Origin of the sequence: Salinivibrio sp. AR647 (assembly GCF_001995415.1) — a bacterium.
GTDB lineage: Bacteria > Pseudomonadota > Gammaproteobacteria > Enterobacterales > Vibrionaceae > Salinivibrio > Salinivibrio costicola.
Genome location: NZ_MUFE01000007.1, coordinates 115,343 through 173,013, shown reverse-complemented (window position 1 = coordinate 173,013; position 57,671 = coordinate 115,343). Strand labels below are relative to the sequence as shown.

The window sequence follows — 57,671 nt, the reverse complement described above, 5'->3', positions numbered from 1 at the left end:
AGAGCCGACGGCCAAGCAATGGAATTAGTACAAGAAACCATGCTAGTGGTATGGCGCAAAGCCCACTTGTATAATTCTGACAAAGGCGCGGCGACGACATGGGTATTCACTATCATGCGTAACTTAAGCTTCGATATGCTCCGCAAGGTGCAATCGAATCGCGAAGACAATTTTAGCGATGATATCTGGCCCATTCTCGAGTCAGGGCAACAGGACAACGAAACAGATTCCGGTGCTCAGTACATGATGGACCAAGAGCTTCTCAGTTTTATTGACGAGTTACCCGCGGTCCAGCAGCAGGTGGTTAGAGGGGTTTATCTCAAGCAATTGACTCATCAAGAGTTGTCAGAACAATTAAATGTGCCATTGGGCACCGTCAAGTCCCGATTGCGTTTAGGTCTAGAAAAGCTTCGCAATCACCTGGAGGTAAAACAATGATTAAGTATCACCCATCGACCGATTTACTGGATGCTTTTGCTGCTGGCAAATTGCCGACTTCGATGGCGATTGCGTTGTCTGCTCATGTTGAACTTTGCCAGGAGTGCCAAGCTTACGTGGCCACTGCAGAAGAAAAGCTTGCATCAGTGGCGTTTGATCAAGAAACAGTCGGCGACGAAGCGTTGATGGTAAATGAGTGGGATCACAACGCTGAAGATGAAATGCTATCCGCCATTTTTGAACAAGCGGCTGCCAACGATGCCGATGCGCTGACGCAATCTGGCGCGGAACAACCTGAAGCGCGCGCAACACAAATTACTGTCGGTGAAAAAACATATGCCTTACCTCGAGCATTGCAACGATTCGGCGATTCAAATTGGGCATCCTTTGGTAAAGTTCAACGTGCGCGACTTAATCTCGACGAAGGGGCAACGCGAGCCAGTTTTCTTCATATCGATGAAGGCGGTTCAGTGCCTGCGCATACTCATAAGGGCTATGAGTTAACCCTTTTGTTGGACGGTACCTTTGAAGATGAAAGTGGTCAGTATGTGCCAGGTGACTTTATTTTACTCGATAGCCGTCACCATCATACGCCGTATACAAAAGAAGGTTGCCTTTGCTATACCATTGCAGATGCTCCTCTCTACTTCACAAAAGGCGTGAGTAAGTTGCTCAATACCGTGGGACATGCGATTTACTAAAAATTTCTGTGCTAGTTGTTATCCTTCGGCGACCGCTATGGTCGCCTTTTTTTATGCTAGATGGCCGCCTAAATCCACGTATTTGCTCGGCTAGACCTAGAATTATCACCATTTATTCTGCAGTGATAACAGAATAATTACACTAAATAAACCTCTCATTAATCATAACTCGCCACTTCAGTCCTACCTAACTAGTTCAAAGTAACAATTTTCCCTTTACATAGGGTGAATTTAACTGGTTTAATTCGTCACTTCTAACGATTCATTAACAGCCATTGATAATAAACACAGTGAAGTGAGAGTCACATGAGTCAAACACAACTCGCCAGTGTCAGTCGAGGTAACTCGCTGGTACTTCAAATACTCATCGGTATTCTTGCCGGTGGTGTTTTAGCCTATCTATCCCCCGAGCTTGCTGGCACAGCCGGATTGCTCGGACAACTTTTTGTCAGCGCATTGAAGGCCGTCGCACCCATTTTGGTTTTCGTTTTAGTGGCAGCGTCCATTGCTAACCAGAAACAAGGCCAACGGGCCAACATGCGCCCCATTATTGGGCTTTATCTTATCGGCACCCTTGCGGCTTCATTGACCGCGGTGACCATGAGTTTTTTGTTCCCGACTACCCTCGAGTTTGCTGCGACGGATGCTAGCATTACGCCGCCAGAGGGTATTAGCCAGGTATTAAGTACGCTACTTTTCAATATCGTTGACAACCCTGTTAACGCGTTGATGAGTGGTAACTATATTGGTATTTTGGCTTGGGCGATTGGCTTAGGTATTGCTCTTCATCATGCGTCGAACGAAACCAAACGTGTCTTCTCGGATGTATCCGAGGGGGTATCGATGATCGTCCGCTTTGTGATCCGGTTTGCGCCTTTGGGTATTTTTGGCTTAGTAGCAAGCACGTTAGCGAAAAGTGGCTTTGATGCTTTGATGGGGTATTTACACCTTTTGGGGGTGCTACTCGGCAGTATGGCAACCATCGCCTTGGTGGTAAATCCGCTGATTGTGTATATCAAAACGCGTCAAAACCCCTATCCCCTTGTTTTTCGCTGCCTGCGTGAGAGCGGTCTCACCGCTTTCTTCACCCGTAGCTCTGCAGCCAACATTCCAGTGAATATGCAGCTATGCCGCCGCCTTGATTTAGATGAAGATACTTATTCTGTCTCTATCCCACTCGGTGCCACCATCAATATGGGAGGCGCGGCGATCACCATTACCGTATTAACCCTGGCTGCTGTTCATACACTCGGTATCCAAGTGGATATCGCCACGGCTGTGCTGTTGAGTGTGGTGGCCGCGGTATCCGCGTGCGGCGCGTCGGGGGTTGCTGGCGGCTCCCTATTGTTGATCCCACTCGCGTGTAATTTGTTTGGTATTCCACAAGAGATTGCCATGCAAGTGGTTGGGATTGGCTTTACTATCGGTGTTTTACAAGACTCTGCCGAAACGGGCCTGAATAGCTCAACCGACGTAGTATTTACTGCGGCGGCATGCTTAGGTGAAACGCGTAAAAACAGCTAACCAACGCCCTTAGCCAAGATCAAAAAAAAGCAGGTGCATCAACACCTGCTTTTTCTTTAACCGCTTTTTAATTGTCAACCAAGGCAACGATTAGCCCTCCAGCACTTTCATCAGCAAATTACCATCGTACATCGCCTGCTTTACCATCGCCGCTCCAGGCATCGTCGCTTGGGTATAGAAATAGCTTTCTTCCAAGACTAGGTACTTGCTATACAGCGGAATCGTCTGCGTTTTTAAACATTCCATGATCGCAGGATACAAGACCGATTTAGCACGATTGAATTCGCCACCAAATAATATTTTTTCTGGGTTAAATAAATTCACCACAATCGCTATGGCGGTTCCCAAGTGATGCCCAAGCTCGGTGATCACTTGGTGGGCCAAACCATCGCCTGACACCGCTGCATCGCATATAGCCTCTATCGTGAGGGGTTGGTCGTGCAAGCAACTCGGATGCCCTTCATTGAGCAATGTCTCCACCTGCTCATAGATCGCGGACAGGCTTGCGACCGTTTCCAAACAGCCATAATTACCGCAAAAACACCGCTTACCAAAGGGCTTAATTTGAATATGACCTAACTCGCCAACGTTACCGATCCGCCCTTGAAGCACTTTGCCCTCGAGCACAATACCGGCCCCAACGCCGCTGTGAACCGCGACCAGAACGGCGCTGTCTGCTTCTTTCGCGTTACCAAACAACTTTTCCGCTAGTGCCCAAGAACGGGTGTCGTTCCCCACAAATACCGGTAAACCGGTCTCACGATGTAATACAGGTCCTAGAGGCATATGGTCGACCTCAAAGTGCGGCATTTGAATCACGGTGCCTTGGGCACTATTTACCAAGCCCGGTAGCGAAATCGCAATACTGGTGACACGATCCACCGTTTGTTGGTGACGAGAGAAAAACGCATTGACATGATCGACCACGGTGGTGAGTAATGCACTTTGCGCCACCACCGTTAATTCATGCCGTTCTTGAATCAAAATTTCACTGCTTAGCGAATGCAGCGCCAGAGTGAGATAACCTCTTCCTAGACGCATGGACAAAAATTGCCAGCCTTCGTTATCCAGCATAAGCCCTACAGCTGGACGCCCGCGCATGCTCGTTTCTTGGATCGGCGCCTCTTTTACAAGGTGAGCGTCCATCAGTTCGCGCACAATTTTGGTGATACTGGCAGGCGCCAGTTGGCTGCGTTTCGAGAGTTCGATCCGCGAAATAGGCTCAAAACGGTCGATTAAGTTATAAATCGTGCCCGCATTTTTGCGCTTAATATGATCGATATGTCCCGGCTGCCCAATAATCATGCCCTTTCCTATTACTACGTGGCTGTGGCGATAAACCCTGACACCGCCTATTTAGGTGAATTTTTTTACTTCGCGAACTAATTGTGAAGCAATTGGCCGCTAGCACGTGACATTTGTCACTTTGTATCTTTGAAATCGCGTACAAACTCACAAAACCTGTCTAAACAGTAACGCTGTTCATCCTCTAATCGCGGGCTAAAAAACAAGATCTCAAACTTATTCGTTGGCATAATGCGGAGCTCATATTCTATCGCTATTAATCACCATGTACCGAGTCAACGAGATATTTGAAACGATCCAGGGCGAAGGCACCTTCACAGGGGTTCCGTCAGTTTTTGTCCGCTTGCAAGGATGTCCAGTAGGATGTGCCTGGTGCGATACTAAGCAAACCTGGGAAACGGATGATAAGGATCAGCAAGATAAGATCTTTATTATTGATAAGTCAGAGGATTCACCGACTTGGTGCTGGCTAGGAGCCGAAGATATCGTCACTGAAATCACGCAACGCTATCACGCTAAGCATATCGTGATTACCGGGGGCGAACCCTGTCTTTATGATTTGGTACCTTTAACGGAAGCCTTGGAAGAGGCTGGATGCCAATGCCAAATTGAAACCAGTGGCACCTATACGGTCTATGCGAGCCAAGCCACCTGGGTAACGGTGTCGCCCAAAATCAATATGCGCGGTAAATTGCCCGTTCTCGCCAGTGCGATGGCGCGAGCCAATGAGATAAAACATCCGGTGGGGACAGAAAAGGACATTACACAACTAGAGATTCTGCTTGAGACCTGCCCAGCCTCTCCTGGTGCAACCATTGCGCTGCAGCCGGTAAGCCAAAAGCCACGTGCAACCAAACTTTGCATCGACACCTGCATTGCGCGCGGCTGGCGTTTATCCGTGCAAACACACAAGTATTTGAATATCGCCTAAGTGACGATGACGGTGACAAGATAAATCGCGCCGTCATGGAGCAAAGCACACGTCGAAAAAGCGACAAAAAACGCCGAGTACTGAAGTGACTTCATAAAGTTGGACACTGCTACTCGGCGTTTTTTTATTTCTCTCGACTGCTTCTTATTTACCTCGAGTATTGTTACTCACGTCGAGTTTCGTTACTCACCTCGATAAGTGCAACCTGCGGTACAAGTTTCTTTCACCATGACCTGGCTTAACAGAGGCAGATTCGGTTTTACCTGTTGCCAAATCCAATGTGCTAGCACTTCACTGGTTGGATTTTCTAGCCCTTCAATGTCATTGAGATAGTAGTGATCCAGGCGCTGATAAATCGGTTTGAAAGCCGCTTTTATTTCGGCAAAGTCGATCACCCACCCCGTATACGGATCAACGTCGCCTTCTACATACAAACGCACCGTAAATGAATGCCCATGTAAACGCCCACATTTATGGCCTTCTGGCACATTCGGTAAATGGTGTGCCGCCTCAAAGGTAAATTCTTTAAACAACTCAGTGGTCATTTTACTTCATTCCAACAACAACAAGAGGCCGCATGCTACTTAAATTCGCTGGCCGACTCAAACGCATTCATCCGACCACACCCGTTAGTCTGTGCGGCCAGAATGCCTCGCAATACGGGTTTCCATCTCATTATTGGGACGATTTACGTCGATGAAATCACACATTTTATATGAGGATACCGCCACAAGTGCGCTCTCGGTTTAACATAGTCGCTACAGGCTAGAACTGATAACTCTATAAATTAATAACAAATGGTTGACTCATGCGTATGACCCTTGCGAGCAAAATTCTTCTTGCTCTTTTTCTTGTTTTCGCTCTTGTGCTCGCCACCTCGCTGGCCTATCAGTCGCATCAACAAAAAGCCTTGATGACATCGATTGTCAGCGAGCAAACCTTAGATAAAGCGTCCAACTACTTTGATAGCCTTAATATGCTGATGCTCACCGGCACCATCAGTCAGCGTAATACGTTGCGAGAGAAAATGCTGTCACACAAAGGCATCGACGACGCTCGCGTGATCCGTGGAGAGGCAATTACCCGCTTTTTTGGCCCAGGAAATCCTGAGCAATCTGCTCAGGATGCCATTGACCAACGTGCCCTCAAAGGTGAAACCATTGTCGAAACCTTTGATGCTGATGCGGGAAAAGGATTGGTGGTCGCCCTGCCGATGAAAGCGAGCAGCGATTATCGCGGTACCAATTGTCTGCAATGCCACGTAGCAGAGGAAGGCACCGTACTCGGTGTTATCCGGCTCGAGTATGATCTTGAGCCTTTGTATAGCACTATCGATAGAGAAATGTTAATTACCGCTGGGATCATGGGCAGCATCGCTGTGATTGGATTTTTAATCTCACTCACTGTGATTCGCCGCTGGGTGGTCTCCCCGCTTAAGCGCGTCTCTGCCTTTATGAAACGCACTAGCCATGACAAAAATCTTTCCGAGCGCCTCAATAATACCCGTGACGACGAGATTGGTGAACTGTGCAATAGTTGCGACCAGTTGCTTGATAACTTTTCTGCCAGCCTGCAACAAGTTCAGCGCACCTCAGAAACCCTGTCTGCTGAGGCCATGAACCTGATCCGTGTCTCAAGTCATACCGATCAATTAGCTGATAGCCAACGTCACGAAACCAATGACATGTCTTCAGCCATCGATGATGTGCAGCAGCATCAACACGACATTCAAAATCGTACTCAAGAAGCGGCGCAATTGAGTGAATCTGCCGCAGGCAGTGCCAATCAGGGCAGTGATCTGGCGAATGTCGCGGCCAATGATATTCGTAAGTTGGTGGCTGATATTGGCCAAGTACGCACACAAATATTGGATGTTAATCAACAAAGCCAGCAAGTAACGACGATCCTCAGCGTGATCCGGGAAATTGCCGAGCAAACTAACTTATTGGCGTTGAATGCCGCCATTGAAGCTGCTCGAGCCGGAGAGCAAGGCCGAGGATTTGCGGTGGTTGCCGACGAAGTACGCAACCTTGCCAGTCGTAGCCATGATGCCACTGGTGAAATCCAAACCATCATTGAAAACTTGTGTGCAGGCAGTGAAGCCTCTGCGCAAGCGGTTGAAGCGACCAGTGAAAGTGCTAATCAACGTGCAGAAACCGTGATGGAACTTTCTACCGCTTTGGGTAATATCGCCGACCAAGTTAAAACGGTCAACGACAACGCCAATGACATCAGCAAACAAAGTGATCACCAGGCGCAAATGACCGATGCCTTGCTCGCTCAAGTGGGTCGTATTCAAAGTCACGCCAACGATACCGCAACCAATGCTAATGAGGTGAAAGCGATTAGTGCAAATCTCGAGCAGCTGGTTGAACAACTTGAAGGGTTAATTGGCCAATTTCAGCTCTCAGACACGCTCAAACCTTGAAGCTATACAGGATACAGGTAAACTTGCTAGTCTAACTTGCAAAATCACTGATGCGGTCACACCCCGTTGGCCGCATTACCTAAACGGAGATAGAAGCGAATTATGACATACGCGCCTGTAGTAGACGTCCTGCGCGGCAAGGCGGCAGTCGACACTGAAGTGACTGTGCGTGGATGGGTCCGGTCACGCCGAGATTCCAAAGCCGGTATTTCTTTTCTTGCCATTTATGATGGTTCTTGTTTTGACCCTATTCAGGCCGTGGTCCCTAATGAGCTGGATAATTATCAGCAAGACGTTCTGCGCCTGACCGCAGGCTGCTCCGTTGAGGTCACGGGTAAGGTTGTTGAATCGCCCGGAAAAGGTCAAGCCTATGAGCTTCAGGCAACGGCAGTGAAGGTCGTTGGCTGGGTTGACGATCCAGACACGTATCCAATGGCGAAAACGCGCCATTCGATTGAGTACTTGCGTGAAGTGGCGCATCTCCGCCCACGTTCGAACGTAATTGGTGCCGTTGCACGTGTACGTCATACGCTCTCACAAGCCATTCATCGCTTTTTCCATGAGCAAGGCTATTACTGGATGTCTGCACCGCTGATCACAGCGTCGGATTGTGAAGGTGCGGGGGAAATGTTCCGGGTGTCTACCCTAGACATGGCCAATGTGCCAAAAACCGAACAAGGCGAAGTCGATTACGATCAAGACTTTTTTGGCAAAGAAGCGTTCTTGACCGTATCGGGTCAGTTAAATGCCGAAACTTACGCCTGTGCACTCAGTAAAGTGTATACGTTTGGTCCCACCTTCCGTGCAGAAAACTCCAATACTAGCCGTCACTTGGCTGAATTCTGGATGGTTGAGCCAGAAGTGGCGTTTGCCGATCTTGATGACTCTGCTGAGCTTGCAGAAGCCATGTTAAAATATGTTTTCAAGGCCGTGTTGGATGAGCGCAAAGATGACATGCAATTCTTTGAACAGCGGATCAATAAAGATGTTCTGACTCGTTTGGAGAAATTCGTCAACGCCGACTTTGCGCAAGTGGATTACACCGATGCGGTCACTATTTTGCAAAACAGCGGCCAAACTTTTGAATTCCCCGTTGAGTGGGGCATTGATTTAGCCTCTGAGCATGAGCGTTACCTGGCAGAAGAGCACTTTAATGCACCGGTTGTGGTAAAAAACTACCCGAAAGACATTAAAGCGTTCTATATGCGTATGAACGATGACGGTAAGACCGTTGCTGCGATGGACGTACTCGCACCGGGTATCGGCGAAATCATCGGCGGCTCTCAGCGTGAAGAGCGCCTAGATGTGCTCGACCAACGCCTTGAAGAAATGGGTCTAGAAAAAGAAGATTTCTGGTGGTACCGCGATCTTCGCCGTTATGGCACTGTCCCTCACTCTGGTTTCGGTCTGGGCTTCGAACGTCTGGTTTCATACGTGACGGGAATGAGCAACATTCGTGACGTGATCCCATTCCCTCGCTCACCACGCAATGCCAGTTTCTAAATAGATACACTTATCCAAAGGCTGCAGGTTGCAGCCTTTTATTTGCATTTAGCTTTCATTCATCATAACCATGGACGACACCAATGTTTGAGAAAATCTCTGCGGCACCTGCTGATCCTATCCTAGGGCTAACTGAAGAATTTAAAGCGGATCCACGTGAAGATAAGATTAACCTCGGGGTCGGGGTCTATAAAAACGAGCACGGCGAAACGCCCGTTTTAACCTCAGTAAAAAAAGCCGAGGCACTACTACTCGATAAAGAAACCACCAAATCTTATTTGAGCATTCCAGGCACCGCCGAATATGGCCTTGCCGTTCAGCAATTACTTTTTGGTGAGCATGCGGATGTCATTAAAGACAAACGCGCACAAACCGCACATTCTCCCGGCGGCACCGGCGCCCTTCGCTTAGCAGGTGAATTTATTAAACGCCACCTAGGCGATGTCACCATTTGGATCAGTAACCCAACTTGGGCTAACCATAAAGGCGTGTTTACCGCGGCAGGTTTAACTCTCGCGGAATACAGCTATTATGATCCGGCCAAAAATGACAAAGATTTTTCAGCGATGGTCGCTGATCTCGAGAAAACGGCAGCGGGCGATGTCGTGCTACTCCACGGCTGCTGTCATAACCCAACCGGTATCGATCCTACCGAGCAAGAATGGCAAACCTTGGCAGATCTCTGCCAACGTAAAGGCTTACTGCCTATGTTTGACTTTGCATATCAAGGCTTTGCCAAAGGCGTAGAAGAAGACGCAGTCGGTCTGCGTATTTTCGCTAACGTCTGCCCAGAGCTGCTGATCGCAAGCTCATTCTCGAAAAACTTTGGCTTATATAACGAACGCGTTGGTGCCTTCACACTGGTCGGGCGTCAAGAGCAAGAAGCGGTCACCGCCTTTAGCCAAGTTAAAAGTATCGCCCGAGTGATTTACTCTAACCCACCTGCCCATGGCGCAGCGGTGGTGACGACGATTCTGAATGACCCAACGCTCAAGGCTGAATGGTTACAAGAATTGGCCACGATGCGAGACCGCATTAAAGCCATGCGCACGGAATTTGTCAAAACACTCAAAGCGCAAGGCGTCTCACGTGATTTTAGCTTTATTGAGCAACAAAACGGTATGTTCTCGTTCTCAGGGCTGAATAAGGATCAAGTGAATGCATTAAAGGCTGATCATGGTGTCTACATTGTCGGTTCCGGTCGGCTTAATGTTGCGGGTATGACGCACACTAACATGGTGCCACTTTGCACTGCGATCGCAAAGGTTTTAGACTAAGCGTCGCTGTCTTAAAAATGAAACAAAGGGCCGCTAGGCCCTTTTTTTGTTAGTGGCATTTATATTTAAACAATTTATTAACAAAACAATTAATAACAAGCCATAGCCGCTACACTAAAACCAACCAGGTTTTTTATGAACTGTGACCAAAAAGATAAACCCTATGAGTAATAATGAAGTTGTATTTGGTGACGATGAACGCCTCGTCTCGACCACTGATAAGCGCGGCGTCATTACTTATTGTAATCCGGAATTCATTCGTATTGCGGGTTATGAAGACAATGAGCTGACGGGGGCACCCCATAATATTATTCGTCATGCCGATATGCCGAAAGCGGCGTTCGCGGATATGTGGCGTAACCTTAAGGCCAATCAACCGTGGCGGGGAATTGTCAAAAACCGCTGTAAAAACGGTGATTATTATTGGGTCGATGCGTATGTTACGCCGATTTATGATCGGGGACAAGTCATGGGCTATCAGTCCGTACGTGTTAAGCCTGATCCCGCCGTGAAGCATCGCGCGGCACAGGTTTACCAAAAGCTCTGTGCGGCAGAAAAAGCAGGGAAATCGCTTAAACACTTTTCGATTGCAGACCTGCCCACAGGCGTAAAACGGGGTTTAATGGCAATCGGTTTAGCCGCCGCGCCCATTTCCCTGATCTTTGATCGCGTGATTTCCGGATGGGATATTGCCGGCGCCATTGCGATGCCATTGATACTGGGGATGATTTTTCGCGATGAGCTTTTTACCCTGCCTACGCTTAGCCGCCGCTTTCAAACGGACTACGACAGTATTAGTCGCTATATTTATTCGGGCACAGGGCTAAGTTCGGTCGTTGATTATAAGGTTAAGCTACTTAATGCCCGAATTCGCACCATTCTGGGTCGTATGCTCGATGCTTCTCTGTCGTTGAACCAGTTTTCGGACGAATTAAGCGCCTTGTCGAAACGCGTCTCCGATGCGATTAACAAGCAAAGCGATCAGATTTCGTCGATTGCTAGCAATATTGACCATGCCTCGGAATCGGCGAATAAGGTATCTGACAATGCGCAACAAAGCGTTGAACTGCTTCAGTCTGTGCAGCAGCAGAGCCAAGAAACTGAATCCTGGTTACAACAGACCGGGGAACAATTAAAAGCGCTTTCCCAGCAATCTGAACACTCGCTCACGGCAACCCAACAGCTATCGGCTACCGCTGAACGCGTGACCGAATCGATGAGTGAAATCAGTGGCATTGCTGAGCAAACCAATTTGCTCGCGTTAAACGCGGCCATTGAAGCAGCACGAGCCGGTGAGCAGGGTCGCGGGTTCGCCGTTGTCGCCGATGAAGTGCGTGCACTTTCCAGCCGCACTCAAAGTGCAACCGAACAAATTCAAGCGTCAATACAAGAGATGCACAACACGATTGCACATTGGCAAACTCAGATCCATGAAAGCCATGAACAAACACAGCAGTGTGTTGATACCACGTCTAACAGTATTTCAAGCTTACATGCTGTTGCGACGGCCATCGAAGATGTGGTGGGAAGAACGAATGAGACGCATCATTCCGCGCAAGCGCAACTAGAGACATTTACTGATATTAGTCGCGACATACATAGCATAGAGTCCGTTTCTCAGCAGAACCTCAATGAAGTAAATGATGTCTCAGAGGCAAGCAGCCAACTTCGCGATAAAGTACGCCAGTTCCATGACATCGCTAGACAGTTCGAATAATCGCTGAGCACTTCACATACTAGCTAAGCAGCGCGAATAAAAGCCAAGCAGTGCGAATAAAAGCGCCATCTGGCGCTTTTATTATTGGATACCGTGCAAGAACTCAGCGCGTGTCGCTGCATTTTTCTTAAACTGGCCCCCTAACGCCGTTGTAGTCGTTTCACTGTTCGCGTCCATCACCCCGCGTGATTTGACGCAATAATGTGTCGCTTCGATACGTACCGCAACATTGTCGGTCTCTAGCAGCGTTTGTAACGCGACTAAAATTTGACGAGTCAACCGCTCCTGGACCTGCGGACGCTGGGCAAAAAATCGTACAATGCGATTAATCTTAGACAAGCCAACCACTTTATTGTCGGGCAGATACGCCACAGTCGCACGACCGTCAATGGTTACAAGGTGATGCTCACAGGTGCTAGTCACAGAAATATCTTTTACCCGAACCATCTCATCACATCCCATTTTATTATCAATCATGGTTACTTTGGGAAACTGTGAGTAATCGAGTCCGGAAAAAATCTCATCGACATACATTTTGGCAATACGCGCTGGTGTTTCTGCCAAACTATCATCGGTAAGATCCAAGTCGATCGACTGCAGAATTTCACGCATGTGAAACTCGATTTTTTCTTTTCGTTCTTCAGAAGACATCTTTGATGCTGTTGTCATTGGGGTTTCGATCCCACGCGCGAGCAGAGCTTCCTGAACTTTTTTTGCAGCATCGCTTAATGCCATGATGGATTCCTTTTTAGGTATGCCTTAAGCCGTTCTTTTACTTACACACTGTAGTCACTATCAGATCAGTGTTGTCATTAAATAGAAGCATAACGTTAATATGCCAAAAATACACCTCGCTGAGACTGTGGATTTATCCGCTGGCGTCGGATTGCCTAATCTCGGCAGTTCATTTTTGTCAAGCATCGTGAACATCCATTCGATTTACCTTACGCCAGATGCAAACTTGCTTAAGATCACACCCCTTTCTCTATCTCAAACACCATCATATCAATGAAATCAAACTGTCATTTTTGTTTGATATCGTTTGCAGATTGTATCGTATCGTTGACGCATTCGAATCACAGTCGAAAGTTGATATCCAAATCGACCGCAGCACTCTCCTGCTTAGCAATTATGCTGGCAAAAGACACCTCCCTAGTGAGGTTATTTCAATAATAATAAACACGCGATGGTATATCTTGTCCCCTCTACCGGGGACTTTTTTTATCTCCCACCAAAAAAGACATTATCTTGACATAAAGCCAATTTTTTATTGGCATATTTGTTATTAAGTTAACTACGCTTGAATTAACACCCACCGTTAGTGACTAAGGAGTCATTATGAAGAGACACGTATTGATGGCGGTCATGCTTGCTGCTGGCGTCACCGCCTGTAGCAGTAGCAATGATGCGAACAATGCTAAAAACGAGGTCACAACCTCTGGCGTTGCTCAGCAATGGCAACTGACCATGATTGATCAACAGGCTATCAGTGCGGAAGGATCCCCAACGTTAAACGTCAATAAGGATATGGAAGTCAACGGCTATACCGGCTGTAACCGTTACTTTGGTAAGGCGGAACTCGACAATAATCGCTTCAAGATTGATCGTATGGCCAGTACGAGAATGGCTTGCGCGGAAAACTCAATGGCGTTAGAACAAACCATGAGCCAAGTGTTGGGTCAATGGAGCGACGCTAGCGTGCGCAATAACACATTGTTACTCAGTAATGATACGCACACCTTAGTCTTTACCCCAGTTAACTCATCCAAGGCGACAGATGATCCGTTACTTAAGAGCCCAGCGGTAAATTCACGCTTCAACAAGGGTGAGAAATATTAACTCTATATCTCAAAGATCGATTCCTGATCTTAAAGACCGGCTCGTGAACGTAAAAGCCGATGAGTTATCCTAGAGGGCGGTACTTGTTACCGCTCGCTTTTTCACGACACCACCATCCAATGCCAACCTTTATCGACATCAGCTTTCGCTCGCGTCAAGCCTATTTCGCCATAAGCGCATAGTCTTGAAGCCGTCATTTCTTTTTGCTCAGTCACGGTGACGCCGCCGACAAACACAGCAACCCGACTCTCCGGTTCGTCCTCAAAAGGTATCTGAAGCCGTTTAACCGCGGTGACGCATTCTTCACCTAATCGCGAGGCCCCCTCAGTGCGAGGCAATATCGCAATAAATTGACTTCCCGTGTAACGACAGACGAGATCGCCTGGTCGTTTAAGCATCTCATCAATGGCTTGTGCCACTTGGCGGATCAACTGATCACCCGCAACCCGACCGTATTGGCTGTTGTAATTAGATAGGTGCTGGATTTCGACCAGCATTAAGCTCAGGGGTGTTTCATCACGGACCGCGCGCTGGATTTCGCGCTCTAATGCTTGTTCAAATTGGGTTCGGTTATATAACCCCGTCAACCCATCACATTTGGTCATTGATTCTAATCGGCTATTCGCATCTTTGAGCGCATGTGTTTTTTGCTCGACTTGGACTTGAACACTGTACGCCCATGCCTGCAGGCGATAGAGCAGATAACAAATCACAAAAAAGATGCCACTACCGATCAAAAACGTCCACATTGGCACCCAGCTTTGTCTTTGTTGCATGTAACGGACTGTGGGATAGCCCACCAACTCCCACTCTCGTCCGGCAAATAAAATGGGTTCAGCGGGCTGTTGTGCCAGCGAATCCTTCATTTGTGCCAGTTCAACACGATGGGTATGCAACACTTGGCGATGATTAGGATCGGTGGTATCAATTAGGGTGTAATTGATACCGTCATTGATCACGGTTTTTATCGCAAGATTGACCAGGGTTTCTACATCGATCACTGCCACTAAAAATCCACGCAAATCCTGGGTATCATCCCCTGCTAGTTGTTCGGGATCGACGAGGATCGGCATAATGAGTAAAAAGCCACGCACATCACCATACGCCCGTTCAATGGTAGTGGCAGGCGTAGCCACTGGCACACCAGTATTAAAGCTGGTTTTAAGTGCCTGGCGTGTGATGGGTGTTGAGCCCAAATCATAACCCATCACAGCGTCTGATTGATTGTTACCTGAGGTAAATCTAAGGGGAAAATACATATCACGGCGAGAGGCGGGTACCAACTGGCTCTGATCGTTGAGTTCAACAATATTGAAGCTTGTTCGATCAGGCTGAGCCGCTGTCATACCTTGTGTGTAATGCCGGCGTTGATGATGCATGACAATATCGGCCCACTCGATCGATTTGAAACTAGGATGACGCTTTAATACCCCAGAGGTTAGAGGCTGAAAATTGCGGGCGTTTAAGCGATGCCCAGCATCGAAGTGATTCTTAACCGCATAAAGCAGCTCAAGACCCAGGTTGACCTCGCGCGCCAGCGCCATTGCCGCATTATTAACATCCTTGTGCAGCTCTTTACGAATGGCTTCTTGCTCTTTTTGATAGAGTAGATGCGCCGTGAATGCCGCAAACCCTACGCCAATAAGCGCCGTTATGATGATGATACTCCATGCACGCCGAGGCATTATTACTATCCTTACCCTATATTACCTACGCAATAAATATGTTAGCTGCGCGATAAATATGCTAGCTGCGCGATAAACATGTTACCTACGCGATAAACGAGGGGGCGTTATAACCCACTTATCTTGTAAGCGTAGTGGGCAAGACTATAAACGATCAATTTTTTAACACTATCTTGGCATGCAGGCTACATTTACCCCATGACAACTGAGTTGAGACAAGTAACGGCTGCAAACATAAACAAGACACCTGCATTTATACGCCACAATGTGGGCTTAATTCGCTTTATTAAGTGCCAAATTTGCGCAGCGAGAGCCAACAAGCCAAACCCAGCCCCGGCAACAAACGCATTAATCTGGCTAGGTGCGATATCTGAATGACTTAACGCCGCCACGCTTGCGACAAACACCATCAGTCCCATAAACGCCATCACACTTGCCAGTGGTAATAACGTGTCAAAAGCCTGCAAACGTGAACGCGCACGCACTAATAGACCATGCCCCAAGCTTGCACCAAGTAACACCAGCTGTAATACCCCGGCGACAACCAGTAGCCCACCCTCAGCCATCAGTATGGTAATCCATGTAACAACGCCCAATAAATTTGCGACATACAACAAAGGAATGGGACCTGACCGACGTGTTTTGCCCGTTTTTGATCGAAACGCAAATATCCCTAACGTTAAGAAGGGTAAGATGGCGAAAAAACTAGATGGAACCAAGATCAACCAAGCAAAAGTCGGCACCCAAAAAGCATGATGAAAACGCCCTCGCTGGCCGGGGCAAATATCGCCCTTCAAAAGGGCTAACGACAACACGAGTTGTGCCCCCAAAACAGCAGACACGATCGCGGGAACAAGTAACACGTACATAACAAAAATTACCTTACATAAAGCATTAAAAAAGAGTCAACTATTGAACTGATTACATTAAAAAGCGCCATCGATCACATTGAATGCGCGAAACAGACTCAAAACCGCCAATAAACTGGCATGTTTGTACACTTATACCAACCTTTATGACAGATAAAAACAACATGACCGCACGACGCGATAATAACAAAGTGGCGCGAGCAGCGGGAACCTTTGCACAAACGGAAAGGACAATGGGTGCAATGATGAGTGAGACCTTAGGGCACATTATTTATAAGCTCCAAATATCATTTTTTGAACTTTGGAGTGCAAAAAAACACGCCAACAGTTTTAATAACACGCGTAGTACCTATCTGCGCAGTCGCTTATGTGTACTGTGTTACGTTTGGGCTGGGCTCACGATCGCTTGGTCTGTCGCTGATTTTCTATTCCTATCGGACACTACCGCCGCCGCCCAACTCTCATTGCAACGCTTGCTATTAGGTGGGATGCTGATAACGATTGGTTACGCAGTGAGTCGAGCTAACAATCTAAAATCGGCTAAACTCGGTCTCGTCGCGATGGTGATTGCCACCAACGCCTTTTATTTCTCTGCCAGCCACACCCTTCATTTCCCTACGGAGAACACCGCGTTTTCCTATAGCTACACGCTATTGCCGATCATTCAGATAGTCATGCTCACTATCTTTCCGCTCACCATGCGCGAAAGTTTATCGTTAATGACAATTACTTTAGCTTGCCATCTCTGGGTGGATTCGTTCGGTGGCACCATGACCAGTCCCGACAATATTGCCTCATACTGGTTACAGACAGTGATTGCCTTCATGGTGGTCTGGTCACAGCTTTCGCAATTACATATGATTTTGCGCCTTTATCGCCAGGCGACACTCGATCCGCTCACCGGGATCTATAATCGCCGAATGCTGCTTCAACTGGCAATGCGCGCACTCGCCGTGAGCGAGGAACGACATTCTCCCTTTTCTGTGTTGTTGCTTGATTTGGATAAATTTAAACGCATTAATGACAAATGGGGCCATTACGCTGGCGACGTTGTTTTACAGTCGTTTACACGTACAGTGCAAGAGCGACTAAGAAAATCTGACATCTTTGGTCGTTTTGGTGGCGAAGAGTTTATCGTATTCTTACCTAAATGCAGTGGTGAGGTCACGGCACAAATCGCTAACCGATTACTCGAAGAAGTCGAAAGTATGGATGTGCCAATTGATGAAAGCCGAACGCCGCTCAAGGTGACCGCGTCGATTGGTATCTCCACCTTTCAACCCGGTGACACACTCTCATCATTGATTGAACGAGCGGACAGTGCGCTTTACCAAGCCAAAGCCGAAGGACGAAATTGTGTCCGTGCCTACCAACCGGGTCATCAAACCAGTGTTGATGCACGAAATTCAGTGAGCCGCGACAACATTGATATGCCGACCGAAGCATCACTTTAAATCAGCCGCACGGTGAGTCGACGGCGTTCATGCCATAAGCCCATCGTACGGCAAGCTCATGGCTCAGTATGATACGAGGCCGTGCTCATGGGGCCGCCGTTTGCTGGTGTATTTTGCGAGCGCGGCTTCGACTCACCACCCGGGATAACCCAAACACCAAACCTAATAAAACCAGTCCCAACGCTAATGCGGCAATGACCACGCCGAACCATGCATAATGCTGCCAAGCCGCGATGAGATAAAAGCCGCCAAGACTGCCACCGACATAATAATGTACCAAATACAAAGCCGTTGCGGTTGCTTTGCCTTGTGCAGCTTGGCGGCTCACCCACCCATAAGCTAAAGAGTGAGTGAAAAAAGCCCCACCGCTAACCACCAACAACCCAATAACTATCCAAGGTATATCATGACTTAATGTCACTAATACGCCTAGCATCGCCACCAAGGTGCCAAAGGCCATGCCTCTGATTGCACCATACTTGAGCACCCACCGGCCACTGAGCCGTGATGTCACCGTACCGGCGAGATAACAAACAAATACCGATGACACCAAGCTTACCGGTAACTGATAAGGAGGCGCTACAAGTCGAAAGGCGGTGACCGAAAATAAATTAACAAACAATGCAAAGTTTACCCCACCAATAAGCATGGCTATCCACAAACTTGGCGTACGTAAATGCGACAAGACCCCACGTGAATGGGTGAGCAACGATGTTCTACCTGGGGAGAAATAGCGTTGACGAGGCAGCAATTTTGTCACGATCATCACTCCCGCCAGTGTGAAGGCCGCCATGGCGAGGACCGCACCATGCCAGCCCCACCAATCGGTCATTATGCCACCAGCAACGCGACCAGAAATGCCACCCAGTGAATTAGCACTGATGTAACTGCCCACGGCGATCGCTAACGCCTTGGGAGAAAACTCTTCGGCCATGTAAGCGACCGCCACCGCCGCGAATCCACCAAGAGACAAGCCCATCAACGCGCGCAGCAGAACAATCATCCAAAATGATGAGGTACTCGCCATCGCAAGCCCAACAAGCGGCAGCATCCATAAGCTGGTCAGCATCACAGGCCGACGCCCAATACGTTCAGAGAGCACCGCCCAAGGCACTAAGGAAAAGGATAACCCTAGCGTTGCCGCCGCAAGCAACCAGTTCGCACGCGTTTCACTGATCCCATCACTGGCTGCAAACACAGGCAACATCGGTTGGAACAAGTAAAGGTTACAAAAAATCAGAAAAGAGCCGAACGCAAGTGCAAATGCCGTCAGCCGATAACGTGATGAGCCAAGCTCAATCATGACAACCTCACCGTTTAGTCAGATGACCCTATACTAGCAACGGCAATGTGCGTAATAAAATAGATTCACGTTAAGTTAGTTTCATTGTCAGCTATTAGTGCGTCACAATGCCGAACATCACATATTGCCCCTATACTCTATGCAGGAATATCGCTAAAATCGCCGGCCAATTAATCGCCCGCTTTGGCGCATGACTGCAAATCATTTGCTCACACGCGCGGCAGACCAAGAGACAAAGACGTGACACCGACTGCTATATACGACTATACCCCCTACTGGGCCGCTTGCTTCGGGCCTGCGCCTTTTTTGCCAACCAGCCGAGAAGAGATGGATATTCTTGGTTGGGACAGCTGTGACATCATCATTGTCACGGGCGATGCCTATGTCGATCACCCCAGTTTTGGTATGGCCGTGATTGGACGCACCTTAGAAGCACAAGGCTTTCGAGTCGGGATCATTTCGCAACCCAATTGGCAAACTAAAGAAGACTTTATGGCACTCGGTGAGCCTAACCTGTTTTTTGGTGTCACCGCGGGTAACATGGACTCGATGATCAATCGCTACACAGCGGATCGTAAACTGCGCCATGATGATGCTTACACCCCGAATAATGAGGGGGGTAAAAGACCTGATCGTGCTGTCTTGGTGTATTCTCAACGTTGTCGAGAAGCTTACAAACAAACACCCATCGTGCTCGGAGGCATTGAAGCAAGTTTACGCCGCCTGGCTCACTACGATTATTGGTCAGACAAAGTTCGTCGCTCTGTGTTGTGTGATGCAAAAGCCGATATCTTATTATTTGGTAACGCGGAACGTGCATTGATTGACGTTGCACACCGCTTGTCACGCGGAGATTCATTGGCCAATATGACGCGTATCGCGGGCACAGCCGTAATGATGAAGTCACCGCCTGAGGGAATGGCAGAAGTAGACTCAACCCGCATCGATAAGCCGGGTAAAGCAATGACGATGCCTAACCCTTATGCCACTGAGACCCAGTGCGAGACCAGCAAAAAAACGGAACCTGACGCGGCGAAACCGATTAGTATTCGCCCTTCTCGCCACGATGCCAAAAACACCTTTGTTCGCTTACCCTCGTTTGAAAAACTCAAAAACGACCGGATTTTATATGCGCATGCCAGTCGAGTGATGCATTTAGAGGCGAATCCCTACTCTGCACGTGCGCTCGCGCAACAGCATGGTGACCAACTGCTTTGGATTAATCCCCCTCCGGTGCCGCTGACCACAGAAGAAATGGATTACGTTTTTGGCTTACCTTACGCCCGCGTGCCGCATCCGCAATACGGCCAAGCTAAGATCCCGGCTTACGATATGATTAAAACGTCGGTGAATATCATGCGCGGCTGTTTTGGTGGCTGTTCGTTCTGTTCAATTACCGAGCATGAAGGCCGGATTATTCAAAATCGCTCGCAAGCGTCGATCATTGAAGAGCTTAATGATATCCGCGATAAAGTGCCCGGCTTTACAGGCACCATTTCAGATTTAGGTGGACCGACAGCCAACATGTATCGCTTAGGCTGTGCCGATCCGAAAGCTGAGCGAAACTGTCGTCGCCCGTCCTGCGTTTTCCCAAAAATTTGTGACAAGCTCAATACCGATCACCGTCATACCATCGACCTCTATCGTAAAGCCCGTCAAGTCGAAGGGATTAAGAAGGTGCTGATCGCATCAGGCGTGCGTTACGACCTCGCGATCGAATCTCCAGAATATGTCAAAGAGCTGGTCACGCATCATGTCGGTGGATACCTCAAAATCGCGCCCGAGCACACTGAGAAAAACACCCTCGATCTGATGATGAAGCCTGGCATGGGGGCGTACGATCGATTTAAAGCCTTGTTTGAGAAATACAGTAAAGAAGCGGGGAAAAAGCAGTATTTAATTCCCTACTTTATTGCCGCTCATCCTGGCTGTACCGACGAGGATATGGTGCATCTGGCGTGCTGGCTGAAAGAGAATGACTTTGAGTGCGACCAAGTGCAAAACTTTTACCCATCGCCAATGTGTAACGCCACAGCGATGTATCACTCAGAGACCAATCCACTCAAAAAGGTACGTTATAAAAAACGCGAAGCACTGACCGTCGCCAAAGGAGAGCGCCAACGTCGCTTACATAAAGCCTTATTGCGTTATCACGATCCGGCGAACTGGCCACTGATCCGTGAGGCGTTGGTCTCGATGGGTAAAAAACATTTAATTGGTAACGGCCCGAAATGCTTAGTCCCCACAGAAGATAGCGTAGCGACAACAGGTCGCCAGCGTCGCTCAGGGCGTCACGGCACTCAGCGCTTTGCCACTAAGCATCCAAAGCAGCCCGATATCCGCCAGCCTAACAGGCACAAACCGAAGACACATAAACAAGCGGGTTCCAACGCTAAGCGTCGAGATAAACGGACTTAAGATTTGTAGTCAAACGTCACTATACGGCTCAAGGCTAAAGGACAAAAGACAAAGAACAGAAAATAGAAAGCAAAACGCCCCAACAATGGGGCGTTTACGATAACGTGTCGGCGTTAGGCTAATATAAGCGATGGTGATTACGGCCTTGGCTAACGGATAAGCTCCATAACGATGACGCCCAATGCCAGCACGCATGCAATGGCCCCAATGACCCAAGCAATTTTTTTCTGCGTGCTCTCTTCCAAGTATTGCGCAGCGGTAATACCGAGTAAAACTAGCAAGATAATAACAACTGTTTTAAGCATTTGTTTGCCTTAGCTTTTAGCTCTTTATTTTACTGTACGCGAAATAACCACAGGTGCAATCCTTTAATTTATACGTTGCCAGAGCACGCAAGATCAGTGCGCGTATGCGCAAGTCGCAATAATACCTGCAGTGGATGCAACAGCGGTGTCTCACTAAATCGCTTCACTTGGCTACGGCACGAATACCCAGTTGCGACAACCCGCTCTTTGGGTAAGTCAGCCAGTTTAGGTGACCAACTTAAATCATAGATGGCTTCTGAGGTATCGCGCTTATCGGCTTCATGGCCATAGGTACCCGCCATGCCACAGCATCCTACAGAAACGGGTTTAAGCTCTGCGCCAAAATGGGCGAATAAATCAACCCACTGTTGCTCTGCATGAGGTAACTGCGTTTTTTCTGTGCAATGACCAAATAAGTACCAAGGCTCGGACGTATGCTCAGCCTTTGCTGGTAGGCTAGGCACCACATTCGTTAACCACTCATGGCTCAGTAGGACGTTAAAATCACCACGATAACGGCCCAGCGCCTCTTGATATTCATCGCGGTAACACAGCACTAAAGCAGGATCGACACCCACCATCGGAATATTCAGCGCCGCTAGCTGATTTAAAAAGCCAGCGGTATTACGCGCGGTTTGGGCAAAACGTCGTAGAAAACCTTTTACGTGTTGTGCTTTACCGTTGGGCTTAAAGGGAATCAGCATCGGCACTTTTCCCAGTCGGCGGATCAACTTGATCAAGTCGTGAATCAGTGGCGCTTCATAAAAACTGGTAAACGGGTCTTGCACGATCAACACATAGTTTTCACGCTCTTGCGTGGACAAGGCTTGTAGCCACTCGAGATCAAATTTGAGGGCATGATCGCCTGCCAATGCCTGGGCCAATGTCGGCACCGATAAAGCGGGTGTATCGGTGTAACCAATGAGTTTGGCTGTTAACCCTTGTGCCCACTGGGGTTGGGTTGCGGCATTGACTAACCTAGGCGCTTTAGCCATTAATGGCAGCAAGCTTTCAATATTTGCGACCAGATGATCTTTAATCGGACGCGGATAACGGCTGTAGTACAACTGCATAAACCGGGAACGAAAGCTGGGAACATCGACTTTAATCGGACACTGACTGGCGCACGCTTTACACGCCAGGCAGCCACTCATCGCTTCCATGACCTCATGGCTAAAGTCATCCGCCTCTTTTTGGCGGGTAAAGTAACGCCCGAATTTCGCCATCATTTCACGGACTGAGGGAGATTGCGTCATGAGTGCTTGCTCGACATCCAACGGATCAACGCCCTGCTCCGCGAGCAAACGTAACCACTCGCGCACAATCCCTGCCCGGCCTTTAGGTGAGTGTCGACGGTCATAACTGACTTTCATCGACGGACACATGGGTGACGACGTATCATAGTTAAAGCACAACCCGTTGCCATTGCATTCCATCGCGCCTTTAAAGCTATCTCTGACCTCAACCGGGATCTGGCGGTCATAAAAACCGCGCTTGGTATCATCGACCTGCACCAAAGCATCGTCGCTGTGAATCGGGGTACAAATTTTTCCAGGATTCATCCGGTTTTGCGGATCAAAGGCCGCTTTTACCCGACGCAATTGCCTGAACAGAGTCTCACCAAAAAAGGCAGGACCGTACTCAGAGCGATAGCCTTTACCATGTTCGCCCCACATCAATCCGCCGTATTTCGCCACCAGTGCTACGACCTGATCAGAAATGGTTTTCATCACCCGCTCTTGTTCGGGATCGCACAAGTCAAGCGCGGGGCGCACATGCAATACCCCTGCATCAACATGGCCAAACATGCCATAGTGCAGATGATGGCTATCGAGTAATGCGCGGAACTCACTGATAAAGTCCGCCAAGTTTTCTGGTGGCACACAGGTGTCTTCGGTGAAGGCAACAGGTTTGGCCTTGCCTTTCGTCGCGCCCAGTAATCCAACCGATTTTTTGCGCATGGCATAGATTTTATTAATCGACGCCAGATCACGGCAGATCTGATAACCAATCACGCCTTTTTGCTGTTTCGCTATCAAGCGATCGAGTTGCTCACACAGGGTCGTAATTTGTGCCTCAATATCATCGGCATCATTGCCAGCAAACTCGACCATATTAATGCCGTGCATGACCTTTCCCGGCACATCCTCCAGCAGATCACTGACGGTATGCCACACAATATCATTACGCGCTAAATCAAGGACTTTAGCATCAATGGTTTCAACTGAAAGCGCCTTAGCTTCTACCATCATGGGCGCATTACGCAACGCTGAATCGAAGCTGTCATATTTAATATTTACCAAGGTGCGTACACTTGGAATGGGCGTAATATTGAGCTTGGCTTCGGCGATGAAGGCTAAAGACCCCTCGGCGCCACAGAGCACACGGCCAATATCGAACTCCGTTACGGTTTGATCGTAAACATGTTTAAGATCATACCCAGTCAAAAATCGGTTGAGTGGCGGAAAGGTGTCAGTGATCAGATCACGATGTTCGCGACATACGGACGACACGGTTTCCAGAGCACGTCCGGCTAAATCACCTCGCGCCATCGCTTGCTTGAGCGGCTCCGGCTTAAGCGGTTGGGTCTCCAACACACTGCCATCAATCAATACAGCTTTTAAGCCCAGCACATGATCCGATGTTTTGCCGTAACGTAACGACCCCTGCCCCGATGCATCGGTATTGATCATCCCACCGATCGTGGCGCGATTACTGGTCGATAAATCCGGCGAGAAAAAGTAGCCATACGGACGCAACACATCATTGAGCTGATCTTTGATCACCCCGGCTTGAACACGCACCCACCCTTGTTCAGGGTTGACCTCTAAAACCTGGTTCATATGACGGGAGATATCCACCACCACATGTTGGGTCAGTGACTGACCATTTGTTCCTGTGCCGCCGCCGCGTGGCGAAAACTTAATGTCACTGAAAGGTGGGGCTTGAACGGTCTCACCAATGATGCGCAGATCATCAACCGACGATGGGAAAAGAACGGCTTGAGGCAGTGCTTGGTACACACTGTTATCCGTCGCTACCGCCAGACGGCTTGCGTAGGTCGATTCGATATCGCCCTGAAAACCCGCGTCTTGCAAAGCGGTAAGAAAATCAACGACGGCGGACGACAAGCCCGCCTGTGGGTGTATTGCCGGTATCATTGCGGTTCCTGTGCGAGTATCACCATGCCTGGTGCAATTTTAGTTATGCGCCTACTTTACCTTAACTCTTGGCACAGCCAAAGCGATCACAGGGTAAATCCTTCGCGAGTCAATCCTTAAACCCTTATCACCATTCCTGCCAACCGAGCCGAGTGCTTGACCATCTCGCAAGCTCTGGGCTCGCAATCAAAACCCAAGGCCCTAAACTCCACGCTGCCATGGATACAACGATCAATACAATCCAACTCATTCCCGTCACCTGCACCACGCCCCAAGCGGCCAGAAGCAGCCCAGCGCCCCCCAAGAAAATCCAGGCCAAGGTCAATAGTTTTCCCATCATGCTCGCAGCCGGTTTATGACTGGGGAAAAGCTTGTGCCAGATCTGACCGGTATATATCCCAGCGCTTAATGCGGCTAAGTAGAGCAGATCGGGTAACTTTAATGCTAACGCCAATAATGCTAACAACACACAGACCAATAGCCATAGCCGGCCGGTGGTCAGTAGCGGCCGATCTTTCCCTATGGTCACTGCATCTATTTTCACGGTTATCCAGGCTAGGCTGCTTCCCAATAAGGCGCCAATCACCACATCRCTAGCAAAGTGAACGCCCAAATACATGCGGTTGAGCCCCATCAAAATCATCACCGCCAAAGCAAGCACTAACGACCCATATGCCTTTCTATGCGTATCACGACGCTTTAGGTACCAGGCGGTGACAACGGCTGCCGCTAATAAGGTGTGACCGCTTGGCACCGTAAAGCCACTTGCCTTACCGATTTGCAAGTCAGGCCATAGGTAAAACGGTCTTGGCATCGCAAATCCTGTTTTTAACGTGATAGAGACAGTCGCCGCACTGATCAAAAGAAAAAGCAGCGACAGCGCCGATTTATGGCCACGAAAAATAAGAAATAGTGGTACCAAGGCAACGTAAAATGCAATTTCTCCTAAAATGTTGATCAGTCTGAATAAGCGTATAGTCATCGCGCTCTCGACATCGCCCAAGTGCGCGACCGCCGTTTGTAGGCCCGAGACGAGGCCATACTGACTTACGTAAAAGGCAGGCGCTAGGGCACTAAAATCCGCTAAAGCAGCGACATCACTGCTAGGCGTTTTTGCCGCCAGAGACCATAGCAATTCCCCGCGATCTTTAAATCGATAGCGATAGTCGCCTGCCTGTGCAGGCGGTATTAACAAGGCTTTATCGATTTCAGATCCAAAGTGCAGTGCCTGCCAAACCGGCAACACGCCTGTGCCATTGGCGTTCGAGACAACCGGTAGCGGCGTTTGGCTTTGGCAAGCAAACAATACCCCACGTTTATCTTTGTGAGCGACCTTCCCCACGTTGACGCGAAGAGCCGTTTCTTCAAACACTTCACGCGCCAGGGCTCGGGTCGGTGATTCAGTCAAATTCACTCGTCCACCGGGTAAACCATATCGCCCGGTGACTCTATCTTTTATCAACAGTAGTCGCCCAGCAGGATCGGTAATCACACAGGCGACCCCTGCGATCCCTTGCTCCGTTGAAAACGTATCGTCACCCTGTGCTAAGGCATAACTCGACACCCACCAACTAAATACTGACAATAGTACAGCGATACTCCGTTTCATTCGGCGGCTCCTGAATGCACCTGTCCTGATAAAAGATAAGGAAAAAGAATGACACAGCCAGACCCTCTCAGTCCCTATTATTACCATCATAACTTTCAAAGCTTGATCGGTTTAGTGTCTGAACGTGACTGGGATCTGCTCACAGGCAAAGAACGGGCTTGGCTTACCTGCTTTCAACAGCTTAGCTTCAAAGCCCAATGTTTGCTGGTCCGTTTATTGATGCGCCGCCATGATTACTTCTTAGCCGACAAACTGACCTATCCCGAGCTCGGAGACACCTGGCCACTGCTCCACAACTTGGCTGATAACGGATTTGTCAGCATCACCGATACTGCCCCCGCTGACGTCTTATTTAACCTACTGAGTAAGGCACAATTGATCGATGCGTTTCCAGCGGTGGCCTTAGCGAAAAGTGCGAGTAAGGCACAGTGGCAAACAGCGATCACTGACACCTATGACGATCCGCTCATCAGTCCCTACGCGCTAGTCGTCTGCCACCAACCGGACCTACTCCCCGTCTTATTATTATTGTATTTTGGTAATTCACGCCAAGATTTGAGCCAATTTGTCGTCGCCGAGCTCGGTATTCAGCAATTTGAATCGTATCCTGTGAGTCAGTCTGAGCGTTTATTTCAACACCGCCAACACATTGATGATTGGCTGCACTTGTCTGCGCTTACCGACACGGTTTGGCAAGCAAAAAAAGCCAAGCGCCCAGCGTCGATTCTTGCGCTACAATCGCACCTTCCTCAGCCGTTTGAGTGGCCGCCACTTGAGCGCAAACGGCAACGGTTAGTTAATCGTATTGCACGTGAGTTTGAGCGCCACGATGACTTCCCTTGTGCCACATTGCTTTACCAAACCACCACGCAACCGCCAAGCCGGGAGCGACAAGCTCGCATGTTGATTAAACAAGGTTATATTGATGACGCATCACGCATCATTGCGGCCATGCTCGACGCGCCTCACGATGAGGAAGAATATGACGTCGCCTGTCGTATCGCCAAACAAAAGCCCCTCAGAGAGCATGCCCGTTTGGTGCCGACAAACTCAGTCAATCCTGCCATTGTGGATAGTGAGACATTGACACTCCCCCTTGAACATCGGGTGGAATGGGACGTTGCGGCGTATTATCGATGCCGAGGCTGGCAAGTATGGTATAGCGAAAACAGTTTGCTGAATGCGCTGTTCGGACTCTTTTTTTGGGACATTCTGTTTTTACCCATCAGTGGCGCCTTTGTGAATCCATTTCAACGTGGCCCGCGCGACCTGTATAGCGACGACTTTGTCACCAAAAGACAGCCCCAAATTCATGCGCGCTTAGCAAACATTGATCAAGCACGCGATTGGATAGCACAACACTATCAACAAAAACAGGGGCTCAGTAATGATTGGGTCAACTGGTCTGTGATTGAATGGCCGCTGCTTGACGCCGCCTTACACGCCCTCAGCGACACACAGCTCAGCGCGTGTTTTAAGCGCATTTTGTTCGATCGACGCCATAATCGACGCGGTCACCCCGATTTGTTTATGTATCGAGGCGATGCCTACCAATGGGTGGAAGTGAAAGGCCCAGGAGATGTGTTGCAGCCTCATCAAAGCCGCTGGCTTCAGTTTTTTCACCAGAATGGCATTTGTGCCAAAGTCGTCTATGTCACTTCAGCTACGTCAAACAGCTAGTCAGGTCTAATCGTCAATAGAAACGATCAATGTATGTGACGTTGTCACTTAGCGTCTTCAGTATGAGGATTAAAGATGTAGTGCGAGCCATCGTAAACAAGTCGTTTAATCAAGGCTTCGCAGTGTTTAAGGCCACCGCGGTCAAACGATACGCCGTAGCGTTGCATTCCCCATTTTTGCTGACGGTTTTCCACTTGCCCGCTTAATACAAAGCAATCGTCGCTATCGGGCGCTTGGATTTGTATCGCGATTTGATGGTGCTTTTCAAAAACGGGCGCAATAGCATCAAAACTAAACCCACAGCCACCTGCAGAAATATCGGTAAGATTGACCAACAAACGACGACTACCTAGAGGAACTTCACCTTTCACATTTAATTCATAACGATTATCTTTGCGCTGTTGAATCAATTTGGCTTGCTGTGGTAACTCAACCACCACCAAATTAACGGGCGCTTTGAGTACGGTGGAAATTTTGGATGCAAACCGTACTTTCGCGCCTTCACCCTCATCAGAAACGGCATCCACGGCGAGGCGATAACCTTCAATAAAAAATTGATTAACCTGATTGAGGTTTTCCGTGGGCAGAGAAAAGAACAACCGTTTTTCGCCATCAAAACCGATAAAGGTACAGTCAGAGCGATACGTTTGCCCCACCGGGGTTTTAATTTGTACCTGGGTGGTCGTTCCGTGTTTCATGAATGCCACGGCTCGCAGACCAATGACGGTGTCTTCTCTTACGGTTCTATATTTTTTGGCCTTAAGCTGGGGCAAAGACTGCATCATTCTAAATTCTTGCGGTTAAGAGAACAAAGGTAACGGCAAATTCAATCCCCGTTACCACTTGGAAGCCATGACGCGCACGTAATGCGTTATTGGCGCGTCAAGCTGTTGACACGTCAAGCTGTCAACACATCAAACTATTACACGTTAACGATAACAGCCGTTGGCTACAGCAGGTACATAACAAACTGCATTAAAGGTACCGTATTGCCGCTCGATCCAACCACTTGATTACCTTCAATCCGGGCGGTAAGCGTGGTTGTTTTTTCCGACTGCGTGACGAACCCCGCACTGGATAAGTTACTGACTTTTTCTCGCCATGGCGACCGTGAAAGCAACACGTTTGGTACCGCCACATCTAGATTGCCAGACAACTGACTCACCAGCTGATTCAGGCCAAACTCACCCGTGGCGTCGCCACCGCTTAGCTCAAGGCGCATATCAACGCTAACGTCCCCTTCTGGAAGCGTCAGGCTTGCCGGCGACAAATTAACCGATAACCCCGACTGCAACAAATCCACAACGGCTTGTTCCATCGCAGACGCACTTCCCGGCGCCTGGCCCTCTTGCCACTGTGACGATAGCAATGCGATCTGAGACATAGCCGTATAATCAAGGTGGTTAGCATCTAACGCTACCACCAAGTTGCGCCAACGGGTTTGATCTGGCAACGTTATCTCACCAACGGTGAGTTGATTGGTATTATTCAGCGACCGCGCTGACGCCGATTCAACCAGCTCATTGCCAATTTCAAGCTCAACCTGAGCAAGCTGGACCGATTGACCATTGCCGTTATCTAGCTGCGCTTGCTCAATCGAGAGCGACTGATTACCAATCCATAATCCCTCTTGCAGATAACCTTGGCCGCTCCCTGTGATGGTATCAACTTTCAACTGCTGGCCATTATCATCATTAAAGGCGAGAGCAGGCAGTGAGAAGGTTGCTTTACCGCGTCCTTTGCGGTCAATCTCGCCTTTAACACTCAGTTCACTTGCGGTTAGATTACTGTTTGACTCCGAAAGCGAGAAAGGCGCCACCGTCAGATGATAGTCAGAGGCGCCGGTCAGCAGCGTATCAAGGTCTAAGCGAACCGGTGTCGGATTACCTGGCCATACCTTTTGAGTAATTTGTTGTAGCTCTGGGGTCATTACCAAGGTATTGCTCGACGAGACCCCCAATACACCGTGAGATATCTCTGATGTGATCTCGTAGGCAACCGGTAACCCTGACTGCTCCAATAACACTTTACTCTCGCCCTTAAACTGGACACGCGTAACCGCTTGTGAGCTTAAGTAGCCTCGCTCATAGCTCTGTTCCTCGAGCGTAAAATCTGCGGTTGTGCGTTGATCCACTTCACGCTCATACATTGAATGTGCAATTTGACCCGTAGCAAATGGCCAACACGCAACCACCGCAAGGGCGCCGGCAATGGCGCCATACTTTCCTAAAAACATGTCTTTTTTGCTCCAAGGACACGAAAACCGTTAGTGTAACCAAAAATGGACGCTGACGATAATATACTGATAGATTGAGATACAGGTTTAAGTTAGCAAGCATCATGTGTCTATCCATCGAATAGGTCACGATGGGCGCGCGCATTAAGGTTGCGAGGTTCAGCAGGATATGTTCATGAATGTCGACTATTTCGCATCATTGAAGCGAATAAATGCCTATAATTAAAGCGAATTCGCGACAAATCGGCAGAGTGTATGAACCCTTATGTGATATTGTGCATTGACCAAGACCCTCTCGCGGTGGAAAAGCTCTCTCACGACCTCGCGCCGTTTCGCGATGTCTTTGATCTATGCAGTACTGATACCCCTGACGATGCCTATGCGTTGTTAAATGATTTGAAAGCGAACGAGCAACAGGTGGCGTTATTGATTTGTCATAACGCGCCTGGGAGCAATGATGGCATTGATTTATTAGTCAACGTTGACAACCATGCCGCCAGTAAAGGGGCGCGTACTATTTTGCTCAGCGAAGCGCCGCAGTACGATGTCATTTTGCAGGCAGTCAATGAGGGCCGGTTAAATTATTGCATGCACAAGCCGTGGCGAGCAGATGAATTACGGCGGGTCGCAGAGAAAGAACTCACAACCTATGTCTTGCGGCATTGCCAACACGATCTATTGCGTTATAGCGAAGTGCTGGATCATCGCACCTTACTGGATGCGCAAGTCGAACGTGAGATTAACCAATTTCAGTCACAATTGCTCGCGCCAGCCGAAAGCAATAAAGCAGACATTGCCGACCGAGTGATTGCTGGCCTTTATGCCTTTTTTGACGGCAATGACGAAAGCCGTGCCTGCCGAACCTACAGCGCCAACCATGTACTCACGAAAGAAAACCAAGACAACGCCTTTTTATGGTTTATTGCCGAAGGCGACGTTGGGCTCTATAAAACCGATGATAAAGGGCAAGTGCACCATGTCTCTACCCTCTCTGCCGGCAGTTTGATTGGTAGCATGTCGTTTGTCACTGGCGAGGTCTCTTTCTCGACTGGGCGCACACTCACTCGCACCCGGGTGATCAAAATCGACCATACGCTATTTAGCAAAATAATGACCAGCCGCTCAGAGCTGTTACCCCTGTTTATTCAATACCTACTATTGCATTTTAACCAACGCTTAAAGCGCAGCATTGATACCGAAATCCAGCTACAGCAAACACTCGCTTCGCTGGATGAGGCCAATCGCCAGTTGTTAGAAAAAGAAAAAATGGCGCTCCTGGGCCAGCTGGTCGCCGGTGTCGCACATGAGCTCAATAACCCTGTTTCCGCGATTTTACGCAATAGCGACGCACTTGCCGACGCTTTAGAGCACGTCGCAAAAACGCCCCTTGATGCTGCCAGCCGCGAACAAGCCCTTACCCTTTTGCAAAACAACCGCGACAGTACCCCGCTATCAACCGCCACCGCGCGAATACATACACGTACGTTAAGTGAAATGACCGGGAATAAACGCACGGCACGAGACCTGGTGAATATTGGCCTGTATCAACAAGATACGGTGACCAACTGGCAACAACGTTTGGGATCACATTTTGACACTGAATTGGCAACTTGGAAGCAATACGCCCGTTGTGGTCGCCTATTACGCTCTAATCATGTATGTGCAGGTCGGATCGCCGATCTGGTCAAAAGCTTACGCACCTATGCGCGCCAAGACAGTGAACAGCGCCAGCGTACTCATATTATTGAAAGCATTGATGACACCCTGACGTTATTCGAGCACCGACTCAAACCGCACCAATTAGAAAAGTACTATGACTGGGTGCCTGACATTATCACTCAGCCATCAGCTTTGGCACAGGTTTGGACCAACCTTATTGCCAACGCACTGGATGCGATGCCAGAGCCGGGCACACTTACCGTGACAGTTAAAACCCTTAACGACCAAGCATCTGGCATGATTCAAGTATCGGTGACGGATACGGGGATAGGAATGACGCAAGAACAGCAAGAAAAAATGTTCGCGTTAAACTACACCACCAAGCGCGAGGGGCATTTTGGTTTGGGTATTGGCCTGACCATGTGTCAAACCATTGTTCATCAGCAAGGGGGCGATATTCAGGTCCGCTCCCAACTCGGGAACGGCACCACGATGACAGTCACCTTGCCCATAGCACTCCCCGCCTCTGCCAATAAGGAGCCACAAGCATGAGCCAATATTTAATTTTATGTGTGGATGATGAACGCGATGTCCTCGATAGCGTGATAGACGATTTGCAAGGTTTTACCGATCACTTTGAGGTCGAAGCCGCCGAGTCCGTTTCCGAGGCACGCGATGTGATTCGCGATATGGCCACGGAAGGAACACAACTGGCACTTATCTTGTGTGATCACATTATGCCAGATGAATTAGGCGTCGATTTTCTCATTGAGCTGGCTAATCAGCCTCAAACCGCTTCGGCACGCAAGGTCTTACTCACGGGTCAAGCAGGGCTGGAAGATACAGTATCAGCGGTGAATCATGCCAGTTTGCACTATTATCTCGCAAAACCGTGGCAGAAAGACACCTTAGTGAGCGTGGTGACCGATCAGTTAACCAGCTATGTGGTTGCTCACGAACCCAATTTGTTCCCTTGGGCTAGCGTACTCGATACCCCGCGTGTCGTGGAGGCGATTAACCGCAACAAATGGAATATGGACGGCGAATAGTCCCAATTTATTGCCATAACCGCGCATTGGGTCAGAAATGCGTAAAAAAGCCTAAATGACGGGCGGATGTGCTTGTTTCAGCGCGCAATCGTCTTATAGAATGATTTCAACACCAATAACAAGTGGAATTGATAATGCGTAAATCTCTTTTAGCTAGCGCGATTGTCGCGTTGGCTTCTTTCAGCGCCGTGGCCAATGAAGAAGACGCCAACCTCACCACCATGAGTAATTTTAGTTACGATTACTTGGAAGGACGTGTCGGTGTTAGCCCCCTCACCTATGGTGCAGGATTTAGCATGTCTATTCACCCTAATGCGCACATTCGTGTTGAAGCAGATACCGAGTTTGATTCGGATTGGGATACCGCTGCAGGGATTGGTTTTCATGCACCGATCAATAACTGGGCAGACTTGACCGGTGAATTGCTTGCGCGCGGCGTCAATAAAGAGAACTTCAACAGCGATGTGGGTTTAGAAATCAATCTTGGTATTCGCCAATGGTTGGGGCCACAAGTTGAAGTGGGCGGTGAAATCGGTCTACTCACCGTGGATGATGAAGAAGATACGTTTGGCTCTGCTTACGGTCGATTCCACGCAACCGAACTGTTCTCGTTAGGCGCGGCATACCGAGTTAACGAGTGGTATGGCGATCAGTTTATGTTTACGACACGCTTTAAGTACTGATAGCGATACAGCCAAGATCAAAAAAACCCGCTTTGATGCGGGTTTTTATCTTTCTGTCAGTGACGAAGGTTCGCTTCTGCCCAGTCCTCAGCGAATCAATAACATGGGTACCGTCGATTCAATCAGCAGCTTGGTGGTGTTACTTCCGACAAAGAACTGACGTAGTTTTGAATGCCCGTACGCCCCCATCACAATCATACCCACTTGATTTGACGCTTGATAATCTAAGATAGCTCGGTGTACCTCACCCGTGAGTTGCGCTTGCACGACATTGACGCCTGCCGCTTGCAATCGCTCAGCCGCCCGTTTAAAAGCAGCCAATTTCTCTTGCGAATCTTCTACCATCACTAAGTGACAAGTCATTCCCGCTAATAATGGGGTGACGAGCGCCTTCTCCACCAGCTTTTCGCTGATGTCACTGCCGTCAAATGCGAGCAAATAACTGTCAGGTGTCGAGAACTCACCATTAGCAATTAGCGTGTGTGCCTTAATAGAACGCACGACACTTTCAAGTTGTGAACCGATGGCTCTAGCATCACTTTGATGTACTTCACCAGACTTTCCCAGCACCAAGACACGCGTTTGTGCTTCCAGCTCAAGCAAGGTTTCAACCAGGTTGCCATGACGTTGCAAGGTGCTAACATCACCCAAACCTTTCGCTTTGGCGTCGTCTGCCAGCTCAGAAAGTAGCACTTTCCCATGCTTCATTTCGAGCTTAGCGCGCTGACCATCTAGCTCAACCAATTCTTGTAATAGTTGCTCTCGACTGCCTGCAGCTAAGTTACCGGATAGTTCAGGCTCCGGCTGGCGAGACGATTTATCCAGTACATGGAGTAGTGTTAAGGGTACAGACAGACGGCTTGCCGCCCAAATACTCAACGCTGCCACTGGCTTTGAATAATGCGGGCCATCGACGCATGCTAGGATCCGTTGCTCCAAACCTTCTCTCCTCTTTGTTGAATATCGCTGCCCATTCACTCAATCATTTGCTGACAACGATCAACCTTTTATCATATTTGCTACTATGCCATTGATAGTGACAGACACACGCGTCTCGTAAAGCGTAAATCGGTAAAAAATTGATCCCGCCACCATGTTTACTCGCACTTGTTTAACTGATTCATGGCATTACTCTCCTTTTCTGTCACTGAATATTCAAATACGTGGATATACTGGTACGAGCAATAGCGAAAAAGAAAAGATAAGTCCGATAAGCGCATAAGCAACCTCATCAAGGGTCCAACCGATATCGATCATGACGCCGAAGATCCAAGGTGCCAGCGCCGTCGAAAGAATCATCATGCCAGTTACCAGTGAGCGAATGGCACCAATATGAGAGACACCATACATTTCGGCCCATAACGTATTAATAACCGGGTTGGTCGCCCCAATCGCCAAGCCAAACAAACACATAAAAAGAGGTGCAGCAATCGGATGGTGGACGTTAGCAATCACTATCAAGCCAAGAATAAGCGGGATAGGTATGAGGATGAGAACATTTCTAGATCTATATTTATCAATGAGGTTGCCAGACACAACCGAACTTAACCAATGCACAGCGCCATAGAATACGAAACTTCCCGCCAATACACTGGGGGCCCAATGCTTTGCATCTAAAATAAAATCTTGCTGAATAAAAACCCCCGTGACAAGAAAAGGCGTGATGAGCGCCAGAGGTATAATCATCCAAAAGCGCCAATCTTTGATCACATGCCTACGGCTTGCATCACTCGCTTTATTAGCGTCACTAGCGCTAGAATAAGGCTGTTTAAGATCGGCTTTTTTAACCAAAAACAAAATAAAAGGTAGAAAGACAAACAAGGTAGCTGCAGCGATAAATAACCAACTTTCCCGCCAGCCTAAAAATGCGATAAGCGCAATTAGCAGAGACGGTAAAACAACTTCTCCGAGGGCAACTCCGCTGCCGACGAGGCTAATCGCTTTCCCTTTATCTTGTTCAGCACGCTTAATCACGGTTGCTTGTGCAATATGAGGTAAAAAACCTTGACCACAAAAGCGTAGTAAAAAGAAGACAATCAATAACCCGATGATGCTGTCTACCGAATACATCAACAGACAAGCTGTCGTAAGTAATATCGAAAAAAAGACCAACAGTTTATCGACACGAATACGATCAACGACACCACCGAAGGTAATTACAAGTACACTACTGGTCATAGTCGCAACCGCATAGATGCCACCATAAGTCGCATCACTCAGTAACAGAGCGTCTTTAATACTGCTTCCATACCAACTAATAAAAAATGACTGCCCAATATTGCCAAAGAAAATCGAAAAAAAACCAAAGGCAATTAATGGCCATTGGTTTTTTATTAGAATCGCATAGGATCGCGCTAACATATATTCCCGTTAATGGCTGAAATTACTTGGAAGTAGCTCAACGAATCGTTCTTCTTGAGGACGCGAATACTCATGCCTGTTTCTCCTCACAGACCACACAACGTTGTGCGCAAGGGTCAAATTCGAGGCGTTTCGGATTGATCGGTTCGTCACAATCGAGACAATATCCGTAGTCCTCGTCTTCAATCCGCTTAATGGCTGCTCTAACCTGTAATAAGCGTTCTTTTCGACGCCGCTTTTGTTCAATCGCCATCTGTTGGCCCTGCATCGCATCCATTCGCGACAAGCGGCCTACACTTTGTTGATCTAATATGATCGTACTATCCGCCCCATTTTGTTCACCCACCTCTAGCTCAGCCAACAGCTCGGCTTCTAACGCGGACAACTGAGCATGAAAATTATCAAGATCCATACCTGTATTCCTCAGCTATAAGCATTTGCCTTAATGAAAGGCTTACTATGACATTTTCCTCGATAGAGAGGAAATAGTGCGGCTCGATAATCCGTGATAGTGACGAATAGGCAGATCCTTACTGAGTGACGATGCCTTTTAACGCAGGTTGGTGAGGAATCAGGCGTTCATTCGAATTTTCACACCTGACTAACACACAAACGCCACGATCTGCGCTAGGCTTTGCAACTTCTTCATTTCGTCAGGATAAAAAGACAGCATGAATCCAGTTGCCGGGCCTTTCCCTCGAGATACCTATCGTTTCCCAAAGGGCCGCTTTTCGATAGTGAGTGTTTACAGCTTTACCAGTGCCGCGATTGTGGCCTCAACGATTTTCTCGCTCCTTTTATTTCTCTCGCTTGATGACAACCCGTTAATGCAGTGGTTGTTTGGCGCGCTTGCTGTCATTTTTGAAGCAGGTAAGTTTTATGCTTGGTATGAGTTTGGCGAACGTCGTGCCCACGGTAACTATACTGGCGCCGCCTCGGCACTCGGTTTTTATCTCATTTTGGCTCTAATCTCGATTGGCGGTAGCATCGGCGGCATTAACAGTGCCACGAATGCAGCACAGAGTGAGCAGCAACAAGGCCAAGCCAAGGTCGCGGCTTATGACCGCCAAATTGAAGCAATTGAGCAGCAAATTGCACTGAATAACGAGGCCGCTGAACGGTATATTGAGCTAGATAGAATTGCGACGGGTGTGGCACGGCTACAACAGGAAAACACCCAGTTGCGCAAAGAACAACAACAACTGGCATTAACGCGTGACAGTTTACCGGCGGTGGCTCAAGGCTCCGTTTTAGGACTCATCAGTAATCTCGCCAATACCTTAGGGGTGAGCACGGATCAGGCCCAATCTTGGCTGGTGATATTTCTTTCCGTATTATTAGATTTATTCGCGGCTTTTTTTGTTGGCGTCATCGGTGAGGAACAACGCTTTCGCCACTGGTACCATCACCCACACAGCGATCCTTTAAACGCGACTACACCTGCAACATCGAGCGAGACCCAGACGACCTCAGGCCAGGCAACCTCCTTGCCTGAAACGCCTAACGATGAGACGCTTGGGTTCCCTTATACCGATATAAAAACCGCACTTGCTGCCAAAACGATACGCTGTAGTAAAAAAGCGGTAAGCACTGAGTATGCGCTAAGCCAAGACACTGTCGATAATCTTTTTACTCAATTGCAAAAAGAGGGGCTCGTCGCCAAAAAACCTAACCATCATTATCATTGGGTCGGTTAGACTAGACGAAAAACACAACAAGAAGGTGACCTATGCATAACGCTGCACAAGAGCTGCATGCTCCCAAAGCATCGCTATGGCGCGCATTAGGCGATGTTAGTCCGCTTTGCCTCGCCGTTCTCCCGTGGGGAATTTTATGTGGTTCATTAGGGCTGCAAATGGGCTTTAGTGCCTTGCAAACACAGGCGATGTCATTACTCGTTTTCGCGGGTGCAGTGCAGTTGTCCGGCACCATGATGGTCGGCAGTGCGGCTGGCCTACCCGCCGTGTTGGGCTCTACTTTGGTGATCAGCGCACGCCACCTGTTATATGGCGCACACTTTCGTCAGTACATTACCCCTTTGCCTCTCAAGTGGCGCCTCGGCCTTGGCTTCTTATTAACTGACGAAATGTATGCACTTTCAACCGCACACACTCGCAAGCACGACAGGTTTTCTAAACATTATGCCCTTTATACCGGCGCGGCGTTTTACATCGGTTGGAATCTTGCCACCTTAGCCGGCATTTTGGCGGGGTCACAACTTAAAGCATTGGAGGCCATTGGGCTCGACTTTGCCATTGCGGCAACATTCATCGCGCTCACGGTACCCAGTATAAAAACACGGCCCGTTTTACTGTGTGCCTTAGCGAGCGGTTTAAGCATGTTGCTACTCACCTATTACCAGATCCCCCATGCGCTGATTATGGCAACCGGAATTGGTATGGCGTCGGGGTTGCTCGCTGAATCGCTACCCGCTAGGAGGATGACATCATGAACTATTGGTTAATGATCGTCGCCATGGCGTTGATCACCTTCTCCGTGCGCTACCTTCTGCTTGCACGCAGTGTGCCTGTGCGCATCGGTCCTCGGTTGCAACGGCTGCTTACCTACTCAGCACCGGCGGTATTGACCGCGCTGTGGGTGCCGATTGTCTTCTTTCCCGAAGATAAACTGGCTATCTCTACTACCAACCCTTATTTGCTAGGCGCGATGGTTGCCATTGGCTTAGCGTGCACCCGTTTATCAACGTTATTAGTCGTCGGGATATCGATTGGCTTCTTTGTTGCCCTTCAGCTACAGGTGTTCGGCTAACGCATAGAAAAACAAAAGGCGGGAGCATTTACCCGCCTTTTTTATCATCTTCAATATATCTGTGATTCACATATGAACATCAGTTATTTTGAACATGTTGCTTTTGAACACCTTGCTTTTGAACACGTTGGTGCACGCGTGAGACGTGCACCAATCCTGTTAATTTGATACTCGGCTTGAGCAGAAGCTGCGCACTCCCGACGATAAAGAGCCAGGTGCCGCTTTCTATCAATGCATCATTGAGAAAAAAGAAGCTTCCAATCAAAAACCAGATCGCAATCAACAGGTCGTTAAATGCACCAAAGGCTTCATAACGACGCTGAATCGCAAAATGCTTATTACCAATATCAATATCCAGCTCTCGGCCATTACGCTGTATCATTTGCTTCCTCTGGACCTTGGTATTAATAATCGATGGCATTAACAGTCAATGTGTTGGCGTTTAATCCCCAGCATCGTCTGCACCATATTCAAGAAGAAGGTGACAGCACTCATGCCTAAAAACAACCATGCAAGAGGAATGAAGGCGAATAGCTCTTGTATCGAACTGTTTGCAGCTATTTGTGGTGTGGAAAGGTTGAAAGCGAGCAGGCAACCGATGCCGAGTAGAAAGAAGATAAAAGATGTACGAAAATGTCGCAGTAGGGTTAACATAAAACCTTTTTTAATTGCTTCAGTACCCTTTGTGACTGACTACTGTCTCAGAAGTTCCCTGTTTTTTGCATTTTTTTCAAAAAAAAGCGTTCACCATGTTGGTACCAAGGTGAACGCTGGCCTACGTGATTAGCTTAACACCAATAAATCATCGAACCTACAGCTTGTAGGTCGAGACTTTGTCGTTCAGTTTGGTGGCTTGATGACGCAGATTATCCGCCTCTTGTGAGGTATCGTTAGCGCTGTGTACTAAGTGCTCAGACACGTCCTTGATTGAGGTAATATTCTGTGTGATTTCACTCGTGACATGAGTCTGCTCTTCCGCTGCCGTGGCAATTTGCGTCGCCATATCACTTATCTGATTTACCGCCGCATCAATTTCACTCAGCGCCGCAGTAGCTTTATCAACATCAGCAACCGAATCGCCCGCCAGGGATGAACTGCTTTCCATGGTCGACACAGCGCTAGCAGTTGTGGTTTGCAAGGTCTCGATCGTTGATTTAATTTCTTCTGTGGACGCGTGTGTACGTTGCGATAAGATACGAACTTCGTCGGCTACCACCGCAAAACCGCGACCTTGTTCACCCGCACGTGCCGCCTCGATCGCCGCATTCAATGCCAACAGATTGGTTTGCTCGGCAATACCTTGAATGGTCGATAATACGGTTGAAATCTCTTGCGAGTGTTTGTCCAACTCGGCAACGATGGTGCTCGCCTGCTTGAGTTCATCCGATAAGCGTGTGATCGATGTTTTGGTATTTTCAACCACCGCACGCCCGTTATCGGTACTCTCCGTCGACGCTTGCGCTGTACTGGCCGTGTGCTCCGCGTGAGAAGCAATCTCTTGCGTGGCGGAGGCCAGTTCAGTAACCGCCGTGGCTACCATAGTGACTTCTTGTTGCTGTTGATTAATATCATCTACGTTACGGCGAGCGCGTTCCGTACTGCTATCTGATTGCGAGGTCAACTGCTGCGCTTGTTCACGAATATGGCTGATGAGCTGATGCATACTGCCAACGAAAGTGTTGAAGTTTTTTGCCAACTGCCCCACTTCATCGTCGCTTTCTACCTCAATCCGTTGCGTAAGATCACCGCTACCATGAGCAATTTGCTCCAACGCGTTGGAAACATTGGTTAACGGCCTAAACAGTATATTAACCAGTAAGTTAAATAACAGCGTGCATGCAATAACAACCGCAATAGTGACCGCAATTTGTCCCCATACCGCATCAAACAGTGGTGCCACTAAGGAGTCGTAATTAATGACGGTCACCGTGATCAAATCGGTATCTTTGATCGCTTTTGCGTATACGACACTTTCAGCGCCGCCTACCTCAGCGGTGACACTCCCACCGGAATTCATCGCCGATTTTATCGTATTAAACGATAACCCTAGTTCACTAATGGATTGATTAAGCAGATCGGTGTTCGCATGCGTAAAAACATTGCCATCCTGGTTGGCAATAAACATATAACCACTACCAGGCAAAATAACTTTCTCCAAGCCCTCGATGATATCGCCAATCTCTACATCTGCGCCCAACACCAAGGTTTGCCCATTAAACTGCAATGCCTTACCCAATGAGACAACATTCGCCCCCGTTGCTGCAGCTACCGTTGGATTATCCATAAACACATTAGACGGCGAAGCCTTGGCATTGGTGTACCAGCCCCATTTTCTAGGATCGTCATTACCCGGCGGCAACACCACCCCATTGGCATTATCTTGGCTACCGTCCGGATACGCGAGAAAGACATTATCAAATCCGCCCGAATCGCGAACCTGTTTGAGGTGAGTAACCATGTTGTCTGGATCCGCTTCGCGGGTCAGTGATGTCATGGCTCGCTCTTTGGATGCCACCCAATCCGACACATACTGATTATACGACGCTGTTGTACTCTCTAGTCGTTGCGCCACTTCTGTATCGAGTCGCGACAAAGAGGCTCTAAAAGAAAGCGCCTCGACCAGAAAGCCACCGATAATAATGGCAAGCCCGGCAGAGACCGCCAGCTTGTGCTTGAGGGAAAGTTTTTTAAACATAACTGCCTTGTTAGTCCGTCATAATGTATTAATTATAATTTCAGTAAAACAGTGTTCCTGACGCCCGGCAAAATGGGCGCCAAACAACTGATAGGTCCATCACAACATTTTTGTGAAAGGGTTACTCAGTCTGTTGTTAACTGGCTATAAAACAGACCACATACTGCAACAAACCTAAGCTTACGGTCACTGTTATTGTATCGCACTCACAGCTTAACAGGCATGGTAGCGGGTTGCCTGCGCCAGATCAGATAAATGTAACAAGCTGAAAAGTTGAATATTACGTTCAACATCCAAATCCTTATTCTCACCTCGCAACTTTTAATGACCTACACTACGCTTTAACTAATTGAGATAAACGCTAATAGGGGCGAATTGAATGGACTTGTTTGCAGATCAACGTGACGGCGCAGCGCCCAAGTCTACTGACACAAATACAGCGTCGGCGGCAACGCCATGGCGTATACTGCTGATTGATGACGATGATCTGATGCATGAAGTGACACGGCTAGCGCTGACAGGGTTCACTTTTCAAGGACGCCCGCTAGAGCTGCTTTCTGCCTTATCAGGTCAGGAAGCAAAAGAGATTTTACAGCGAGAGCAGGACATTGCCTTAGCGCTTGTCGATGTGGTGATGGAAACCGAACATGCTGGACTTGACCTGGTACGCTATATCCGTAACGAAATGAACGATCATGTTATTCGGCTAGTGCTACGCACAGGTCAAGCGGGACAGGCACCAGAAGATAGCGTAATTCGTGACTATGACATTGATGACTACAAAGAAAAAACCGAGCTGACGACACAAAAGCTGAAAACCTTACTCTACTCGATGCTCCGCTCGTATCGCGATCTATGTACGATAGAAGAACAAAAGCAAGGCCTTAAGCGCGTGATTGAGGCATCAGCCAATGTACAGAACACCACTAATCTTCAACATTACGCCACTGCGGTGTTAGAACAGCTTACCTCACTGCTTCATATTCACGATTCTGCCTTTTATTGCGTGGTACAACCACGCCCAGGCGCCGAAGAAACAAGAGCGTTAACCCTCGCCGCGACCGGTGAATATGTGGACTGCTATACCGAGTGCGCGTTTGAAAAACTGCCTCCTATTGTATCAGCTCGATGCAAACAAGCCCTCGAAACTCGGACGAGTATTCAGTTTGATGATGGGTTTGTTCTATTCCATCGTGATGATGAGGATGTCGAATTTCTGTTGTACGTCAACCACGCGAAAACTCTTTCGGAATTAGATCAGCATTTACTCAAAATATATATGCAGAACATTGGTTTAACCTTTGAGAACCTCAGCCTCATGGTGGATCTTCGCGAAACCTCCAAAGAGCTGGTGTACAACCTTGCCAATGCCGTTGAAGCGCGGAGTAAAGAAACCGGCGCTCATGTACAACGTGTGTCTTTATTTTGTGAAAAACTGGGCGAGCTGTATGGGCTGGATGAACAAAAAACGATGCTGATGAAACATAGCTCACCGCTGCATGATGTGGGTAAAGTCGCCATTCCTGACGCTATTTTACATAAACCCGGTAAGCTCAATGCAGAAGAGTGGGACATCATGAAAAAACACGTTGAATATGGCGTAGAAATACTGAGCCATTCAAAGCGACGATTAATCTTAGAAGCCAAGGAAATAGCAGCCACACATCATGAAAAGTGGGACGGCAGTGGCTATCCTAACCAGCTAGCCGCAGAGGCAATCCCGATTAGCGGGCGCATTTCAGCTTTGGCCGATGTATTTGATGCGCTAGGGTCTAAACGGTCTTACAAAGAAGCGTGGACAGATGACGATATCCGTCATGAGTTATTCGCGCAACGCGGCAAACATTTTGAACCCAAGCTCGTCGATTTACTCCTTGAGCATTGGGATGACTTCGTTGCCATTAGGGAAGCGTACCCAGATTGAACTGAAGATTTACATTTAGATTTTTCTCTTAATCATCATTACAGCGCGCCAGTCTATCTATGACCCGAAGCCATAAATTCGATGACAGCATTCGTAACCCTTTCTTCAGCCTAGTAGGCCGACGCATTCTGCTGATTATGGTTTGTCTCAGCGGTTTTTTCACGCTATTGACCACAGTGTTACAGAGCTATTGGCAGTATGATGAAGCCTTTAGTCAAGTGGAAAATCGCCATGATGAAATTGAGCATATCCACGCCGAATTAATCGCGAGCTCACTGTGGATTTACGATCTCACCAGTGTTCAAGAGCGAATCGATGGATTAGTCAACCTTCCTCATGTTGACTACCTAGCCATACGGTCCGAAAACTATCTTTTTGAGGCAGGCAAGCCAGTCGACCTGAAAAAGATGGTGAATGAATACCCACTGGAATATGATGACCCAGATACAGGTAAAACGCAGCGCGTCGGTACCGTCTATGTTGAGTCAAATATCCAGACCATCTATACCGAATTGACGCAGCGTTTTTTTATTACCTTGCTACTCAACCTCATAAAAACCTTGCTGGTTTGCTTCTTCATTCTCTTAGTCTTTCATTATACCGTCAGTCAAAGAGTCTTTAAAATTGCTCAATTTCTTCGCCACTACAACCCACTCGATCCCAAGGACGACAAACTCATTTTGCCGCGAAAACGCTTCATTATGGAAAGAGAGGATGAGCTCGACTGGCTTGCCGACGAAGCCAATAAAATCACCAATAATATGTTAACGCTTTACCGTAATATTATGTTAGAGCGTGAACGGCTATCGGACTTTACCCATGTATCTTCTGACTGGCTCTGGGAAACCGATGCCGATCTCAAGCTCACTTTTTGTTCTGAGCCAATGCGACAAGCATTCGGTTTAGGGGCCAATCGCTTTCCCAACCTCAAAGACTTAGTGCATGGCATTGGCTGTCAGCAATTTGTGACTTATCTTAATCATCAACAAGACTTTGCCATGTGTGAAGAAACCATCCCATTCGGAGAGCAAAGCCGTTATTTTGTATTTCAAGCGATCGCCCATCATGGTGTGAATGGCTTTCGGGGGTTTCGTGGTACCGGCATTGATATCACTGAGCTTAAAGCCGCGCAATTTGAACTGGAAGCATTGAACCAAAATCTAGAGTTAACGGTGGACGAGCGAACCAGAGAGCTGCAAGAAAGTATGGAACACCTAACCGCGGCGCAAGAGCAGTTAGTTGAGTCAGAGAAACTGGCCGCGTTAGGAAGCTTAGTCGCCGGCGTTGCACATGAAGTTAATACCCCGTTGGGGATCGCGGTTACCGCCTCCTCGGTTGTTCAAGACGTCACCAAAACGCTCAATCAAGCATTTGAAAACCAAACCCTGACCAGCACGCAGTTTGCTTCTTTAATGAAGCAGGCGAATGAGAGCATACAAATGCTCGAGCATAACCTAACACGTGCCACACGTCTTATTCGCGACTTTAAACAAACCGCGGTCGATCAAGTCTCTGAAGCACTCACTGAATTCGATGTCAAACAAACCTTAGATGCATTGATTGCTAGCCTGCACCCAGAAACGCGTAAAGTCCCAGTGACGCCGCAGGTTGTAGGTGATAACAATATACGGATGTACAGTTTACCTGGTGTGATCACTCAAATTATCTCAAACCTTGTCATGAACAGTATCAATCATGCTTTTGAAGATACTCAATCGCCTGAAATCATTATTGAATTTGAAACACAAGACGACCATCTGTACCTCAGTTATCAGGACAACGGATGTGGTATTGATCCCGCTCTACATCATCGTATCTTTGAACCTTTTTATACCACTAAACGCGGACGGGGCGGATCAGGCCTAGGGCTGAATCTGGTATTTAATTTGGTTAGGCAAAAGTTAGAAGGCGAGCTTCAATTTGAATCAGAGCCAGGAAAAGGCGCTAAATTTATGTTTTTAATCCCTTTGAGCTTATCGACTCGCAGCTCGCGAAACGTAAGCAAAGACAAGCACTAAGGCGATAAAAAGAGCATGGGAAAGCTGCAAAAATTTGAACAAGGGTTAAGTCATCCACTGTTTAGCATTGTTGGACGGCGTATCATTTTATTGATGGTGCTTCTCAGTGGCGTTTTCACCATCATGACAACGCTCTTGCAACTATCATGGGACTATGAAGAGGCATTCAATAACGTTGATAAACGCCAATATGAAATTAAGAATGTACATGCAGATCTGCTTGCATCCTCACTCTGGGTCTTTGATCTGGTCAGTGCGCAGAACCGCCTCAACGGCCTGGTTAATTTACCCTATATTGATTACCTATCCGTTGAGTTTGATGAGGTTGTTTTAGATGCCGGTCAACCCAACACACAAAGTACGGTCACGAGCGAAACAGTGCTCACTTACGTGCACCCAGACACCGAGCGTCGTATCGAGCTCGGGGTTTTAAAGATTGAATCAGACACACAAAAAATCTATGACGTGTTACTACAACAATTTTTAGTCACGCTGCTTCTTAATGGCGTTAAAACACTGATTGTCTGCGCGTTAATCCTGTGGGTATTTCACCAAAGTGTCAGCCAGCGGGTTTTCGCCATCGCCAAGCATTTACGTCAATTTGATCCTTTAGCACCGACTCATGAGCCGCTAAACCTAAAACATCGCAAGTTTATCATGGAGAAAAATGACGAACTGGACTGGCTCGCTGACGAAACCAATAAAATCACCTTACGGATAAGTAACCTTTATCAAAATATTATCTTAGAGCAACAACGGTTAGCGGACTTTACTAACGCTGCGTCAGACTGGCTTTGGGAAACCGACGCGACACAGCGACTCACCTTTTGTTCAGAAGCAATGCAGTCTGCGTTGGCTATTTCGATTGAGTCCCCTACAAAAATAAAAGCGGTTCCAGCACTTATTCATTGCGCGTCGCTGCTAAACAAAATGGATGCCTGTGAAAGCTTCACCATGTGTGAGGAGCATATCACCCTCGACGGCAATACCCATTATTTTGTTTTCCAAGGCGTCGCGCATTTTAACGGTCAAGGCTTCGTCGGTTTTCGAGGGACAGCAATTGATATTACCGAGCTAAAGCAAACACAGTTTGAGCTAGAAAAACTGAATCAAACCTTGGAGGCTACCGTCGAAACGCGGACTCAAGATTTAGAACACAGTATGGCCCATCTCAAAGCGGCACAGAATCAGTTGGTAGAATCAGAAAAACTCGCGGCGCTCGGACGTTTAGTCGCCGGTGTCGCCCACGAGGTCAATACACCACTTGGGATAGCCGTAACCGCCAACTCAGTAATTAAAGAGGCCGTTTCACGCTTGAATACCGCGTTCGAGCAGCAAACGCTAACCAGCCAACAATACACAGAATGGATGCAACAAATCACAGACGGCACTGGCATGCTAGAAAATAACCTCAATCGTGCCGCCCGCTTGATTCGAGATTTTAAACAAACCGCAGTCGATCAAGTCTCTGAAAGCCGCAGTCAATTCCGCCCTGTACAAACCCTGGATGCGCTCGTAGGGAGCCTGCATCCTGAAACGAAAAAAGTCCCAGTAACACCTGTTGTCGAGGGCGATGCGGAACTACTGATGAGTAGCTTGCCGGGCGTATTAACGCAAGTCATTTCAAACTTAGTGATGAACAGCGTTCGTCATGCCTTTGAAGGGGTAAGCAATCCGAATATCCACATCAAAGTGATAGACCATAACGACGAGGTTGGCATCGTATATACTGACAATGGTGTGGGGGTGCCTCCCGACTTACATCAACGCATTTTTGAGCCCTTTTATACGAGCAAGCGCGGCAAAGGAGGGTCAGGATTGGGGCTGAACCTTGTTTTTAATTTGGTATATCAAAAGCTGCAAGGCCAGCTCAAATTTGACTCTGACGTTAACCAAGGCGTGGCGGTCACATTAACGTTACCCAAGTTTCTTCAAGCATCTCCCCATTTGGAAGACACTGAGACAAAAAATGGCGGGGCTTTAAACGAGTAAAGAGCCAGCATGGCTGGCTCTTGGTGATTAACGTCTAACGCAGGCAGAATTTAAGCCAGCGCCGCGTCTTCTTCCGGTGCGGGGGCATGCTCAGGAAGATAGCGGTAGTATTCCGCATCTTTCGCCGGCGAAAGCGTGTGGCCCATGATCATATCAGCGGCCTTTTCAGCCACCATGATCGTCGGCGCATACAGGTTACCATTGGTAATCGCCGGGAAAACGGACGCATCAACGACACGTAAATTTTTCACCCCATGCACATTCAATGATTCATCCACCACGGCCATTTCGTCACTTTCAAGGCCCATCTTACATGTACAGCTTGGGTGATAGGCACTTTCCCCTTCTCGAGCCACAAAATCGAGGATCTCCTGATCCGTCTGTGCCTCGCTGCCCGGCGAAAGCTCTTTGCCACGTAAATGATCAAAAGCCGGCTGGGCGATGATATCGCKAGAGACACGGATCGCTTCCACCCACTCTTTACGCTCTTGTGGCGTTGAAAGGTAGTTAAAGAAGATCTCTGGCTTCTCATCCGGGTTGGTACTACGAATTTTGACATGGCCACGCACATCAGTATTCATCGGCCCAACGTGTAACTGGAAACCATGTCCTTTGTTCGGCGCCGAACCATCATAACGGATCGCCAACGGCAAAAAGTGGAACTGTAAATTCGGGTAGGCGACTTCGTCGTTACCGCGCACAAATCCACCCGCTTCAAAGTGGTTAGTCGCGGCAGCACCTTTACGACGGAAAAGCCAATCAAAACCAATTTTGGGCTGATTGTGATACTTCAAGGCCGGATACATACTCACAGGCTCTTTACATTCGTACTGCACATACAGCTCTAAGTGATCTTGTAAGTTTTCTCCCACGCCWGGCAAATGATGCACCGGTTTGATACCTAAGTTTTTCAGCGTATTCTCATCACCTACACCGGATAATTGTAAGAGCTTGGGTGAGTTAATCGCGCCGCCGCAGCTGATAATTTCAGCCCCATAAGCGGTTTTTTTGCGACCCCACTTACGGTATTCCACCCCAATCGCGGTTTTACCTTCAAACACGATCTTATCGGTCGTTGCCCCTGTCAGTACTGTCAGATTTTTACGGTTCATGACCGGGTGTAAATACGCCCGGGCAGCACTGTGACGACGGCCGCGATAGATATTTTGATCAAAAATACCAAAGCCTTCTTGCTGATAACCATTCACGTCGTCGGTCAATGGATAGCCCGCTTGTTGCGTCGCGTCAAAGAACGCACTAAACAGAGGGTTATCACATTGTGCGGTTTCAATCGCCAGCGGACCATTGTTGCCATGATAGTCATCTTGGCCTTTTAATCGCGTCTCACACTTGCGGAAATACGGTAAGCAATGGGCATAATCCCATTTTTTCAGCCCGTGATCGTTGGCCCACTTTTCATAATCCAGCGCATTACCACGAATATAAATCATGCCATTAATACTACTGCTACCACCCAGCACTTTACCGCGCGGCTGCGCAATGCGGCGATTATGCATATTCGGTTCGGGCTCGGATTCATAGAGCCAGTTATAGGTGCTATCTGTTAGCAGATAGGTTAACGCCGCAGGCATGTGAATACGAAAATCAATACGATAGTCAGGGCGTCCCGCCTCGAGTAACAGCACCTTGTTATCTGGATTGGCACTTAAACGATTCGCCAGTACGCAGCCTGCCGAGCCTGCACCAACAATGATGTAGTCGTAATTTTGTTGCTGTCCCATAAAACCTCCAGTTTTTGTCCTTCCCGCGCGCAGGGCATAAGCCCGGAATAATCGCAACACGGGTGATGGGTATGATTGTGTAGAGGTTTCCTTTTTGATGATTTTTATAATTCGCTTGATACTTGTGCATCAATGCATTGTTGTAGCAACCGATAATGGTGGCTAATCGTTGCTTGTGCCTTAAACGGCTCCGCAGCGATAATGTGGTTAACGGTCTGTTGCCAGTTTTCCACTGTAAGACGACGGTAATCCGTCGCCTGATAAAGCGCATAGTCGTGTGAGCTAAACCCTTGCTGTATCGCATGCATCACCCACTCAAAAATCGGATTTCCCGACATGGTAGCAATCAACAAGTTCAGTGCTCGGTCGAGCTCCCCTAAACGAGCGAGATCGGGCTCATCATCTTTGGCAAGTGCCGCAAGCTCGGCGACCTTATCGTTCAACTGTTGCTTTTGTTCTTTTGTTCCACGACTGATCGCGAGCAGTACTAAGCTGTGATCGACGGTTTCACGAAATTCCGCCACTTTGTCTGCTTTGACGTGACTTTGTTTTAAGAACAATGCCAGTGACTCGCTAATATTGTGCACGTCAACTTGGCGGACAACCGCTCCGCCTTTTTGCCCTTTACGAATTTCAATCAAGCCTTTTTGTTTGAGTGATTGAATCGCCTCGCGCACTACCCCACGCCCCGTCCCAAACTGTTGCTGTAGCTCACGTTCACTGGGTAACTTGTCTCCCGGCTTCAGCGCTTCCGATAAAATCGCAGATTCGATCTGCAAGGCAACGTCTTCACTGGCACGTCCCATTTGTACCGGATGAAACAGACTGGTTGTGGATGCTGTCATGATGGCCCCTCTCTTTTGGTCCTACCAAACTAGCAAAATAATCGTTATATCGTCAAATTTATCTTTAAAAACCTCTTTTGGTAGTACCTTAGCGATGAGCTTGGCGATTAAACCTCGATATTTGGGATTGGGTCTTGAATAGAGAGTAGTCAGTGACTATCATCACGTTTTTTATTTATAAAGGAGAGTTGCCATGCGCATGACGCCGCCCTAGTCGTTCCCGCCTTATTTTTTCACCTTGTATAATCATATTCCTTTAAAAGACTGAGACTGTTCATGATTGAAACGATGAAACGTGATTGGTTCTCCAATCTGCGTGGTGACGTGCTGGCTGGCATTGTGGTAGCTCTAGCGTTAATTCCAGAAGCGATTGCTTTTTCTATTATTGCGGGTGTCGACCCGAAAGTGGGGCTGTATGCCTCATTCAGTATTGCAGTGATCATTGCCTTTGTCGGTGGTCGACCCGGGATGATCTCTGCGGCAACCGGCGCCATGGCGTTATTGATGGTGACGCTAGTCAAAGAGCACGGCCTTGAATATTTATTGGCCGCCACCGTACTAACGGGTGTTTTGCAAATTCTGGCCGGTTACCTCAAGCTCGGCGATCTCATGCGCTTTGTATCACGCTCGGTGGTCACTGGGTTTGTTAACGCCCTTGCGATCCTCATTTTTATGGCCCAGTTACCCGAGCTCACTGACGTGACGTGGCACGTGTATGCCATGACGCTGGCAGGATTAGCCATTATCTATTTGTTCCCATACGTTCCTGTGGTCGGTAAATTATTGCCATCGCCATTAGTATGTATTTTGGTCCTGACGACACTCGCAGTCAGTATTGGACTAGACATTCGGACTGTGGGCGATATGGGCGAGTTGCCAGATACCTTACCGGTGTTTTTATGGCCCGATGTGCCGCTTAACCTTGAAACCTTGATGATTATCTTCCCGTACTCAGCAGGGCTAGCGGTAGTCGGTTTGCTCGAATCGATGATGACCGCCACTATTGTGGACGATTTGACCGACACCAGCAGTGATAAAAACCGCGAGTGTAAAGGCCAAGGTATCGCGAACATTGCTACCGGCTTTATTGGTGGTATGGCCGGTTGTGCGATGATTGGTCAATCGATCATTAACATCAAATCCGGCGGTCGTTCACGCTTATCCACCCTGTGTGCCGGTACACTTCTGTTGATCATGGTGGTGTTTTTAAGCGACTGGATAAAGTTGATTCCTATGGCGGCCCTGGTGGCGGTAATGATCATGGTCTCGATTGGGACATTCTCGTGGAGCTCTATCAAAGATCTTAAAACTCATCCTTTATCAACCAATATTGTGATGGTCACCACCGTGATTGTGGTGGTGGCAACCCATAACTTGGCCATTGGTGTTTTGGTCGGTGTGTTATTGGCATCCTTGTTCTTTGCCAACAAAATTGGTCGCTTTATGGTGGTTAAAAGCGAGCAAACCCAAGCTGACGAGCGTACCTATCGCGTTGTTGGGCAGGTCTTTTTTGCCTCTTCCGAGCAGTTCATTGCATCGTTTGATTTTAAAGAAGCCGTTGAACGCGTCACCATTGATCTCTCTGATGCGCATTTTTGGGATGTTACTGCCGTCTCATCGCTCGACCGCGTGGTGATTAAATTCCGCCGCGAAGGCACCGAGGTAAATTTAGTGGGCATGAATGAAGCAACCGCCACCATTGTGGACAAGTTTGGCGTCCATGATAATCCGGAAGAAGTGGAAAAAATGATGGGCGGACACTAAGGAGCGCACGATGAATAAAATTATTGCTTGTATTGATGGTGCGTCGTACACCCAATCGGTGACAGATCTTAGCGTTTGGGCGGCTTCACGCCTGTCTGCACCGCTGACCTTTTTACATGTGTTGGAAAAACCCGCGAGTAGCGATTCTGAGTTATCAGGCAGTATTGGTTTAGGCAGTCGCGATCAGCTCATGAGTGAACTGGTCGAGCTGGATGAAAAGCGTGCCAAACTGGCCTTGCAACATGGTAAGGCCCTGTTGCATGAGTGCGAAGAAGTGGCGCTATCAAAGGGGCTGACCGAGGTCACGCGCTTGCAACAACATGGCCACTTGCTTGAATCTTTGCTAGCGCTTGAGTCGACCATGCGGGTGCTGGTGATTGGCCGGTCCGGTGATTTGCACCAGAACGATGCCAAAGCGATTGGATCGCAACTCGAAAGCGTCGTCCGCCGTATTCACAATCATATTTTGATTGCCACCGGGGATGTCACTCCACCCGATAGTTACCTTCTCGCGTTTGATGGCAGTGAGGTCAGTGAAAAACTGGTAGAGAAAGCCCTGAACACGCCCCTTCTCAAGGGCATGACCTGTCATTTGGTGGTGGTAGATAACGACGCACATTCAGAGGCGTTTGAACGTGCAGCCCAACGCTTAACCGCCCAAGGTGTCGATGTTGTTCAAGCACGTTTATCGGGCGAGCCCGCTCAGGCTCTATTGGCGTACCAAGCGCAACAAAATGTGGGCTTAATCACCATGGGCGCTTACGGTCATACCAAGCTGCGTCAGCTGTTTGTGGGTAGCACCACCACACGCATTGTGATTGATTCGCCCGTCCCTCTGTTATTGATTCGATAGCGGTTATTTATATATCTAGGCGGAGTGCTGCTCCGCCGCTTTACCCCTTCTATATCCCCTAATCCGCAAGACGATTAAAGGTCATACCGCAACGACATTGTCTGGCGGTGTAGCCTTCTGTGACGACATTCAAAACGCGCTCTTGCTTTTGTGCGCATAAGTCTGGTCACAATTTTCTTGGTGTGGTGTCATCCATTGAGCACCAACAGTTATTAAATCTTGATTTTTTCAACTAGAGTCGAAGTAGACCGCTATATAAAAGTAGAGAAAATCGATGATAAAAATCATGTCCGTCGCGCTTCGATGGCCGATTATACAAACAGCGCTTAAAGTGGCTTTTGTGGTTGGAACGATACTCAATGTTATCAATCAAGGCCATGCTCTATTGGGCGAGAGTCCGATTGCATGGGGGCAAGTGTTTCTCAATTATCTGGTTCCTTATTGCGTCTCTTCATACAGCGCAGCCAAGATAGAAATGCGCGAGGATACCCGATCATGAGTACCGATCTGAACATGCACTCTCTATCGGATATCAGTGATGAAGTATTTAAAGATCCGCAGTTTATTAGCAACCTAAGAAAAGAGATGCTTAAGTTTGCTCAGCTTCAATTAAGAGACGATGCTAAAGCGGAAGATGCGGTGCAAGACGCATTATTGGCGGCCTACCGGAGTATCGAAAAGTTTAGTCGTCAATCCGCGTTTAAAACATGGGTTTTCGCTATTTTAAAGAATAAAATCATAGATATACTGCGAAAAGGTCAGAGGGAAATCAGTGTAAGCGAACCTGTCAGTGATGAATCAGATGCATTCGATGAAGTGCTGTTTACTCAGCGCGGATATTGGCATACTGATGAGCGCCCAGAGCGATGGTCGACACCAATGGAGTCAATAAAAGATGAGCAGTTCTGGCTGGTCTTTGAAACGTGTTTATATGCATTACCTGAAAACTTAGCGCGCGTTTTTATGATGAGAGAATTTGTCGAGCTAGAGAGTGATGAAATATGTCAAAATTTAGCGATCACCACGAGTAACTTGCACGTTTTAATGTATCGAGCACGACTAAGATTGCGAGAATGTTTAGAAAACAAATGGTTTCGAGGAGCACGGCAATGATGATGAACTGTCAACAAGCCACTCGCTTACTGTCTGACGCTTTGGACCGTGAGCTGACGATAAAAGAGAAAGCGGCGCTCACTGTTCATACGTCGATGTGTTCGGGGTGCCGCCATTTTGGTAAGCAAATGGGCACAATCCGGCAAATCAGTAAGCAGTTTGTCAATGGCGATAGTCCCGACAAAAATCAAGACTCATAACCTCCCTCATAACCTCCCAGCCTCCCGCCACCAGTGCCCAGTTATCATTAGTCACATAATATTTTGCCATATCTTATTCGTGACGCACGTGTGAAAAACCATACAAATTATCTTGTCTCTTCTACAGTGAACAATGATTACCAAAAAATAATTTCAAAAGATGTGTAAGAAACGGATAGGTATACACGACAAATCAGTAGAGACAAGGAAACAGTCGCAAGCCGTGATGAGATGATGACCATCACATTGCGCACTCTCTTTCTCTATCTTATTGATTCAACGAAAATCGTTAAAGACAATGGAGAGATATGATGAACAAAGCCATAGTTTCAGCGTCACTAGTCACTGCTCTGAGTACCGCATTAGTCATGGCGGCAGCGCCTGCTGAGGCGTCAGGAATGAAAGACAAAGAAAAATGCTACGGCGTTGCCTTAAAGGGACAAAATGATTGCAAAGCCGGGCCAGGCACCTCATGTGCCGGTACATCAGTCAGAGATTATCAAGGCAATGCCTGGTCACTGGTGCCTAAAGGGACCTGTGAACAAACAGTTTCGAAAACGTCGCCAACAGGGTTTGGTCAGCTAGAACCTTTCGAAGAAAAGAACGCGTGATCACACGATGACTGCGACAACGCTCTCCCGCCTTCCTCTGTCTGTCGGGGTTGGTTTGAAACCTGAACATGTTCAAACCATCCTCGATACTCAGCCTGATATTGGCTTTTTTGAAATCCATGCTGAGAACTATATGGTGGCTGGCGGGCCATTTCATCATCATCTCGAACAGATCTGCGCCCACTACCCGCTTTCGATTCACGGTGTGGGATTATCGATTGGCGGAGAAGACCCGTTGGATGACGCGCACCTAGAGAGGCTGTCTACCTTAATTGAGCGCTATCAGCCAGCCGTTTTTTCTGAACATCTTGCTTGGTCTTCTCATCAAGGTACGTTTTTAAACGACTTACTCCCTGCCCCCTATCATCAAAAAACACTATCACGGGTTTGTGACCATATTGATCGTGTTCAAGAAAAGCTAGGTTGCAGAATGTTACTCGAAAACCCCGCCACCTATGTGGCGTTTTCTGACTCCACATTGGCTGAGGAAGACTTTATCGGCGACATTATCAAGCGCACAGGCTGTGGTTTACTGCTTGATGTCAATAATGCCTACATCTCTTGTGTGAACCACGGACACGACATGGCTTCGTATCTTCAAGCGTTGCCCTTGCATGCAGTCGCGGAGATCCATCTTGCCGGTCATGCCACGGATGTGGATTCGATAGGTGCCCCGCTTTTAATTGATAGCCATGACGCTCCTATTAGCCAAGACGTGTGGCATTGGTACCGTTTTGTGATTGAACGCATCGGGCCCACGCCGACCTTGATCGAGCGTGATAATAACATACCGCCATTTTCCGTCTTAGCGGCGGAAGCGAAACACGCACAATCTATGATGCAGACGCGGGAGAAGGCATGAGCATAGATCGACAAGCCCAATGGATGACTGATCTTTTCGCCTCAATACCCTCGTGTCCAGAAGGATTAACAACATGGAATGGATCCGATCCCACACAGCGTTTTGCCGTCTATCGAAACAATGTCATTGTTTCCTTAACGGAGGCGCTTGCGGATAGCTTTCCAGTGGTTCAAGCGTTAGTTGGCGATGATTTTTTCTTTGCAATGGCTCGCGAGTTTATTCGCACACATCCGCCAAGCTCGCCTGTTTTAGTGTGGTATGGTGCTGAATTTCCTGATTTTATCTATACGTTTCCGCCCGCGTCTAGTCTGCCCTATCTCGCTGACGTGGCACGGTTAGAGTGGATGAGAGTGGCGGCATGGCATGCCGAAGATGCTCCCCCTATGGCACAGGAAGCGCTAGCAGCATGGCTTGCCAATGGTGATGCATTAGCGCAAACAACGATTGAACTACATCCTTCTTTATCGACTTTTCGCTCTCAGTATCCAGTCGCTTCTCTTTGGGCCGCGCATCAATATGAGACCGTCAATCTCTCTCACATTGATCTTGCGGTATCGGAAACGGTTGTATTAATCAGACAAAATATGCGCGTAGACATGACACGCTTTGATCACCACACAGTTCGATTTATCTCACTGCTCAAAGAGGGGCTGTCATTTGCTGATGCTGTGCAGCGAGCCGGTGAGCTTGAACTTTCTGACACGTTAGCGTGGCTGCTAAAAAATGAATGTATTGTCAATGTGCGACCTATGAGAGAGTGACTTATGTTAGTAACCCTTGTTAGATGGATTCAATCATCCATCACCTTATTTACATGCATACCTAATACACTCATCGCGTTACTCGCGCGTTTTTCTATTGCGGCTATTTTTTGGAAATCAGGCCAAACGAAAATAGAAGGACTGTCGATTGACCTTATTGCTGGTGAGTTTGAATTAGGGTGGCCGCGTTATTCTGATTCATTGCTTGCTCTATTCCGCTATGAATATCAATTGCCACTCATTCCACCGGAGATCGCCGCCCCCATGGCCGCTTTTGCCGAGCATTTATTTCCACTGCTTATTTTAATGGGGCTTGCTACGCGGTTTTCTGCATTGGCGTTACTTGGAATGACAGCGGTTATACAGGTATTTGTCTACCCAGATGCGTACGCGACACATGGTGTATGGGCGGCCGTTTTGCTTTTTTTAATTGCGCATGGGCCAGGTCGCGTTTCCGTTGATCACCTTTTGAAACGCTGGTTTGTTGCGAGGTAAAGCATGCGTATAAAGTTTTCGTACTTAGCCTTGCGAGCGTAGAAATCACCTGTAGTGGGCACTTACTAGGCCTGCTTCATTGAATCAGCTATTATTTCTCTACTACTGACATAACGAACAAGACAAACGTGGCCGTTAAGCTTCGTTAAGCTTCGTTAAGCACTTTGGTCATAAAGTGCAGTGCATGATCAACAGGATAGTCCGTCAATGTCATTTGGCACTGATAACCCTGCTTTTCATAGAAGGGCTTGGCTTGAAAGCTGAAGGTATCGACAAACGCCATTTTACAGCCTATGTCCTTGGCATATTCTTCCAGATTATCTAATAGATGGCTGCCGACATGACGATGGCGAAAAGCATCATCGACCCAAAGGTATTTAATCAATAGCCATTGGCCCCAGGTATTGGCAACAATGCCACCGATGCGCTCATCATTGTCATTATAGGCGTAGCCGGCAAGCGTGCCCTCAGGGAGACCTGCCAAGAAGGGGGCGTTGCTTTGTTTTAGCCCCTGACGGATAGCGGTAATATCGTCATCACTCGGGCTTGCGTCCATGCGGTATTTCATTGTCGTCCATTTACTTACCAATCAGAAGATTGGGATAGTATGCCCTTTGTGTTTTCGCCAATCTGTGCCAAGGCGCACTCTATTTGGCTTTACTCTTCACCAATCGGCTTGGCAGCGACTGAGCACTGGGTGGTCACGGTCAGTTTAGGCCAATGGGTTAACCATTGTTTTTCTTCAATACGCTGCTGAAAAACCGCCCATGGCCTTGCCGGGTTATGGCTCAGCTTCAACTCGAACAGCGACTGAACCCCAAACGCGGCAATGATCTCACAGCGCTGATTCATATCGAGACGGACCGCTATGGCCGTTTCTTTTTCAGGCCAA

At 48.1% G+C, this 57,671-nt stretch carries 51 protein-coding genes (2 of these 51 running past the window's edge); 30 read left to right on the top strand and 21 right to left on the bottom strand.

Going from position 1 to position 57,671, the window contains the following annotated elements:
* From BZG76_RS10560 to sstT, 3 genes are all read left to right on the top strand, one after another.
* Nucleotides 1-438: the 3' portion of a sigma-70 family RNA polymerase sigma factor gene (locus BZG76_RS10560; RefSeq protein ID WP_101494590.1), read on the top strand. Its footprint begins 132 nt before the window's first position; only the last 438 of its 570 coding nucleotides appear in the window; its start codon lies off the left edge, out of view; its stop codon occupies nucleotides 436-438.
* Nucleotides 435-1,139, top strand: coding sequence for a ChrR family anti-sigma-E factor (locus tag BZG76_RS10555; RefSeq protein ID WP_077461302.1), 705 nt, complete (start codon nucleotides 435-437; stop codon nucleotides 1,137-1,139). The genes BZG76_RS10560 and BZG76_RS10555 overlap by 4 nt, the downstream gene beginning before the upstream one ends.
* A 306-nt stretch (nucleotides 1,140-1,445) precedes the next feature.
* The gene (sstT, locus tag BZG76_RS10550; RefSeq protein WP_077461301.1) at nucleotides 1,446-2,663 is read left to right on the top strand and encodes a serine/threonine transporter SstT; all 1,218 of its coding nucleotides are present in this window, start codon (nucleotides 1,446-1,448) and stop codon (nucleotides 2,661-2,663) included.
* Nucleotides 2,664-2,753: 90 nt separating this feature from the next.
* Here sstT and mlc read toward each other — a convergent pair whose 3' ends face one another.
* Nucleotides 2,754-3,968: a sugar metabolism global transcriptional regulator Mlc gene (gene mlc, locus BZG76_RS10545; RefSeq protein ID WP_021022794.1), complete on the bottom strand. Its 1,215-nt coding sequence runs from the start codon at nucleotides 3,966-3,968 to the stop codon at nucleotides 2,754-2,756.
* Nucleotides 3,969-4,233: 265 nt separating this feature from the next.
* Here mlc and queE point away from each other — a divergent pair, with 265 nt between their 5' ends.
* The gene (gene queE, locus BZG76_RS10540; RefSeq protein WP_077461300.1) at nucleotides 4,234-4,899 is read left to right on the top strand and encodes a 7-carboxy-7-deazaguanine synthase QueE; all 666 of its coding nucleotides are present in this window, start codon (nucleotides 4,234-4,236) and stop codon (nucleotides 4,897-4,899) included.
* A gap of 182 nt (nucleotides 4,900-5,081) precedes the next feature.
* Here the strand turns inward: queE and queD are convergent, their stop codons facing one another.
* The gene (gene queD, locus BZG76_RS10535; RefSeq protein WP_021022792.1) at nucleotides 5,082-5,444 is read right to left on the bottom strand and encodes a 6-carboxytetrahydropterin synthase QueD; all 363 of its coding nucleotides are present in this window, start codon (nucleotides 5,442-5,444) and stop codon (nucleotides 5,082-5,084) included.
* Between the two features lie 263 nt (nucleotides 5,445-5,707).
* On the opposite strand from queD, the gene BZG76_RS10530 reads away from it, so the two are divergent.
* From BZG76_RS10530 to BZG76_RS10515, 4 genes are all read left to right on the top strand, one after another.
* A complete protein-coding gene (locus BZG76_RS10530; protein WP_077461299.1) occupies nucleotides 5,708-7,327 on the top strand; it encodes a methyl-accepting chemotaxis protein in 1,620 nt (539 codons plus the stop codon).
* A gap of 102 nt (nucleotides 7,328-7,429) precedes the next feature.
* Nucleotides 7,430-8,830 (top strand): asparagine--tRNA ligase, encoded by a 1,401-nt coding sequence (asnS, locus tag BZG76_RS10525; RefSeq protein WP_021022790.1) that lies wholly within the window; start codon nucleotides 7,430-7,432, stop codon nucleotides 8,828-8,830.
* Nucleotides 8,831-8,913: 83 nt separating this feature from the next.
* Complete coding sequence (locus BZG76_RS10520; protein ID WP_077461298.1) at nucleotides 8,914-10,107, top strand: amino acid aminotransferase; 1,194 nt, start codon at nucleotides 8,914-8,916, stop codon at nucleotides 10,105-10,107.
* A 163-nt stretch (nucleotides 10,108-10,270) separates the two neighbouring features.
* Nucleotides 10,271-11,824 (top strand): methyl-accepting chemotaxis protein, encoded by a 1,554-nt coding sequence (locus BZG76_RS10515; RefSeq protein ID WP_077461297.1) that lies wholly within the window; start codon nucleotides 10,271-10,273, stop codon nucleotides 11,822-11,824.
* A gap of 81 nt (nucleotides 11,825-11,905) precedes the next feature.
* Here the strand turns inward: BZG76_RS10515 and folE are convergent, their stop codons facing one another.
* Complete coding sequence (gene folE, locus BZG76_RS10510) at nucleotides 11,906-12,562, bottom strand: GTP cyclohydrolase I FolE (RefSeq protein ID WP_033379171.1); 657 nt, start codon at nucleotides 12,560-12,562, stop codon at nucleotides 11,906-11,908.
* A gap of 600 nt (nucleotides 12,563-13,162) precedes the next feature.
* Here folE and BZG76_RS10505 point away from each other — a divergent pair.
* Complete coding sequence (locus BZG76_RS10505; RefSeq protein WP_077461296.1) at nucleotides 13,163-13,663, top strand: META domain-containing protein; 501 nt, start codon at nucleotides 13,163-13,165, stop codon at nucleotides 13,661-13,663.
* Nucleotides 13,664-13,764: 101 nt separating this feature from the next.
* Here BZG76_RS10505 and BZG76_RS10500 read toward each other — a convergent pair whose 3' ends face one another.
* Both BZG76_RS10500 and BZG76_RS10495 read right to left on the bottom strand, forming a co-directional pair.
* Nucleotides 13,765-15,348, bottom strand: a complete 1,584-nt coding sequence (locus BZG76_RS10500; protein WP_077461295.1) for a CHASE domain-containing protein — start codon at nucleotides 15,346-15,348, stop codon at nucleotides 13,765-13,767.
* A gap of 191 nt (nucleotides 15,349-15,539) precedes the next feature.
* Entirely contained in the window at nucleotides 15,540-16,217 is a 678-nt protein-coding gene (locus tag BZG76_RS10495) for a hypothetical protein (RefSeq protein ID WP_077461294.1), read from the bottom strand.
* A gap of 146 nt (nucleotides 16,218-16,363) precedes the next feature.
* Between BZG76_RS10495 and BZG76_RS10490 the strand changes: the two genes are divergently transcribed.
* Nucleotides 16,364-17,671, top strand: coding sequence for a GGDEF domain-containing protein (locus BZG76_RS10490; protein WP_158011338.1), 1,308 nt, complete (start codon nucleotides 16,364-16,366; stop codon nucleotides 17,669-17,671).
* Nucleotides 17,672-17,756: 85 nt separating this feature from the next.
* Here the strand turns inward: BZG76_RS10490 and BZG76_RS10485 are convergent, their stop codons facing one another.
* Nucleotides 17,757-18,974, bottom strand: coding sequence for an MFS transporter (locus BZG76_RS10485; RefSeq protein ID WP_077461293.1), 1,218 nt, complete (start codon nucleotides 18,972-18,974; stop codon nucleotides 17,757-17,759).
* Between the two features lie 327 nt (nucleotides 18,975-19,301).
* Here BZG76_RS10485 and BZG76_RS10480 point away from each other — a divergent pair, with 327 nt between their 5' ends.
* On the top strand, nucleotides 19,302-21,392 hold the full coding sequence (locus tag BZG76_RS10480; RefSeq protein ID WP_241824083.1) for a YgiQ family radical SAM protein: 2,091 nt from the start codon (nucleotides 19,302-19,304) through the stop codon (nucleotides 21,390-21,392).
* 149 nt (nucleotides 21,393-21,541) lie between these two features.
* Here the strand turns inward: BZG76_RS10480 and BZG76_RS15375 are convergent, their stop codons facing one another.
* From BZG76_RS15375 to BZG76_RS10470, 3 genes are all read right to left on the bottom strand, one after another.
* On the bottom strand, nucleotides 21,542-21,697 hold the full coding sequence (locus BZG76_RS15375; protein WP_021022780.1) for a hypothetical protein: 156 nt from the start codon (nucleotides 21,695-21,697) through the stop codon (nucleotides 21,542-21,544).
* A 68-nt stretch (nucleotides 21,698-21,765) separates the two neighbouring features.
* Nucleotides 21,766-24,858 carry a D-2-hydroxyglutarate dehydrogenase YdiJ gene (gene ydiJ / locus BZG76_RS10475; protein ID WP_077461291.1) on the bottom strand — a complete coding sequence of 1,031 codons (3,093 nt, stop codon included), beginning with the start codon at nucleotides 24,856-24,858 and terminating at the stop codon, nucleotides 21,766-21,768.
* Nucleotides 24,859-24,985: 127 nt separating this feature from the next.
* A complete protein-coding gene (locus BZG76_RS10470) occupies nucleotides 24,986-26,467 on the bottom strand; it encodes a bifunctional NUDIX hydrolase/phosphatase PAP2 family protein (protein WP_198532334.1) in 1,482 nt (493 codons plus the stop codon).
* Nucleotides 26,468-26,515: 48 nt separating this feature from the next.
* On the opposite strand from BZG76_RS10470, the gene BZG76_RS10465 reads away from it, so the two are divergent.
* Nucleotides 26,516-28,147 carry a VRR-NUC domain-containing protein gene (locus BZG76_RS10465; protein ID WP_077461289.1) on the top strand — a complete coding sequence of 544 codons (1,632 nt, stop codon included), beginning with the start codon at nucleotides 26,516-26,518 and terminating at the stop codon, nucleotides 28,145-28,147.
* 44 nt (nucleotides 28,148-28,191) lie between these two features.
* Here the strand turns inward: BZG76_RS10465 and BZG76_RS10460 are convergent, their stop codons facing one another.
* Together BZG76_RS10460 and BZG76_RS10455 are read right to left on the bottom strand one after the other, a co-directional pair.
* Nucleotides 28,192-28,932, bottom strand: coding sequence for a flagellar brake protein (locus tag BZG76_RS10460; protein ID WP_077461288.1), 741 nt, complete (start codon nucleotides 28,930-28,932; stop codon nucleotides 28,192-28,194).
* A 164-nt stretch (nucleotides 28,933-29,096) separates the two neighbouring features.
* A complete protein-coding gene (locus BZG76_RS10455; RefSeq protein WP_077461287.1) occupies nucleotides 29,097-30,383 on the bottom strand; it encodes a DUF945 family protein in 1,287 nt (428 codons plus the stop codon).
* A 267-nt stretch (nucleotides 30,384-30,650) separates the two neighbouring features.
* On the opposite strand from BZG76_RS10455, the gene BZG76_RS10450 reads away from it, so the two are divergent.
* The 3 genes from BZG76_RS10450 (at nucleotide 30,651) to BZG76_RS10440 (ending at nucleotide 33,774) form a co-directional block, all read left to right on the top strand.
* Nucleotides 30,651-32,594 carry an ATP-binding protein gene (locus BZG76_RS10450; RefSeq protein ID WP_198532333.1) on the top strand — a complete coding sequence of 648 codons (1,944 nt, stop codon included), beginning with the start codon at nucleotides 30,651-30,653 and terminating at the stop codon, nucleotides 32,592-32,594.
* A complete protein-coding gene (locus tag BZG76_RS10445) occupies nucleotides 32,591-33,091 on the top strand; it encodes a response regulator (protein ID WP_021022773.1) in 501 nt (166 codons plus the stop codon). Before BZG76_RS10450 ends, BZG76_RS10445 begins: the two co-directional genes overlap by 4 nt.
* A 134-nt stretch (nucleotides 33,092-33,225) precedes the next feature.
* Entirely contained in the window at nucleotides 33,226-33,774 is a 549-nt protein-coding gene (locus BZG76_RS10440) for a hypothetical protein (protein ID WP_021022772.1), read from the top strand.
* Nucleotides 33,775-33,861: 87 nt separating this feature from the next.
* Here the strand turns inward: BZG76_RS10440 and BZG76_RS10435 are convergent, their stop codons facing one another.
* The 3 genes from BZG76_RS10435 to BZG76_RS10425 all read right to left on the bottom strand — a co-directional run bounded on the left by BZG76_RS10435 (nucleotide 33,862) and on the right by BZG76_RS10425 (nucleotide 36,547).
* On the bottom strand, nucleotides 33,862-34,713 hold the full coding sequence (locus tag BZG76_RS10435) for a universal stress protein (protein ID WP_077461285.1): 852 nt from the start codon (nucleotides 34,711-34,713) through the stop codon (nucleotides 33,862-33,864).
* Nucleotides 34,714-34,929: 216 nt separating this feature from the next.
* A complete protein-coding gene (locus tag BZG76_RS10430) occupies nucleotides 34,930-36,135 on the bottom strand; it encodes an MFS transporter (RefSeq protein WP_077461284.1) in 1,206 nt (401 codons plus the stop codon).
* 70 nt (nucleotides 36,136-36,205) lie between these two features.
* The gene (locus tag BZG76_RS10425) at nucleotides 36,206-36,547 is read right to left on the bottom strand and encodes a TraR/DksA family transcriptional regulator (RefSeq protein ID WP_077461283.1); all 342 of its coding nucleotides are present in this window, start codon (nucleotides 36,545-36,547) and stop codon (nucleotides 36,206-36,208) included.
* 259 nt (nucleotides 36,548-36,806) lie between these two features.
* On the opposite strand from BZG76_RS10425, the gene BZG76_RS10420 reads away from it, so the two are divergent.
* From BZG76_RS10420 to BZG76_RS10410, 3 genes are read left to right on the top strand one after another with little or no spacing between them, the layout of a single operon-like run.
* Nucleotides 36,807-37,832, top strand: a complete 1,026-nt coding sequence (locus BZG76_RS10420) for a Preprotein translocase subunit SecY (RefSeq protein ID WP_077461282.1) — start codon at nucleotides 36,807-36,809, stop codon at nucleotides 37,830-37,832.
* 32 nt (nucleotides 37,833-37,864) lie between these two features.
* Nucleotides 37,865-38,587 carry an AzlC family ABC transporter permease gene (locus BZG76_RS10415; protein WP_077461281.1) on the top strand — a complete coding sequence of 241 codons (723 nt, stop codon included), beginning with the start codon at nucleotides 37,865-37,867 and terminating at the stop codon, nucleotides 38,585-38,587.
* Complete coding sequence (locus BZG76_RS10410; RefSeq protein WP_021022769.1) at nucleotides 38,584-38,904, top strand: AzlD domain-containing protein; 321 nt, start codon at nucleotides 38,584-38,586, stop codon at nucleotides 38,902-38,904. Before BZG76_RS10415 ends, BZG76_RS10410 begins: the two co-directional genes overlap by 4 nt.
* Nucleotides 38,905-38,983: 79 nt before the next feature.
* Here BZG76_RS10410 and BZG76_RS10405 read toward each other — a convergent pair whose 3' ends face one another.
* The 3 genes from BZG76_RS10405 to BZG76_RS10395 all read right to left on the bottom strand — a co-directional run bounded on the left by BZG76_RS10405 (nucleotide 38,984) and on the right by BZG76_RS10395 (nucleotide 41,599).
* Nucleotides 38,984-39,286 (bottom strand): YrhK family protein, encoded by a 303-nt coding sequence (locus BZG76_RS10405; RefSeq protein ID WP_077461280.1) that lies wholly within the window; start codon nucleotides 39,284-39,286, stop codon nucleotides 38,984-38,986.
* A 38-nt stretch (nucleotides 39,287-39,324) separates the two neighbouring features.
* The gene (locus BZG76_RS15670) at nucleotides 39,325-39,558 is read right to left on the bottom strand and encodes a DUF3955 domain-containing protein (RefSeq protein WP_021022767.1); all 234 of its coding nucleotides are present in this window, start codon (nucleotides 39,556-39,558) and stop codon (nucleotides 39,325-39,327) included.
* A 157-nt stretch (nucleotides 39,559-39,715) separates the two neighbouring features.
* Nucleotides 39,716-41,599: a methyl-accepting chemotaxis protein gene (locus BZG76_RS10395; RefSeq protein WP_077461279.1), complete on the bottom strand. Its 1,884-nt coding sequence runs from the start codon at nucleotides 41,597-41,599 to the stop codon at nucleotides 39,716-39,718.
* Nucleotides 41,600-41,978: 379 nt separating this feature from the next.
* Here BZG76_RS10395 and BZG76_RS10390 point away from each other — a divergent pair, with 379 nt between their 5' ends.
* From BZG76_RS10390 to BZG76_RS10380, 3 genes are read left to right on the top strand one after another with little or no spacing between them, the layout of a single operon-like run.
* Nucleotides 41,979-43,523 carry a DUF3369 domain-containing protein gene (locus BZG76_RS10390; RefSeq protein ID WP_077461278.1) on the top strand — a complete coding sequence of 515 codons (1,545 nt, stop codon included), beginning with the start codon at nucleotides 41,979-41,981 and terminating at the stop codon, nucleotides 43,521-43,523.
* 59 nt (nucleotides 43,524-43,582) lie between these two features.
* The gene (locus tag BZG76_RS10385; protein ID WP_077461277.1) at nucleotides 43,583-45,541 is read left to right on the top strand and encodes a sensor histidine kinase; all 1,959 of its coding nucleotides are present in this window, start codon (nucleotides 43,583-43,585) and stop codon (nucleotides 45,539-45,541) included.
* Nucleotides 45,542-45,556: 15 nt separating this feature from the next.
* The gene (locus BZG76_RS10380; protein WP_077461276.1) at nucleotides 45,557-47,533 is read left to right on the top strand and encodes a sensor histidine kinase; all 1,977 of its coding nucleotides are present in this window, start codon (nucleotides 45,557-45,559) and stop codon (nucleotides 47,531-47,533) included.
* 50 nt (nucleotides 47,534-47,583) lie between these two features.
* On the opposite strand, the gene betA is transcribed toward BZG76_RS10380, so the two are convergent.
* Together betA and BZG76_RS10370 are read right to left on the bottom strand one after the other, a co-directional pair.
* Nucleotides 47,584-49,275, bottom strand: a complete 1,692-nt coding sequence (betA, locus tag BZG76_RS10375; protein ID WP_077461275.1) for a choline dehydrogenase — start codon at nucleotides 49,273-49,275, stop codon at nucleotides 47,584-47,586.
* A 104-nt stretch (nucleotides 49,276-49,379) separates the two neighbouring features.
* Complete coding sequence (locus tag BZG76_RS10370) at nucleotides 49,380-50,120, bottom strand: FadR/GntR family transcriptional regulator (protein ID WP_077461274.1); 741 nt, start codon at nucleotides 50,118-50,120, stop codon at nucleotides 49,380-49,382.
* 276 nt (nucleotides 50,121-50,396) lie between these two features.
* On the opposite strand from BZG76_RS10370, the gene BZG76_RS10365 reads away from it, so the two are divergent.
* From BZG76_RS10365 to BZG76_RS10325, 9 genes are all read left to right on the top strand, one after another.
* Nucleotides 50,397-51,884 carry a SulP family inorganic anion transporter gene (locus tag BZG76_RS10365; protein ID WP_077461273.1) on the top strand — a complete coding sequence of 496 codons (1,488 nt, stop codon included), beginning with the start codon at nucleotides 50,397-50,399 and terminating at the stop codon, nucleotides 51,882-51,884.
* Nucleotides 51,885-51,894: 10 nt separating this feature from the next.
* Nucleotides 51,895-52,737: a universal stress protein gene (locus tag BZG76_RS10360; protein WP_077461272.1), complete on the top strand. Its 843-nt coding sequence runs from the start codon at nucleotides 51,895-51,897 to the stop codon at nucleotides 52,735-52,737.
* A 274-nt stretch (nucleotides 52,738-53,011) separates the two neighbouring features.
* The gene (gene nrtS, locus BZG76_RS15440) at nucleotides 53,012-53,236 is read left to right on the top strand and encodes a nitrate/nitrite transporter NrtS (protein WP_077461271.1); all 225 of its coding nucleotides are present in this window, start codon (nucleotides 53,012-53,014) and stop codon (nucleotides 53,234-53,236) included.
* Entirely contained in the window at nucleotides 53,233-53,850 is a 618-nt protein-coding gene (locus BZG76_RS10350) for a sigma-70 family RNA polymerase sigma factor (protein WP_077461270.1), read from the top strand. Before nrtS ends, BZG76_RS10350 begins: the two co-directional genes overlap by 4 nt.
* On the top strand, nucleotides 53,847-54,050 hold the full coding sequence (locus BZG76_RS10345) for a zf-HC2 domain-containing protein (protein ID WP_198532332.1): 204 nt from the start codon (nucleotides 53,847-53,849) through the stop codon (nucleotides 54,048-54,050). The genes BZG76_RS10350 and BZG76_RS10345 overlap by 4 nt, the downstream gene beginning before the upstream one ends.
* Before the next feature lie 311 nt (nucleotides 54,051-54,361).
* On the top strand, nucleotides 54,362-54,661 hold the full coding sequence (locus tag BZG76_RS10340) for a BufA1 family periplasmic bufferin-type metallophore (RefSeq protein WP_108743668.1): 300 nt from the start codon (nucleotides 54,362-54,364) through the stop codon (nucleotides 54,659-54,661).
* A 7-nt stretch (nucleotides 54,662-54,668) separates the two neighbouring features.
* Nucleotides 54,669-55,523, top strand: coding sequence for an MNIO family bufferin maturase (gene bufB / locus BZG76_RS10335; protein WP_077461269.1), 855 nt, complete (start codon nucleotides 54,669-54,671; stop codon nucleotides 55,521-55,523).
* On the top strand, nucleotides 55,520-56,284 hold the full coding sequence (locus BZG76_RS10330; RefSeq protein WP_077461268.1) for an HvfC/BufC N-terminal domain-containing protein: 765 nt from the start codon (nucleotides 55,520-55,522) through the stop codon (nucleotides 56,282-56,284). The genes bufB and BZG76_RS10330 overlap by 4 nt, the downstream gene beginning before the upstream one ends.
* Nucleotides 56,285-56,287: 3 nt before the next feature.
* Nucleotides 56,288-56,779, top strand: coding sequence for a DoxX family protein (locus BZG76_RS10325; protein WP_077461267.1), 492 nt, complete (start codon nucleotides 56,288-56,290; stop codon nucleotides 56,777-56,779).
* 145 nt (nucleotides 56,780-56,924) lie between these two features.
* Here BZG76_RS10325 and BZG76_RS10320 read toward each other — a convergent pair whose 3' ends face one another.
* Nucleotides 56,925-57,347: a GNAT family N-acetyltransferase gene (locus BZG76_RS10320; RefSeq protein ID WP_077461266.1), complete on the bottom strand. Its 423-nt coding sequence runs from the start codon at nucleotides 57,345-57,347 to the stop codon at nucleotides 56,925-56,927.
* Between the two features lie 89 nt (nucleotides 57,348-57,436).
* Nucleotides 57,437-57,671: the 3' portion of a nucleotidyltransferase family protein gene (locus tag BZG76_RS10315; RefSeq protein WP_241824082.1), read on the bottom strand. It continues 293 nt past the right edge of the window; 235 of the gene's 528 nt are visible here — the last part of the coding sequence; the start codon falls outside the window, past its right edge; its stop codon occupies nucleotides 57,437-57,439.

Coding starts and splice junctions, on each gene's coding strand:
- BZG76_RS10555 (WP_077461302.1), top strand. CDS start 435: ATGATTAAGTATCACCCATCGACCGATTTACTGGATGCTTTTGCTGCT.
- sstT (WP_077461301.1), top strand. CDS start 1,446: ATGAGTCAAACACAACTCGCCAGTGTCAGTCGAGGTAACTCGCTGGTA.
- BZG76_RS10495 (WP_077461294.1), bottom strand. CDS start 16,217: ATGTACGTGTTACTTGTTCCCGCGATCGTGTCTGCTGTTTTGGGGGCA.
- BZG76_RS10325 (WP_077461267.1), top strand. CDS start 56,288: ATGTTAGTAACCCTTGTTAGATGGATTCAATCATCCATCACCTTATTT.
- BZG76_RS10365 (WP_077461273.1), top strand. CDS start 50,397: ATGATTGAAACGATGAAACGTGATTGGTTCTCCAATCTGCGTGGTGAC.
- asnS (WP_021022790.1), top strand. CDS start 7,430: ATGACATACGCGCCTGTAGTAGACGTCCTGCGCGGCAAGGCGGCAGTC.
- BZG76_RS10415 (WP_077461281.1), top strand. CDS start 37,865: ATGCATAACGCTGCACAAGAGCTGCATGCTCCCAAAGCATCGCTATGG.
- BZG76_RS10505 (WP_077461296.1), top strand. CDS start 13,163: ATGAAGAGACACGTATTGATGGCGGTCATGCTTGCTGCTGGCGTCACC.
- bufB (WP_077461269.1), top strand. CDS start 54,669: ATGACTGCGACAACGCTCTCCCGCCTTCCTCTGTCTGTCGGGGTTGGT.
- BZG76_RS10520 (WP_077461298.1), top strand. CDS start 8,914: ATGTTTGAGAAAATCTCTGCGGCACCTGCTGATCCTATCCTAGGGCTA.
- BZG76_RS10480 (WP_241824083.1), top strand. CDS start 19,302: ATGGATATTCTTGGTTGGGACAGCTGTGACATCATCATTGTCACGGGC.
- BZG76_RS10490 (WP_158011338.1), top strand. CDS start 16,364: ATGACAGATAAAAACAACATGACCGCACGACGCGATAATAACAAAGTG.
- BZG76_RS10530 (WP_077461299.1), top strand. CDS start 5,708: ATGCGTATGACCCTTGCGAGCAAAATTCTTCTTGCTCTTTTTCTTGTT.
- BZG76_RS10390 (WP_077461278.1), top strand. CDS start 41,979: ATGGACTTGTTTGCAGATCAACGTGACGGCGCAGCGCCCAAGTCTACT.
- BZG76_RS10340 (WP_108743668.1), top strand. CDS start 54,362: ATGAACAAAGCCATAGTTTCAGCGTCACTAGTCACTGCTCTGAGTACC.
- BZG76_RS10465 (WP_077461289.1), top strand. CDS start 26,516: ATGACACAGCCAGACCCTCTCAGTCCCTATTATTACCATCATAACTTT.
- BZG76_RS10320 (WP_077461266.1), bottom strand. CDS start 57,347: ATGAAATACCGCATGGACGCAAGCCCGAGTGATGACGATATTACCGCT.
- nrtS (WP_077461271.1), top strand. CDS start 53,012: ATGATAAAAATCATGTCCGTCGCGCTTCGATGGCCGATTATACAAACA.
- ydiJ (WP_077461291.1), bottom strand. CDS start 24,858: ATGATACCGGCAATACACCCACAGGCGGGCTTGTCGTCCGCCGTCGTT.
- BZG76_RS10420 (WP_077461282.1), top strand. CDS start 36,807: ATGAATCCAGTTGCCGGGCCTTTCCCTCGAGATACCTATCGTTTCCCA.
- BZG76_RS10515 (WP_077461297.1), top strand. CDS start 10,271: ATGAGTAATAATGAAGTTGTATTTGGTGACGATGAACGCCTCGTCTCG.
- BZG76_RS15670 (WP_021022767.1), bottom strand. CDS start 39,558: ATGTTAACCCTACTGCGACATTTTCGTACATCTTTTATCTTCTTTCTA.
- BZG76_RS10485 (WP_077461293.1), bottom strand. CDS start 18,974: ATGATTGAGCTTGGCTCATCACGTTATCGGCTGACGGCATTTGCACTT.
- BZG76_RS10455 (WP_077461287.1), bottom strand. CDS start 30,383: ATGTTTTTAGGAAAGTATGGCGCCATTGCCGGCGCCCTTGCGGTGGTT.
- BZG76_RS10460 (WP_077461288.1), bottom strand. CDS start 28,932: ATGATGCAGTCTTTGCCCCAGCTTAAGGCCAAAAAATATAGAACCGTA.
- mlc (WP_021022794.1), bottom strand. CDS start 3,968: ATGATTATTGGGCAGCCGGGACATATCGATCATATTAAGCGCAAAAAT.
- BZG76_RS10385 (WP_077461277.1), top strand. CDS start 43,583: ATGACCCGAAGCCATAAATTCGATGACAGCATTCGTAACCCTTTCTTC.
- BZG76_RS10330 (WP_077461268.1), top strand. CDS start 55,520: ATGAGCATAGATCGACAAGCCCAATGGATGACTGATCTTTTCGCCTCA.
- BZG76_RS10405 (WP_077461280.1), bottom strand. CDS start 39,286: ATGATACAGCGTAATGGCCGAGAGCTGGATATTGATATTGGTAATAAG.
- BZG76_RS15375 (WP_021022780.1), bottom strand. CDS start 21,697: ATGCTTAAAACAGTTGTTATTATCTTGCTAGTTTTACTCGGTATTACC.
- BZG76_RS10425 (WP_077461283.1), bottom strand. CDS start 36,547: ATGGATCTTGATAATTTTCATGCTCAGTTGTCCGCGTTAGAAGCCGAG.
- BZG76_RS10445 (WP_021022773.1), top strand. CDS start 32,591: ATGAGCCAATATTTAATTTTATGTGTGGATGATGAACGCGATGTCCTC.
- BZG76_RS10350 (WP_077461270.1), top strand. CDS start 53,233: ATGAGTACCGATCTGAACATGCACTCTCTATCGGATATCAGTGATGAA.
- queD (WP_021022792.1), bottom strand. CDS start 5,444: ATGACCACTGAGTTGTTTAAAGAATTTACCTTTGAGGCGGCACACCAT.
- BZG76_RS10370 (WP_077461274.1), bottom strand. CDS start 50,120: ATGACAGCATCCACAACCAGTCTGTTTCATCCGGTACAAATGGGACGT.
- BZG76_RS10440 (WP_021022772.1), top strand. CDS start 33,226: ATGCGTAAATCTCTTTTAGCTAGCGCGATTGTCGCGTTGGCTTCTTTC.
- BZG76_RS10430 (WP_077461284.1), bottom strand. CDS start 36,135: ATGTTAGCGCGATCCTATGCGATTCTAATAAAAAACCAATGGCCATTA.
- BZG76_RS10345 (WP_198532332.1), top strand. CDS start 53,847: ATGATGATGAACTGTCAACAAGCCACTCGCTTACTGTCTGACGCTTTG.
- BZG76_RS10500 (WP_077461295.1), bottom strand. CDS start 15,348: ATGCCTCGGCGTGCATGGAGTATCATCATCATAACGGCGCTTATTGGC.
- BZG76_RS10360 (WP_077461272.1), top strand. CDS start 51,895: ATGAATAAAATTATTGCTTGTATTGATGGTGCGTCGTACACCCAATCG.
- BZG76_RS10395 (WP_077461279.1), bottom strand. CDS start 41,599: ATGTTTAAAAAACTTTCCCTCAAGCACAAGCTGGCGGTCTCTGCCGGG.
- queE (WP_077461300.1), top strand. CDS start 4,234: ATGTACCGAGTCAACGAGATATTTGAAACGATCCAGGGCGAAGGCACC.
- BZG76_RS10410 (WP_021022769.1), top strand. CDS start 38,584: ATGAACTATTGGTTAATGATCGTCGCCATGGCGTTGATCACCTTCTCC.
- BZG76_RS10380 (WP_077461276.1), top strand. CDS start 45,557: ATGGGAAAGCTGCAAAAATTTGAACAAGGGTTAAGTCATCCACTGTTT.